General features: G+C 68.0%; 35 protein-coding genes and 2 tRNA genes. 18 read left to right on the top strand and 19 right to left on the bottom strand.

All coding sequences use genetic code 11. The features are described from left to right. Together L6Q21_RS05105 and L6Q21_RS05100 are read right to left on the bottom strand one after the other, a co-directional pair. The coding region (locus tag L6Q21_RS05105) for a YbgF trimerization domain-containing protein (RefSeq protein ID WP_272492456.1) at positions 1-502 on the bottom strand (502 nt) is incomplete at its 3' end. 75 nt (positions 503-577) lie between these two features. Then, positions 578-1,603: a helix-turn-helix domain-containing protein gene (locus L6Q21_RS05100; RefSeq protein ID WP_237829566.1), complete on the bottom strand. Its 1,026-nt coding sequence runs from the start codon at positions 1,601-1,603 to the stop codon at positions 578-580. Positions 1,604-1,928: 325 nt separating this feature from the next. Between L6Q21_RS05100 and typA the strand changes: the two genes are divergently transcribed. The 3 genes from typA to L6Q21_RS05085 all read left to right on the top strand — a co-directional run bounded on the left by typA (position 1,929) and on the right by L6Q21_RS05085 (position 7,329). Continuing rightward, positions 1,929-3,752: a translational GTPase TypA gene (gene typA, locus L6Q21_RS05095; protein WP_237829565.1), complete on the top strand. Its 1,824-nt coding sequence runs from the start codon at positions 1,929-1,931 to the stop codon at positions 3,750-3,752. 221 nt (positions 3,753-3,973) lie between these two features. Then, positions 3,974-6,874 carry a hypothetical protein gene (locus L6Q21_RS05090; protein ID WP_237829563.1) on the top strand — a complete coding sequence of 967 codons (2,901 nt, stop codon included), beginning with the start codon at positions 3,974-3,976 and terminating at the stop codon, positions 6,872-6,874. Between the two features lie 5 nt (positions 6,875-6,879). Then, positions 6,880-7,329 carry a nucleoside deaminase gene (locus L6Q21_RS05085; RefSeq protein ID WP_237829562.1) on the top strand — a complete coding sequence of 150 codons (450 nt, stop codon included), beginning with the start codon at positions 6,880-6,882 and terminating at the stop codon, positions 7,327-7,329. Positions 7,330-7,336: 7 nt separating this feature from the next. On the opposite strand, the gene msrB is transcribed toward L6Q21_RS05085, so the two are convergent. From msrB to L6Q21_RS05070, 3 genes are read right to left on the bottom strand one after another with little or no spacing between them, the layout of a single operon-like run. Beyond that, on the bottom strand, positions 7,337-7,756 hold the full coding sequence (gene msrB, locus L6Q21_RS05080) for a peptide-methionine (R)-S-oxide reductase MsrB (RefSeq protein ID WP_418895805.1): 420 nt from the start codon (positions 7,754-7,756) through the stop codon (positions 7,337-7,339). Then, a complete protein-coding gene (aroB, locus tag L6Q21_RS05075; RefSeq protein ID WP_237829560.1) occupies positions 7,729-8,859 on the bottom strand; it encodes a 3-dehydroquinate synthase in 1,131 nt (376 codons plus the stop codon). Before aroB ends, msrB begins: the two co-directional genes overlap by 28 nt. Positions 8,860-8,872: 13 nt before the next feature. Beyond that, positions 8,873-9,445, bottom strand: a complete 573-nt coding sequence (locus tag L6Q21_RS05070; RefSeq protein ID WP_418895804.1) for a shikimate kinase — start codon at positions 9,443-9,445, stop codon at positions 8,873-8,875. A gap of 84 nt (positions 9,446-9,529) precedes the next feature. Between L6Q21_RS05070 and L6Q21_RS05065 the strand changes: the two genes are divergently transcribed. The 3 genes from L6Q21_RS05065 (at position 9,530) to L6Q21_RS05055 (ending at position 14,292) form a co-directional block, all read left to right on the top strand. Next, on the top strand, positions 9,530-11,365 hold the full coding sequence (locus L6Q21_RS05065; RefSeq protein ID WP_237829559.1) for a hypothetical protein: 1,836 nt from the start codon (positions 9,530-9,532) through the stop codon (positions 11,363-11,365). A gap of 343 nt (positions 11,366-11,708) precedes the next feature. Continuing rightward, positions 11,709-12,938 carry a dicarboxylate/amino acid:cation symporter gene (locus L6Q21_RS05060; protein ID WP_237829558.1) on the top strand — a complete coding sequence of 410 codons (1,230 nt, stop codon included), beginning with the start codon at positions 11,709-11,711 and terminating at the stop codon, positions 12,936-12,938. A 106-nt stretch (positions 12,939-13,044) separates the two neighbouring features. Then, complete coding sequence (locus tag L6Q21_RS05055) at positions 13,045-14,292, top strand: cytochrome P450 (RefSeq protein ID WP_237829557.1); 1,248 nt, start codon at positions 13,045-13,047, stop codon at positions 14,290-14,292. Between the two features lie 57 nt (positions 14,293-14,349). On the opposite strand, the gene L6Q21_RS05050 is transcribed toward L6Q21_RS05055, so the two are convergent. The 3 genes from L6Q21_RS05050 to L6Q21_RS05040 all read right to left on the bottom strand — a co-directional run bounded on the left by L6Q21_RS05050 (position 14,350) and on the right by L6Q21_RS05040 (position 17,068). Beyond that, a complete protein-coding gene (locus L6Q21_RS05050) occupies positions 14,350-14,763 on the bottom strand; it encodes a DUF805 domain-containing protein (RefSeq protein ID WP_237829554.1) in 414 nt (137 codons plus the stop codon). A gap of 52 nt (positions 14,764-14,815) precedes the next feature. Then, positions 14,816-15,334, bottom strand: coding sequence for a hypothetical protein (locus L6Q21_RS05045; protein ID WP_237829551.1), 519 nt, complete (start codon positions 15,332-15,334; stop codon positions 14,816-14,818). A 195-nt stretch (positions 15,335-15,529) separates the two neighbouring features. After that, complete coding sequence (locus L6Q21_RS05040; protein ID WP_237829549.1) at positions 15,530-17,068, bottom strand: YifB family Mg chelatase-like AAA ATPase; 1,539 nt, start codon at positions 17,066-17,068, stop codon at positions 15,530-15,532. A 147-nt stretch (positions 17,069-17,215) separates the two neighbouring features. Between L6Q21_RS05040 and ppc the strand changes: the two genes are divergently transcribed. The 3 genes from ppc (at position 17,216) to L6Q21_RS05025 (ending at position 20,814) form a co-directional block, all read left to right on the top strand. After that, positions 17,216-19,888 carry a phosphoenolpyruvate carboxylase gene (gene ppc, locus L6Q21_RS05035; protein ID WP_237829546.1) on the top strand — a complete coding sequence of 891 codons (2,673 nt, stop codon included), beginning with the start codon at positions 17,216-17,218 and terminating at the stop codon, positions 19,886-19,888. 50 nt (positions 19,889-19,938) lie between these two features. Further along, a tRNA-Thr gene (locus tag L6Q21_RS05030) sits at positions 19,939-20,014 on the top strand. Between the two features lie 59 nt (positions 20,015-20,073). Further along, on the top strand, positions 20,074-20,814 hold the full coding sequence (locus L6Q21_RS05025; protein ID WP_237829545.1) for a TetR/AcrR family transcriptional regulator: 741 nt from the start codon (positions 20,074-20,076) through the stop codon (positions 20,812-20,814). A gap of 7 nt (positions 20,815-20,821) precedes the next feature. Here L6Q21_RS05025 and L6Q21_RS05020 read toward each other — a convergent pair whose 3' ends face one another. The 3 genes from L6Q21_RS05020 to L6Q21_RS05010 all read right to left on the bottom strand — a co-directional run bounded on the left by L6Q21_RS05020 (position 20,822) and on the right by L6Q21_RS05010 (position 26,545). Then, positions 20,822-23,188 carry an arylsulfatase gene (locus L6Q21_RS05020; RefSeq protein WP_237829544.1) on the bottom strand — a complete coding sequence of 789 codons (2,367 nt, stop codon included), beginning with the start codon at positions 23,186-23,188 and terminating at the stop codon, positions 20,822-20,824. Then, the gene (locus L6Q21_RS05015; RefSeq protein WP_237829543.1) at positions 23,188-26,097 is read right to left on the bottom strand and encodes a TonB-dependent receptor domain-containing protein; all 2,910 of its coding nucleotides are present in this window, start codon (positions 26,095-26,097) and stop codon (positions 23,188-23,190) included. Before L6Q21_RS05015 ends, L6Q21_RS05020 begins: the two co-directional genes overlap by 1 nt. 145 nt (positions 26,098-26,242) lie before the next feature. After that, a complete protein-coding gene (locus tag L6Q21_RS05010) occupies positions 26,243-26,545 on the bottom strand; it encodes a DUF2218 domain-containing protein (RefSeq protein WP_237829542.1) in 303 nt (100 codons plus the stop codon). A gap of 178 nt (positions 26,546-26,723) precedes the next feature. On the opposite strand from L6Q21_RS05010, the gene folE reads away from it, so the two are divergent. From folE to L6Q21_RS04970, 7 genes are all read left to right on the top strand, one after another. Further along, positions 26,724-27,353: a GTP cyclohydrolase I FolE gene (gene folE, locus L6Q21_RS05005; RefSeq protein ID WP_237829541.1), complete on the top strand. Its 630-nt coding sequence runs from the start codon at positions 26,724-26,726 to the stop codon at positions 27,351-27,353. A 44-nt stretch (positions 27,354-27,397) separates the two neighbouring features. Then, the gene (gene rimO, locus L6Q21_RS05000; RefSeq protein ID WP_237829568.1) at positions 27,398-28,699 is read left to right on the top strand and encodes a 30S ribosomal protein S12 methylthiotransferase RimO; all 1,302 of its coding nucleotides are present in this window, start codon (positions 27,398-27,400) and stop codon (positions 28,697-28,699) included. Further along, a complete protein-coding gene (locus L6Q21_RS18085; RefSeq protein ID WP_336246226.1) occupies positions 28,696-29,238 on the top strand; it encodes a methylated-DNA--[protein]-cysteine S-methyltransferase in 543 nt (180 codons plus the stop codon). Before rimO ends, L6Q21_RS18085 begins: the two co-directional genes overlap by 4 nt. Continuing rightward, positions 29,238-31,520 (top strand): fused MFS/spermidine synthase, encoded by a 2,283-nt coding sequence (locus L6Q21_RS04985; RefSeq protein WP_237829539.1) that lies wholly within the window; start codon positions 29,238-29,240, stop codon positions 31,518-31,520. Before L6Q21_RS18085 ends, L6Q21_RS04985 begins: the two co-directional genes overlap by 1 nt. A 287-nt stretch (positions 31,521-31,807) precedes the next feature. Beyond that, positions 31,808-32,857 (top strand): N-acetyl-gamma-glutamyl-phosphate reductase, encoded by a 1,050-nt coding sequence (argC, locus tag L6Q21_RS04980; RefSeq protein WP_237829538.1) that lies wholly within the window; start codon positions 31,808-31,810, stop codon positions 32,855-32,857. Further along, positions 32,854-33,411, top strand: coding sequence for a GNAT family N-acetyltransferase (locus tag L6Q21_RS04975; protein ID WP_237829537.1), 558 nt, complete (start codon positions 32,854-32,856; stop codon positions 33,409-33,411). Before argC ends, L6Q21_RS04975 begins: the two co-directional genes overlap by 4 nt. Next, positions 33,411-33,932, top strand: coding sequence for a gamma carbonic anhydrase family protein (locus tag L6Q21_RS04970; protein ID WP_237829536.1), 522 nt, complete (start codon positions 33,411-33,413; stop codon positions 33,930-33,932). Before L6Q21_RS04975 ends, L6Q21_RS04970 begins: the two co-directional genes overlap by 1 nt. A 250-nt stretch (positions 33,933-34,182) precedes the next feature. Here the strand turns inward: L6Q21_RS04970 and L6Q21_RS04965 are convergent. After that, positions 34,183-34,259: transfer RNA gene (locus tag L6Q21_RS04965), tRNA-Pro, on the bottom strand. Positions 34,260-34,490: 231 nt separating this feature from the next. Between L6Q21_RS04965 and ccmA the strand changes: the two genes are divergently transcribed. After that, positions 34,491-35,054 (top strand): heme ABC exporter ATP-binding protein CcmA, encoded by a 564-nt coding sequence (gene ccmA, locus L6Q21_RS04960; protein WP_237829535.1) that lies wholly within the window; start codon positions 34,491-34,493, stop codon positions 35,052-35,054. A gap of 10 nt (positions 35,055-35,064) precedes the next feature. Here ccmA and L6Q21_RS04955 read toward each other — a convergent pair whose 3' ends face one another. The 7 genes from L6Q21_RS04955 to clpA form a co-directional block, all read right to left on the bottom strand. Further along, complete coding sequence (locus L6Q21_RS04955; protein WP_237829534.1) at positions 35,065-35,976, bottom strand: hypothetical protein; 912 nt, start codon at positions 35,974-35,976, stop codon at positions 35,065-35,067. A gap of 113 nt (positions 35,977-36,089) precedes the next feature. Beyond that, positions 36,090-37,019, bottom strand: coding sequence for a cation diffusion facilitator family transporter (locus L6Q21_RS04950; protein WP_237829532.1), 930 nt, complete (start codon positions 37,017-37,019; stop codon positions 36,090-36,092). 51 nt (positions 37,020-37,070) lie between these two features. Beyond that, positions 37,071-39,131, bottom strand: a complete 2,061-nt coding sequence (locus L6Q21_RS04945; RefSeq protein WP_237829567.1) for a DUF3857 domain-containing transglutaminase family protein — start codon at positions 39,129-39,131, stop codon at positions 37,071-37,073. Between the two features lie 50 nt (positions 39,132-39,181). Further along, positions 39,182-40,282, bottom strand: coding sequence for a redox-regulated ATPase YchF (ychF, locus tag L6Q21_RS04940; protein WP_237829530.1), 1,101 nt, complete (start codon positions 40,280-40,282; stop codon positions 39,182-39,184). 2 nt (positions 40,283-40,284) lie between these two features. After that, positions 40,285-40,857, bottom strand: coding sequence for an aminoacyl-tRNA hydrolase (gene pth, locus L6Q21_RS04935; protein WP_237829528.1), 573 nt, complete (start codon positions 40,855-40,857; stop codon positions 40,285-40,287). A gap of 3 nt (positions 40,858-40,860) precedes the next feature. Next, complete coding sequence (locus L6Q21_RS04930; RefSeq protein ID WP_237829526.1) at positions 40,861-41,472, bottom strand: 50S ribosomal protein L25/general stress protein Ctc; 612 nt, start codon at positions 41,470-41,472, stop codon at positions 40,861-40,863. 343 nt (positions 41,473-41,815) lie between these two features. Further along, positions 41,816-44,158 (bottom strand): ATP-dependent Clp protease ATP-binding subunit ClpA, encoded by a 2,343-nt coding sequence (gene clpA, locus L6Q21_RS04925; RefSeq protein ID WP_237829525.1) that lies wholly within the window; start codon positions 44,156-44,158, stop codon positions 41,816-41,818. Between the two features lie 332 nt (positions 44,159-44,490). Between clpA and L6Q21_RS04920 the strand changes: the two genes are divergently transcribed. Then, positions 44,491-45,212: Npun_F0296 family exosortase-dependent surface protein (locus L6Q21_RS04920; RefSeq protein ID WP_237829524.1), on the top strand; the 722-nt coding region annotated here is incomplete at its 3' end.

Here is a 45,212-nt window from a genome sequence, read left to right as displayed (position 1 = left end):
CTGCCGGACGGGGCGCCTCCACCACGGGCACCGCGGCGCCCGGCGCAGGCGCCGCGCCCGGAGCCTTGCCTTCCAGCGCGTCCAGCCGGAACTCAGAATCGCCCTTCAGCTTCTGCAGCGCCGTTTCCATCTGCCGGATCTGGTGCTGAAGCTGCTCGATCTGCCCGGTCAGCGTCCGCTGCTGCGTTTCCAGCGCCGTCACCCGCTGCGTCAGGTCCACCAGCGCCGGGGTGGCGGGGGTTCCGGGCGCCGCCTGCGGCGCGGCCGGAGCCGGGCCGATCTCCGGCTCGAAATAGCGTTTGTCGCCGCCGGGGAACACCTGGCGCTGCACCGCGCGCATCTGGCTTTCCAGCACCCCCACCCGCTTGTCCACCTGGTTCAACTGCGCCTGCGGGCTGGATTGCGCCAGCGCGGGCGCCCCGGTCAGAAAAACGGCGGCGGCCATCGCGGCGAGAGGGGCGGCAAAGGGGGCGGTGTTCGGCAAGCGCATCGGTCCGTTCATCCCTGGAAACTGCTTTCGTCCATGCGGCGGCATGGAATGGCGACACAAGCCCAGCCAGCCTTACGGCAGGCTGAATCAGCCCCTGACGGCGGTCGCCGGAGCGGCGGCGGGCGCCAGCCCCGGAACGGGGGCCGTCGGCTGCAGCCCGCCGGCGGACGGCGCCTGCCGCGCCAGCAGATCCTCCGGCTTCAGCGAGACATTGCGCACCTGCTCGGCGGCACCGCCCAGCGGCGGGATGGCCTTGTCGCCCACCTTCACGTCCAGCGCCCCGGCCCGGCCGGTGCGCAGCGTCCAGGCCCGGCCGGAAGGCAGGGTCATCGTCTGCCCGGGGGTCATGGTGCCCATGAAGAAGGCCTCGTCGCCATCGGCGATGCGAAGCCACACCTCTTCCTTCGCGGTCAGCGTCACCGGCGCCGTGCGGTCGACGGGCGCGGGCGCGCTCGGAGTCACCTCCACGCTCCCGGGCACATTTCCGGCCAGGGGCCCTTCCGCATCGGCATCGGGGGCGGAGACGCTTTCCGCGTCGGGCGTTTGCGGCGCTGGGCCGTTGAACCATCCGGCTCCCCAGGCCCAGAAGCCGGCCAGCGCCAGCAGCACCGCCGCCACCGAGATCGCCACCAGCCTGGAGGAGGGCATCCGCTTTTCCTCCAGCGGCTGCAGGTCCACCATGGTCGGCACCGGATCGCCTTTCAGCGATTCCCGGCGATAGCGTTCGCCGGCGGCGGCAGGGTCCACCCCCACCGTCCGCGCATAGGCCTTCACGAAGCCCAGCGAATAGGTCAGCGCCGGCAGCCGGTCGTGGGCGTCGGCCTCGATGTCGGTCAGGATGCCGGGGCGGATCTTCGTGCGCTCGGCCACCTGGTTCAGGCTGAGGCCGGCGGCCTCGCGCGCCTGCCGCAGTTCCGCGCCGACGGTCAGCGGCAGCGGTGGGGCGGAAGGCTGGACGGCGGGCGGCGACAGCTCTTCGGGGGTGTCCGTTCCATCGGCGGGCAGCGTTTCCGGGCTCGACTGCGCCGCGCCCGGCTGCCGCACGCCGCGCCTGCGACCGCCCGCCTTGGCGCCTGCAACTCCACCTTCGGGCACGCCGTTCGACTCGTCCACTCGACTGTCCTTCTTGGAGGCCGTGACCCTGTCCCGCGAAAGTCGGGGCTCGCGAAAGCCAGGGCGCGGGCCTCTTTGTCCGCTCCGGTTCTTCGCGGTCCGGCCGCCCCAGGCCGTTCCGCCCTATTCAACCCGTTGAAAGCGATGGCCCCCCCTTCCCGCAAAGTCAACCGCGCCTCCGGGCGGTTTCCGCCCCTTGCGGCCACTTCGATGTGGATATGCGGCGGACGCCATCCGGCCGGCGCATTTCCGGCGCACTTGTTGCATTGCGGCAGTTCCGCTATGCGCGCGCCACCTTATCCTAGATCCCGCTTGGAATTCCTGCATGCAACTTCGCAACGTGGCGATCATCGCCCACGTCGACCATGGCAAGACGACCCTGGTCGACCAGCTCTTCCGCCAGTCCGGCACTTTCCGCGACAACCAGCGCGTCGCCGAGCGCGCCATGGACAGCAACGACCTCGAGCGCGAGCGCGGGATCACCATCCTCGCCAAATGCACCTCCGTCGAATGGAACGGCACGCGCATCAACATCGTCGACACGCCCGGCCACGCCGACTTCGGCGGCGAGGTGGAGCGCATCCTCTCGATGGTCGACGGCGTGATCCTGCTGGTGGACTCCGCCGAAGGCGCCATGCCGCAGACGAAGTTCGTCACCTCGAAGGCGCTGGCGCTCGGCCTGCGCCCGATCGTCGTCGTCAACAAGATCGACCGGGCGGACGGCCGGCCGCAGGAAGTGCTGGACGAGGTGTTCGACCTCTTCGTGGCGCTCGGCGCCAACGACGAGCAGCTCGATTTCCCGGTGCTCTTCGCCTCGGGCCGCAACGGCTTCGCCGGCCTGACCCCGGACGTGCGCGAAGGCACGCTGGAGCCCTTGTTCGAAACCATCGTCTCGCACGTCCGCGCGCCCGACGCCGATCCGGCGGCGGCCTTCAGCTTCCTCGTCTCCCTGCTCGACCGCGACCAGTTCGTCGGCCGCATCCTCACCGGCCGCATCGCGTCCGGCACGCTGAAGGTGAACATGCCGATCCGCGCGCTCGACCGCGACGGCAACGTCGTCGAGGAAGGCCGGGCCAGCAAGATCCTCGCCTTCCGTGGCCTCGAACGCCTGCCGGTCGAGGAAGCGGAAGCCGGGGACATCGTCTCCATCGCCGGCCTCACGGTGGCGACCGTCGCCAACACCATCGCCGACCCGGCGGTGATGGAGCCGATCGCCGCCCAGCCGATCGACCCGCCGACGCTGTCGATGCGCTTCGCCGTCAACGACAGCCCGTTCGCCGGCAAGGAAGGCTCGAAAGTCACCAGCCGCATGATCCGCGACCGGCTGCTGAAGGAAGCCGAAGGCAATGTCGCCATCCAGGTGACCGAAAGCGACGAGAAGGACAGTTTCGACGTCGCCGGCCGGGGCGAGCTGCAGCTGGGCGTGCTGATCGAAACGATGCGCCGCGAAGGCTTCGAGCTTTCGATCGGCCGCCCGCGCGTGATCTTCGGCAAGGACGAGGCCGGCGGCCGCACCGAGCCCTATGAAACCGTCGTCGTCGACGTGGACGAAGCCTATTCCGGCACCGTCGTCGAGAAGATGGCGACACGGAAGGCGGAAATGACCGACATGCGCCCGTCGGGCGGCGGCAAGGTGCGCCTTTCCTTCACCGGCCCCTCGCGCGGGCTGATCGGCTACCATGGCGAATTCCTCTCCGACACGCGCGGCACCGGAATCATGAACCGCCTGTTCGACCGCTACGGCCCGTGGAAGGGCGCCATCGCCGGCCGCCCCAACGGCGTGCTCATCTCCACCGAAACCGGCGAAGCCGTGGGCTATGCGCTCGGCTATCTGGAAGAGCGCGGCGTGCTGATGGTGCAGCCGGGCGAGCCGATCTACGCCGGGATGGTGGTGGGCGAGAACGCCAAGTCCGACGATCTGGAAGTGAATCCGCTGAAGTCGAAGCAGCTCACCAACTTCCGCGCCAGCGGCAAGGACGATGCGCTGCGGCTTTCCCCCCCCAAGCGGCTGACGCTGGAGCAGGCGATCGCCTATATCGACGAGGACGAGCTGGTGGAGGTGACTCCGAAGTCGATCCGCATCCGCAAGCTCTACCTCGACCCGCATGAGCGCAAGCGCCACTCCCGCGCGCTGAAGGCGGCGGGCTGACATCCCACCCTTTCCCCACCACCCCGCCACTCCCCACCGCGTCACCCCGGGCTTGACCCGGGGTCCAGCTTTTCGCCGCCCCCAACGCCTGGGAAAGAACGCCGGCCCCCAGGCCCGGGGCGCAGGGAACCGGCAGGAAAACCGCCAGCCGCCAATCCAAACCGCCCCATCCCCCGTCGCCCAGGCTTGGCGCCGCGCCGGGGGCTTGTTAAGCGTGCCGCATGGGGCAGGTTTTCGACGCATTTTCCGGGCCGGACGGTCAGCCGACAGAGGCCGAGCGCCTCTTCCTGCAGCAGCTCGCGCTCGGCGAGTCGACGGACCTCAGCGCTCTGCCGCAGGAGGCGGATGCGCGGCGCATCGCGCCGGAACTGGTCCGCAGCGCCATTTCCGGCCGCTTCACCCACCCCGACTGGCCGGACTGGGCGGCGAACGTCTCCGGCCTGCTGATCGACGGCGCCCTGTTCCAGACCGAACTGGATCTGGCGATGATGCAGATTCCCATCTCCATCGGTTTCAGCAACTGCCACTTCGCCGCCGGGCTCGACCTCAGCCTGTCCGACGTGACGGGGGACGTGCTCGTCAGCCAATGCTCGTCGGAAGGCCCGATCGGCCTGCTGCGCCTTCGGGCTTCGGGCGGGGTCTCCCTGGAAGGCACGCAGGTGCGGCTGCCGGGCGCGGTCGGCGCGGCGGTGATGGCCGATCAGCTCGAGGCGGATTCGCTGATCTTGCAAGGGGCGCGGATCGAGGGCCGGGTCACCCTGCTGGCGGCGCGCCTGCGGGTGGCCTTCAGCCTGACGCACGCGCGGATCCGCTGCAACGAGCCGATCGCCGTCAACGGCGGGGCGATGAGCGCCCTGAACGTCGACTGCACGGGCCTGCATGCGGCGGGGATGGTGGCGCTGGAAAGGGCCGGCATCGACAGGATATTGCGAATGACCGGGGTGCGGATCAACAGCCGGGTGCCCGGCGGCTTCGCGCTCAGCCTCGTCGATTCCACGATCGAGCAGTTGCAGTTGACGGATTCCCGCCTGGGCGGCGGGATGGCGATGATGCGCGCGCGGATCAACGGCCCGGCGCGTCTGGAGCGCAGCCTGCTGCTGCGCCGGGCGCATGTGCCGTTGCAGGCGGGGAAATTGCAGGCCGGCGAGCTCTGGCTGGAGGATGTGAAGGCCAATGGCTGGCTGGACCTGCAATATATAAGCGTCCGGCATGAATTAAACGCCCGGCGCCTGCAGGTGCGCAACCCCGGCCGGCAGGCGCTCAGCCTGGATGGGGCGCAGCTGGGCGAGTTCCACTTCGACAACGCGCATTTCCAGGGCAATGTCGGCCTGATGGCGCTGAGCGCCTCGGGCGCGGTCAACGGCAATGACGTGGTGGCGGAAGGCAGCGCCAGCGCTCCGGGTTTCGAATTCTATTGCCAGGGGCTGCGCGCGGACAGCTTCCGCATGAACCGCTGCCGGATTTTCGGCACGCTCGACATCAACGCCGCCGCCATCGCCGGGCAATGCTCGCTGCTGGAAGCGCAGATCAGCTCCACCCGCGCGCCCTGCGCGATCCGGGCGCAGGATCTCTCCGCCGCCAGCCTCTGGCTCGACAGGGCCTGGCTCTGGGGGCGCCTCGACCTCAACAACGCGCGCATCCCGCACGCGCTCTATGCGGCGGAATTGCGGGTCACCAGCCGCCGCGATTGCGCGGTGGCGGGCTTCGATGCGAAGTTCGGGGAAATCAACCTCGCCCAGGCCTTCGTCCGGGGCTATGTCGATCTCAGCCGGGCGGAACTGACCGGCGCGCTCAATCTGGAACAGGCCCGGATCCTCTACCCGGGCGGCTATGCGCTTTATGCCCCGGGTGGGGAGTTCCGGCGCGGCGTGGAGGTCAGCCGGGCCTATCTCGCCGGCGGAGTCAATCTCGCCGGCGCTTCCATCGTCAAGGGCCTCAAAGCCCATGCCCTCAGGGTCCGGTGCAGCGGGCCGATCGCGGTGACGCTGAGCGATGCCGATATCGTCGGCGTGGCGGCGTTCAGCGCCGTGCGCCTGCCGGCCACGCTCGTCGCCGCGCGCGCCTGCTTCCATGGCCTCATCGACCTCGAATCGGCGCTGCTGTCCTCGTCGCCCCTGCCGGAGGGGCTGGAGAACCTGGTCCCGCGCGACACGCGGCTCGACGCGCTCAATCTGGTGGAGGCGCGGATCGAGGGGCGGCTGGTGCTGCCGCGGGAAAAGCCGCAGGGCGTCGTCAACCTCGCCCGCGCCCGCTGCGACACGCTGGAGGATTTCCGCAGCGGCTGGCCGGACCCGCTGCCCAAGGGCGCCGACAGCTGCGAAGGCCGGCGCTGCGTGCCGGGCCCCGGCGGCCGGCCGCTGGAAGTGCAGCATCTGGTGCTGGACGGCTTCGAATATTCGCATCTGGAACATCCCGCCGGCGTTCCCGGCGCCGAAGGCCATGTGGCGGAGGCGCGGCAGGCCTGGCTCGCCGGCCAGTCCGCGGCCGACCTGAAGACGCATTTCAACCCGCAGCCCTGGCGGCAGGCGTCGGTGGTGCTGAAGGGGATGGGCTATGACGAGGCGGCGCAGTCCATCGCCATCGAACGCCGCGTGCGCCAGCGCATGGCCGACGGCGTCCGCCCGTTCGAGCGGCTGATCAGCGCCCTGCTGCACTGGGTGGCGGACTATGGCTTCAACCCCTGGAAGGCGGTCGGAATCTCGGCGGCGATCGTGCTGGGCTTCGCGCTGATATTCGGCCTGGCCGACAGCCGCTGCCCGGTGGGCCATGCCGAGCTCTGCGCCGGGCAATCGGCCTTCGTGCAGCCCCGCGCCGCCGATTTCGAGCCGTCGGTGCTGGAATCCGGCGGCTATCCGAAATTCCGCCCCGTCGCCTATGCCTTCGACCTGTTCGTGCCCTTCATCGATTTCGGAGTCGAATCCTTCTGGCGCTCGAACGACGCGGCGCGAATCCCGGTCGGCCCCCGCCCCGCCGCCGGCGAGGCGGACGATGCCGCCCATGCGCTGCTGGTGCCGGGCGGCCTGCTGACGCTGCTTTCCATCCTGCTGCAGCTTCTGGGGGCGACGCTGATCGCCATCATCATCACCGGCTTCACCGGCCTTCTGGTGCGCGAAGACCGCTGAGCGGCATGGCCTTTCCCGCCAACCCGCAGATGGCGCGGGCGCTGGAACTGGCGCGCGCCGCCGCCGCGCGAGGGGAGGTGCCGGTGGGCGCCGTCCTCACCAGCGCCGACGGCTCTCTGCTGGCCGAAGCCCACAACCTCACCAAAACCCTGCCGGACCCGACCGCGCACGCCGAAATGCTGGTGCTGCGCGAAGCCGCCCTGAAGCTCGGCTCGGAGCGTCTGCCGGGCTGCACGCTGACCGTCACGCTGGAGCCCTGCCCGATGTGCGCGGCGGCGATCGCCGAGGCCCGCGTCGCCCGCCTCGTCTACGCCGCGTCCGACCCGAAGGGCGGCGGCGTGGAGCATGGCCCGCGCATCTTCGCCCACAGCCGCCACAAGCCGGAAATCGTCGCCGGCATTTCCGAAGCGGAAGCCGCCGCACTGCTGCTCGGCTTCTTCCAGGAGCGGCGCTGAAAACGGATCAGGCCGGCTCGAACTCCAGCGCCACGCCGTTGATGCAATAGCGCAGCCCGGTCGGCGGCGGCCCGTCCGGGAACACATGCCCCAGATGGCTGCCGCAATTGGCGCAATGCACCTCGGTGCGCACCATCCCATGGCTCGTGTCGCGGCTTTCCCCCACCGAGCCGGCCACCGGCGTGTCGAAGCTCGGCCAGCCGGTGCCGCTTTCGAACTTGGTGCCGCCTTCGAACAGCGCCTCGCCGCAGCCGGCGCAATGGAACACCCCCGGCCGTTTCTCGCGCAGCAGGCCGCAGCTTCCGGGCCGCTCGGTGCCATGCTGGCGCATCACCGCATATTGCTCCGGCGTCAGCCTCGCGCGCCATTGGGCGTCGGTCAGGGTGAAGGGATAGTCGCTCATGCCGCCACGCTCCTGCCGCCATATTCTGCCTTCAGATCGGCGTCGAGGAAAGTGGTCACCGCTTCCAGCGGCACGTCCTTCGCCACGAAGGCGTCGCCGATCGAGCGGGCGAGGATGAAGGGCAGGCCGGCGTCCGTCATCTTCTTGTCCTGCAGCATGTGGGCGACGAGGCGCGGCGCGGCGTCGGCGGCGATTCCCGCCTGCTGCGCCCAGGCCATCATGCCGATGGAGGCGAGATGCGCCGTCAGCCGCTCGGCCTCGACTCCGGCGCAAAGCCCGCGCGCGGCGGAAAAGCGCAGCGCCTGCGCCATGCCGATCGCCACCGCCTCGCCGTGCAGCAGCCGGCTGGAAAAGCCGGTTTCCGCTTCCAGCGCATGGCCGAAGGTATGGCCGAGGTTCAGCAGCGCGCGGATGTCGCCCGTCTCCCGCTCGTCGGCGGCGACGATGGCGGCCTTGGCGCGGCAGCTTTGCGCCACCGCATGCGCCAGCGCTTCCCGGTCCCCGGCCAGCAGGCGGGCGGCGTTCGCCTCGCACCAGATGTAGAAGGCCGGGTCGCCGATCAGGCCATATTTCACCACCTCGGCATAGCCGGCCCGCATCTCCCGCTCGGGCAGGGTGGCGAGGCAGTCGAGATCGGCCCAGACGGCGAGCGGCTGGTGGAAGGCGCCCACCAGATTCTTGCCGCGCGGCGTGTTGATCCCGGTCTTGCCGCCGACGGAGCTGTCCACCATCGCCAGCAAGCTGGTCGGCACCTGGATGAAGTTCATCCCGCGCTTCACGATCGAGGCGGCGAAGCCGGTCAGATCGCCGATCACGCCGCCGCCCAGCGCCAGCACCACGTCGGAGCGTTTCACTTCCAGCCCCAGCAGCGCGTCCACCAGCCGCTCCAACTCGCCGAAGCTCTTGCTCGGCTCGCCCGGCGCCACCACGATCGGCACGACTTCAAAACCGTCAAGGCCGGCGGTCAGCTTCGGCAGCAGCCGGTCGGCGACATGGGCGTCGGTCACCACGGGGATGCGCTTCGCGCGGGTCAGTTCGGCGAGGCGTTCGCCTGCGGTCGCCAGCAGGCCGGATCCGATGGAGATCCGATAGCTGCGGTCGTTCAGGGCAACGGGCACGTCGATCATCGGAATTTCGCGATCATCGGAATTTCGGGTCTCTTTTCTTCAAATGGTCAAGAATGGCGTTTACGGTGTCGTCGTGCGGGGCGTTCGCCGAGACGACGCGGATCGGCGCCTCGGCGTAGAGCGGCCCCCGCACGGCCATCAACTCGGTCAGCACCTCGGCCGGATTCCTGCCGACGAGGAGGGGCCGGTGGCTGCGGCGGGCGACGCGCGATACCAGCGTTTCGATGGCCGCGTCCAGCCAGATCGCGGTGCCCTCGCGCAGAATGAGGGCGCGCGTCTCCGCATCGACGAAGGCGCCGCCGCCGGTGGCGATCACCCGCTGGCCGCTTTCCATCAGCCGGCCGATCACCCGCCGCTCGCCGTCGCGGAAATGCGGCTCGCCGAAGCGGGCGAAGATTTCCGAGATCGGCATCTGCGCCGCCGCCTCGATTTCGGCGTCGGCGTCGACGAAGGGCCAGTTGAGGCGCGCGGCCAGCCGCCTGCCGACCGTCGTCTTGCCGGACCCCATCAGCCCCACCAGCACAAGGGGCCGTTTGCGCCAGTCGGGGCGGAGGGGCGGCAGAGCGGGCGACAGGGCAGGCGGCAGGGTATCAGCCGGAACGGGCGTCTCGCCCGCAGGATCGGATGGGGGGGCTTCCACAGGCTTCACGCCCGCCGCTATAGGGGCGGCATGGCCTTTCACGCAATTGTCCCGCCCGACCTGCCCGCGCACAGGCGGCCCGTGCATGGGCGGGCGCCGTTCCGGCTGATCGCCGCGCTGCTGGCGGCGGGCGTGGCAAGCGCCCCCCTGCTGGCGCAGGAGCAGGCGCCTGCGGCCGCGCCGCCGTCGGGCGGCGCGCCCAAGGTGCTGCTGCCGGACGATTTCGATACCCCGCCGCCCGTCGCCCCCGGCATGGCGGAGCCGGCGCCGACGCCATTGGGCGAGGGCGTGGGCCTGGGCGGCGGATTCGCCCCCACGGCCGGCCCGCCGGTGCCGGTCGAGCCGATCGCCCCGCCCGAGCCGGAAAAGAAGGATCCGCTGGCCGAGCTCGCCGGCCCCACCATGCTGCCGGACCGGGCCGGCCTGCTGATTCCCCTGAGCGGCGGCTACCCGGCCCATATCTTCGCCGGCGCCGACGCCCGCTTCCTTTCCAAGCTGCTCGGCCGGCTGGACGGGCCGCTCGCCAGCCGCTGGGCGCAGATCATGCTGCAGCGCGCGCTGCTGAGCGTCGCCGACGCGCCGGCGCCGCTGAACCCGGCCGACTGGCTGGCGAGCCGGGCGCTCGCCTTGCAGGCGATGGGCTCCGGCGCCGACGCCCACCGCCTCGTCTCGCGCATCGCCATCGACCGCTACACCGGCAACCTCTACGCCGCGGCGCTGCAATCGGCGCTGGAGGCGACCGATCCGATGGCGCTCTGCCCGCTGTCGCCGACCGCGCGCGGGCTGACGCAATCGCCCACCTGGGTGCTGGCGGACGCCATGTGCCTGTCCATCCTGGGCGACGACATCGGCGCCGCCGCGCTGTTCGACGGGCTCCGCCGCGGCGACGAGATCGCCGCTTTCGACGTGGGCCTGGCCGAGCGGGTGGCGTCGGCTACCGGCGGCGGCCGGCGCGGCGCCAACCCGGAATGGAGCGAGGTGAAGGGCCTCAACGCCTGGCGGCTGGGGCTTTCCAGCGCCGCCGGGCTGGAGATTCCAGCCGACATGCTGGCGACGGCGACTCCGGCGCAACGCGCCTGGCTGGTGCGCCTGCCCGGCCAGCCGATCGCCAATCGCGCGGCGAACGCGCCGATCGCCGCCGCCATCGGCGCGATCAGCAGCGCCGAGATCAACCGCATCTTCAACGCCATGGTGGCGACGCTCGATCCGGGCGAGGCGAGCGACAGCGCCGGCGGCCGGCTGCGCGCCGCCAATGTGGCGGCCGACGTGTCGGACCGGGTGGCGGCGCTGAAGGCGCTCTGGGGCCGGGCGAAGCCGGGCACGTTGGAGCATTATGGCTGGCAGGTGGCGACGGCGCCGGCCGCCGCGCGGCTGCCGGTCAGCAGCGGGCTGGCGCCGGAAGCGCCGGCGATCGCCGCCAGCCTGGTGTCGGCCGGCATCGCCGAGCGCGCCGGGCAATGGTGGCGGGCGGCCGAAGGCGCGGACGAGGCGGTGCGCGCCGCCCTCTGGGCGCAGCTGGTCGCTGTGGCCGGCGGCGTGCCGGTGGAAGCCGGGCTCTACAGGAGCTGGGCCGGAACCGTGCCGGCGCACCGCGCGCAATTGCTGGCCGCCGGCCTGAAGGGGCTGGGGCGCGGCGATGTCGGCGAGAATGTGGCGCCGGTCGAGAATGACTGGACCCGCGCGCTCGACCGCGCCGTGGCGGCGCGGCGCACCGGCGAAGTGATGGTGCTGACGGCGACGGCGCTGCGCGGAAGCTGGGCGGAAGTGCCGCCCGACTATCTGCGCCGGATCGCCGCCGCGCTGGTGGCGGTGGGGCACTCGTCCGAAGCGCGGCTGATCGTGGCCGAGGCCGCCAATCGGGGCTGAAACCGAACGGGCGTTCGCCGCAACCCATTGTGGCAACAGTGAATAATGCCAATATTGTTGGATTGTTCCACGTGGAACAACCAATATGGTTTGTCTCACTATTCTGAAATCCGGCTGACGGGCCAGTTCGAGTATTCCGTCACCCCGGGCTTGACCCGGGGTCCAGCTTTCCACCTGCGCTGTCTCGACGTGAAAAAAGCCGGACCCCGGGTCAAGCCCGGGGTGACGGGAATTGGCAAAGGGCAGTGGCTATTGGCGAAATGGCTCGCCACCAACGCAAGCCGAACCGTTCCCATAGCTAAGCGCCCTTGCCCGCTTCCCGGCAAGCTGGCAGGGCTGGGCCATGGGAAAAACACTCACCTGGTGGATTCTCGGCGCGCTCGTGCTGGGACTGGTCGCGGGATTCCTCATCAACACCATGGGTTCGCCCGAGCTGGTGAAGGACAGCGTCTATTATCTGGGGATCGTCACCGACCTGTTCCTGCGGCTGATCAAGATGATCATCGCGCCGCTGGTGCTGGCGGCGCTGATTTCGGGAATCGGCCATATGGGCGGCGACGCCGCCGCGCTCGGCCGCATCGGCGGGCGGGCGGTGGGCTGGTTCGTGGCGGCCTCCTTCGTTTCCATCACCATCGGCATCTTCGCCGTCAACCTGCTGCAGCCGGGCGTCGGGCTGGACCTGCCGCTGCCGCCGGCGACGGCCGAAAGCGGCATTTCCACCGCCGCCTTCGACCTGAAGAAGTTCGTCACGCATCTGGTGCCGCGCTCCATCTTCGAAGCGCTTTCGACGAACGAGATATTGCAGATCGTCGTCTTCTCGGTCTTCGCCGGGATCGCGCTGGCGAAGATGGGCGAGAAGGGCGAGCCGATCCTGAAGGGCGCCGAGGCGCTGATGCAGTTGATGCTGATCGTCACCGGCTTCGTGATGCGCTTCGCGCCGCTCGCCGTGTTCGCCGCCGTCACCGCCACCATCGCCGAGCGCGGGCTGGGCGTGCTCGTCACCTATGGCGCCTTCATGGGCGGCTTCTATGTGGCGCTGCTGCTGCTGATGCTGGCCATCCTGTTCGCCGGCGGGCTGGTGATCGGCATGCGGAACGCCGGCCGGCTGGCGGTGGAAATCCGCGATCCGCTGGTGCTGGCCTTCACCACCGCCAGTTCCGAAGCCGCCTATCCCCGCACGCTGGAAGCGCTGGAGCGATTCGGCGTGCCGCCGCGAATCGCCAGCTTCGTGCTGCCGCTGGGCTACAGCTTCAACCTCGACGGCTCGATGATGTATTGCGCGTTTGCCACCATCTTCATCGCCCAAGCCTATGGAATCGAGCTGAGCGTGGTGCAGGAAATCAGCATGCTGCTGATCCTGATGGTGACGTCGAAGGGCATGGCCGGCGTGCCGCGCGCCAGCCTGGTGGTGATCGCCGCGACGCTCGGCCAGTTCAACATCCCGGAAGCGGGGCTGATCCTGATCCTGGCGGTCGACCATTTCCTGGACATGGGCCGCTCGGCCACGAACGTGGTGGGCAATGCGGTGGCGACGGCCGTGGTCGCCGAGTGGGAGAAGAAAAAGCCGGGCTGACGGTTCCCCGCGGCGGCTCCTCATTTTGCGGAGCTTAACTCCGCAATCTCTTGACAGCCGTTGTGACTGGGTTAGGCTCGCTTCCATAAAAAAGGGAGTGAGGAAAATGGCCACGCTTGCACGCCCGGCGGAGCTTCCGCTGGAAGTTCTGGATATCGGCAACCCGCATCTGTGGACCGACTATCGCCACATATTGCCCTATTTCGCGGAAATGCGGGCGGCCGGACCGCTGCACTATTGCCCGGAATCGATGTACGGGCCTTATTGGAACATCGTTTCCCACCAGCATATCATGGAGATAGAGGGGCGGCCCGACATCTTCTCCTCCAGTTGGGAGCGGGGCGGGATCACCATCGCCGACCGGCAGGAAAGCCGCGCCGACGAGCCCAACATGCCGATGTTCATCGCCATGGACCGGCCCGAGCACACCGGCCAGCGCCGCACCGTGGCCCCGGCCTTCACGCCGGCGGAAATGCTGCGGCAGTCGGGCGACATCCGCCGCCGCACCGCCGAGCTTCTGGACAGTCTGCCGGTGGGCGAGACCTTCGACTGGGTGGACAGGGTCTCGATCGAACTGACGACGGGGATGCTCGCCATCCTGTTCGACTTCCCCTGGGAGGACCGGCGGCTGCTGACCAAATGGTCGGATACGGCGACCGACTTCGAGGCGATCGAGGACGATGAGAAGAACCGGGAGCGCTGGGAAGTGCTCTACGAGATGGTCGGCTATTTCACCAGGCTGTGGAACGAGCGGGCCAACAAGGATCCGCGCCCCGACCTGATCTCGATGATGATCCACTCCGAAGCGACGAAGAACATGACGCCGCAGGAGTATCTGGGCAATCTGGTGCTGCTGATCGTGGGCGGCAACGACACCACGCGCAACACCATGACCGGCTCGGCGATGGTGCAGAATCTCTATCGCGACAACTGGTCGAAGATGATGGCCGATCCGGCGCTGATTCCGAACAGCGTTTCCGAGCTGATCCGCTGGCAGACGCCGCTTGCGCATATGCGGCGCACCGCGACGCAGGATTCCGAAGTGGGCGGCAAGCTGATCCGCGCGGGCGAGAAGGTGGTGATGTGGTATCTGTCGGCCAACCGCGACGAGGGGGTGTTCCCCGACGCGGATGTGTTCGACCCTACGCGGGAGAATGCGCGGCGGCACCTGGCCTTCGGCTTCGGAATCCACCGCTGCGTCGGCGCCCGGCTGGCCGAGCTGCAGATCGGAATCCTGCTGGAGGAAATGCAGAAGCGGCAGATGCGGGTGGAGATCGTGGGCGAGCCGGTGCGCGTCTATTCCTCGTTCGTGCACGGCTTCCGCGGGCTTCCCGTGGTCATGACGCGGAGTTGATCCCGGCTTCCGCGCATTCGGGCGGGCGGGGCGGTTTTTCACCGCCCCGCCTTTTTCCTATCCGCGGCCCTTCGGGTCCGGCCCGTGGCGGTTGCGGCCGGGGGTGCCGTCCAGCAGGTAGAAGATCAGCAGCACCAGCCCGCCGATCCCGGTGAGGCCGAGAAGCAGCCACCAGCCGGACTTGCCGCTGTCGTGCAGCCGGCGCACCTGCACCGCGAGGCCGGGCAGCAGGACGCCGAGGCCGACGAGGCCGATCACCGCCAGCGGCAGGCGGGCGGCGGGGGTGGCGCGGACCATCTGCTCCAGCTCCTCGGGCGTGGCCGCCTGCAGGTCGCCGAGCGCGCCGAACAGCCAAGCGTAGAGCGCGACGAACAGCAGGAACAGGAACAATTGCCACAGCCAGAATTCCTTGCGGCGGGCGCGGCCGCGGAAAGTGGCGTATTTGCGCAGCGGTTCGAACATCAGCGACATGCAGTTCCTTCCTGTTTGGAAACGCTCGGCTTGAGATTTTGCGAGGGGGTTTTCAGCGGGAAACGAGGACGAGCGCCAGCGGCGCGAAGGGGGCCGGTGGCTCGGCGGCCGGGGGGAGTTCCACCTGTTCGGGGGCCAGCCCTGCCTTTTCCAGCCGGGCTTTCAGCTCGCCGGCGGCTTGGCTTTCGCCCTCGATCCGGATGCGGGCGGCCGGCTGCGCCTTCAGAAGCGCGACCGTCGCGAGGAAGCTGCGGTTCGCGTCCGCCGCTTCCGCAAGGGGAGAGGCCGCGAGCGTGGTGGCGTCCAGCTTCAGCGGCAGGTCGGCGAAGCCGTTCAGCGCCCGGGCGAGGTCGTAGCTGATATCGCCGGGCCGCAGCACCAGCACCGCGCCATCGGACAGCACCACCTCCGCGACGGGGTCGGCGACTTCGGTGATGAGGGCGGCGGTGGCGGCGGGCGCTTCCTGAAGGGCGGGGCGTTCGGCGCGGAAGCCCTGGAGGCCGATCGCCAGCACGAGGCCGGCGACCGCCGCCAGCAGCCAGGGCAACAGCCTTTCCACCAACTGCCCCAAGAAGCGACCCCTTTCGCCAACGGCATGGATGGGGGAAAATAGCCGAATTCCGGCGGGCTGGCGAGAGGGTGGCAGGCTGACATTCCCGGCACCCGGGGCTTGGCCCGGGGCTGGCTTTCTTTCTCCGGCGTCGGGCAGGCGTGAAAGCTGGACCCCGGGTCGAGCCCGGGGTGACGGAAATGCTTGGGTGTTGGATCAGGTTGGTTTGCTGTGGCTTTCCGGCGTTTGCCGCCGGAGGCTAAGCGCTTCGGCGATGTGGGAGCGGGCGGTGACGGGGGCGCCTTCGAGATCGGCTATGCTGCGCGCGACGCGGAGGATCCTCACCCAGGCGCGGGCGGAGAGCTTCAGCCGCTCGGCGGCGCGGGTGAGGAGCTGGCGGGCTTCCGCTTCGAGCAACTCCGGCGTTTCCAGCCATTTGCCTTCGGCCTCCGCATTGGTGCGGGTGGGCGTCCCGGCGTAGCGGGCGGTCTGCAGCGCCCGGGCTTGGGCGACGCGCCTCGCCACGTCGGCGCTGCGCTCGGTGGGTGGGGGGAGGGCGAGGTCGCTGGCCTTCACCGCCTGGATGTCGATGAAGATGTCGATTCTATCCAGGAGCGGGCCGGAAAGCTTCGCCTGATAATCGGCGGCGCAGCGCGGCGCGCGGGAGCAGGCGAGCGCCGGATCCGCCAGATGCCCGCAGCGGCAGGGGTTCATGGCGGCGATCAGCTGCACCCGCGCCGGATAGGTGACGTGGAGCGCGGCGCGGGCCACTTCCACCTGCCCGCGCTCCAGCGGCTGGCGCAGCGCGTCGAGCGCGCCGCGCTGGAATTCCGGCAGCTCGTCCAGAAACAGCACGCCCAGATGCGCGAGGCTGACTTCGCCCGGCCGCGCCCGCGCGCCGCCGCCCACCAGCGCCGCCATGGAAGCGGAGTGGTGCGGGCTGCGAAAAGGCCGGGTGCGCGGGATTCGCCCGCCTTCCAGCGGCGCCGCAAGCGAGGCGATCATCGCCACTTCCAGCGCCTCCGCGGTGTCGAGCGGCGGCAGGATTCCGGGAAGCGCCGCCGCCATCATCGACTTGCCGGCGCCCGGCGGGCCGCACATGGCGAGATTGTGCCCGCCGGCGGCCGCGATCTCCAGCGCGCGCTTGGGGGTTTCCTGCCCCTTCACATCGCCGAAATCCGGGCCGGAAAAGGCCTTGGCTTCCAATCTTGCCGGATCGGGCGGGGGGATAAGCTGCGTGCCCTTCAGATGCTGGACGAGGGCATGGAGATCGGGGGCGGCGACCACCTCCATGCCATGGTCGGCGGCGGCGAGCCACGCGGCCTCCGGCCCCTGCGCGCCGGGGCAGATGAGGCCGAGGCCCTTCGAGCGGGCGTGCATGGCGGCCAGCAGCACGCCGGGGGAGGGGGTGACCCGCCCGTCCAGCGACAATTCGCCCACCGCCACATAATGCGCCAGCGTTTCCGCATCGACGACGCCGATCGCCGCCAGCAGGCCGAGCGCGATCGGCAGATCGTAATGGGAACCGGCCTTTTCGAGATCGGCCGGCGCCAGATTGACGGTGATCTTCTTCGCCGGCATCGAAAGGTTGAGCGCCGCGAAGGCCGCCGTCACCCGGTCGCGGCTTTCCTTCACCGCCTTGTCCGGCAGGCCGACCACCACGAAGCTGACGAGGCCGGAGGACAATTGCACCTGCACGTCCACCGCACGCGCCTCCAGCCCGAGATAGGCGACCGTCGCCACCCGCGCGACCATTTGGAAACCCCCTTGCACACTGGTCCGACCCAGATGGTCCGGCTCCGGTAGCGCGCGGAAAGCGAAGGGGAAAGCCCGACTGCAACTTTCCCTTGGACGCGGGAGGCGGCCGACATATGTTGCGCCTGCGAACAGCAGGATCTTCGAATGGCTTCAGCTCCCCCCATCGTGCAGAATCCGGATATCCGCCTGCTCGGGCGCATATTGGGCGATGTGATTCGCGATCTGGGCGGGGCGGAGCTGTTCCGGCGGACCGAGGCGATCCGCGCCGCGTCCGTGGAGCGGCACCGGGGCCGGGCCGATGTGGCGCAGCTGGCGGGCGAGCTGGAGGCGCTGAACCTCGACGACACCTTGTCGTTCGTGCGGGGGTTCATGCTGTTCTCGATGCTGGCCAATCTGGCGGAGGACCGGCAGATGGCCTCTTCCGCCGGAGCCGCGCCGGAGACGGGCTCCAGCTTCGCCGAAGCGGTGCAGATGCTGGAGGCGAAAGGCGTCGGCCGGGAGGCGATCCGGGCGATGCTGGGGCAGGCGCGGGTGACTCCGGTGCTGACCGCGCACCCGACCGAGGTGCGGCGCAAGAGCATGATCGACCACCGGAACCGAATCGCCGAGCTGATGGCGATGCGCGACCGGGGCGCGACCGAAGCGGCGCCGGGCGAGACTCTGGAAAAGGCCATCCGCCGGCAGGTGGCGCTGCTGTGGCAGACGCGGCCCCTGAGGCGCGAGCGGATCCGGGTGGCCGACGAGATCGAGACGGCGCTCGCCTGGCTGCGCGACGATTTCCTGCCGGTGATGCCAAGGCTTTCCGAAGCCTGGGCGCAGGCGCTGGGCGGGCCGGTGCCGCCCTTCCTGACGATCGGAAGCTGGATCGGCGGCGACCGCGACGGCAATCCGAATGTGACGGCGGATTCGCTGGCTTTGGCGATGGCGCGGTCCGCGGGCGTGCTGTTCCACTGGTATCTGGCGGAGGTGCACGCGCTTGGGGCGGAACTGTCCTTGTCGTCGGAACTGGCGCCGGTGCCGGACGCGGTGCTGCGGCTGGCCGAGCGCAGCGGCGACGACAGCCCGGCGCGGGCGGACGAGCCCTATCGCCGGGCGCTGACCGGGGTTTACGCCCGGCTGGCGGCGACCGCCGAGCAGCTTTCCGGCGCTCCGCCGGCGCGGCCGGCGCGAATCGTTGCCGAGCCTTATCAGAGCCCTTCGGAGTTTCTGGCCGATCTCGACTGTCTGGCGGAAGGGGCGGATGCCGCCGGTGTCGGCGGCGGGGCGTTGGACCTGATCCGCATTGCCGTGGGGCAGTTCGGCTTTCATCTGGCGACGCTGGACCTGCGGCAGAACAGCGACGTGCACGAGGCCTGCGTCGGCGAATTGCTGCGCTTGGCGGGTGTGGAAGCGGATTATGCTGCGCTGGACGAGGCGGCGCGGGTGGAGTTGCTGCGCAGCGAACTGGCCTCGCCACGGCTGCTGGCGACGCCGCTGGCGCCTGTTTCGGAGAGGACGGCGGGAGAGCTGGCGATCTTCCGCGCGGCGGCGGAAGCCCGGGCGCGGCATGGGGAAGCGGCGGTCACCACCGCCATCGTTTCCAAGACCACCAGCCTTTCCGACCTGCTGGAGCCGATGCTGCTGATGCGGGAGACGGGGCTGCTGCTGCCGGGCGAGGCGCCGGTGGCGGGCCTGATGGTGGTGCCCCTGTTCGAGACCATCGCCGACCTTCAGGCCGCGCCCGATATCATGCGCGCCTTCCTAGCCCTGCCGGGCGTGGCGCAAGCCGCGCGGGCGCGCGGCGCGCAGGAAGTGATGATCGGCTATTCCGACAGCAACAAGGATGGTGGCTACCTGACCTCCACCTGGGAGTTGCAGCGGGCGACGGCGGCCCTGAAGCTGGTGTTCGAGGAAGCCGGTGTGCCGATGCAGCTGTTCCATGGCCGGGGCGGTTCGGTGGGGCGGGGCGGCGGTTCCAGCTTCGCCGCCATCCGCGCCCAGCCGCCGGGCACGGTGCAGGGGCGGATCCGCATCACCGAGCAGGGCGAGGTGATCGCCGCCAAATATGGCACGCCCGAAGCGGCCGCGCGGACCTTGGACACGATGGCGGCGGCGACCTTGCTGGCGACGCTGGATTCGCCGAAACTGCCGCCGGAAGAAGGCGCGCGGTACCGCGAGGCGCTGGACCGGCTTTCGGCCGAGAGCTTCGCCGCCTATCGCGGGCTGGTCTATGGCGAACCGGGGTTCCGGGCCTTCTTCCGGGCGATGACTCCGATTTCGGAGATCGCCTCGCTGAAGATCGGTTCCCGGCCGCCGAGCCGCACCGCTTCCTACGCCATCGAGGATCTGCGCGCCATCCCCTGGGTGTTCAGCTGGGCGCAGGCGCGGGTGATGCTGCCGGGCTGGTATGGCACCGGGCAGGCGCTGGCGGGTTTTGCGGACAAGGGGCTTTTGCGGGCGATGTTCGCCGACTGGCCCTTCTTCCAGGCGATGCTCGACAATATGGAAATGGTGCTGGCGAAATCCGACATGGGGATCGCCGCGCGCTACGCCGAGCTGGCCGGGCCGGAAGGGGCGCCGCTGTTCGCCATCATCCGCGATGGCTGGCAGCGCACGGTGGACAGCCTGCTGGAGGCGACCGGCCAGTCGCGGCTGCTGGAGCGCTCGCCGGTGCTGGACACCTCGATCCGTTTGCGGCTGCCCTATCTTGAGCCGTTGAACCTGTTGCAGGTGGAACTGCTGAAGCGCCACCGGGCCGGGGAGGAGGATCCGCGCATCGCCGAGGGGCTGCAGCTAAGCGTGAACGCCATCGCCACCGGGCTTCGCAACAGCGGTTGAATTTGCACGCGAAGGGCGATTGCGATAAGCGGCGCAGCGTTTCGCCTTCAGCCGGCTTAGCTCAGTTGGTAGAGCACCTGATTTGTAATCAGGGGGCCACGGGTTCGAATCCTGTAGCCGGCACCATTTCGGCCCGTTGGGGCCTGCGCCGAAGGCGTGAGCGAGCGTTGGGAACGGGTCGGGCCATGGAATCTCGGGATACGGTAAACCTCCCGGCTGCGGCCGAGGCCGGGCGGCGGCGCGCGCGGGACCCGCGGTCCGCCGCGGTCGTCGCGAAGCTGCTGCCGGTGGCGGAGGCGCTGTTCGCAGCGCGCGGGATCGACAATGTGTCGCTGCGCGAGATCGCCGTCGCGGCCGGCTCGAAGAACAACAATGTGGTGCAATATCATTTCGGCACGAAGGAAAAGCTGCTGCACGCCATCTTCAAATGGCGGGTGACGCAGATGGAGGCGCGCCGGGGGGAGATGCTGGCGCAGGCGCAGGCCCAAGGGTTGATGGGCGATACTGGCGCCCTGCTGGAGATCATCTGCCTGCCGCATCTGGAGGTGACGGACGAGCAGGGCCACCATCCCTACACCGCTTTCGTCATCCAATATGCGCAGCATTCCTGGCGGGCGGACGAAACCGGCGACTGGACAGAGGGCGGGCGGATCGGGCCTAACCTGCACCGCGCCAACAGCGCCCTGCTGGAAGCGCTGGCGCCGCTGAGGCGCGACGTGGCGCGGGCGCGAATCCAGCTTTCCAACTTCCTGTTCCTCAGCGCCATCATCCGCTGGGACCAGCAGGGCTCGGCGCTGGACAGCGGCTTCTCCATCTTCCTGAACGACGCGCTGCGGGCCGCCAAGGCGGCGCTGGCCGCTTCGGTGACGGAAGTGCCCACCAGCCCCTTCGCGGCGCTGTTCCCGGCGCTGGAAGGGGCGGGGTGACGCCGGGTCAGTCCGTCCAGAGGGGGAAGCTGACCGTTACCGAATGCAGGCCGCCGGTGAAGCCGCTCTCCGCGCTGGTGTAGCCGGGGTCGACCGGGCTGACCGGGTCGCTGCCGATGCTGAAGCCTTCGGTGTGGGACAGGACTTGCGCGAAGCTGCGCTCCACCCGGCCGGTGGCGGCCGGCTGGCCGTTGACGCCGAGCGTTACCGTGGCGCCGCTCGTGGGCTTTTCGGAATCCAGCCGGAAATCGAGCGTCAGCCTGTTCTGGCCCGGCGCGAGCGGCGTGGCGGCGGCCAGCCGCGTGAGGTTGGGCGGGGTGATGTTGAAGGTGAAGGCGGGGCGGCCATCCGCCTGCACGAACAGGCTGTAGCCGCCGAAGCGGCCGCCGTGCGCGGCGATCACGCCTCTGGCGCCGGCGGGTGGCACCTCGATTTCCGCCTCGATGCGGAAGGAGCGGCCGACGGTCGGCGGGGCGGCGGTTTCGGCGATGTCGGCAACCGGGCCGGTGTAGCGGAAGGTGCGGCGGCCGCTGTTCACATCCGGCCGGCCGGCCTGGCCGCCTTCGCTGCCGTGGATCGGCAGCAGCCGCTCGCTTTCGGCCAGCGACCAGAAGCTTCGCTGCATCTCCCGAAGCTTTTCCGGGTGGCGGGCGGCGAGATCGTGTGCCTGGCTGAAATCCTTTTCCACATCATAGAGTTGCCAGCGGCGCTCTTGCAGCGGCACGGGTTGCGGGCGGGTCTTTTCCCAGGGTGTGACCATGGGCGCGGTCGCCGCCACCCAGCCATCCTGATAGAGGCTGAGGTTCTGCGTCATGGCGTAGATCTGCTGCCGGCGGCGGGGGGCTGCCGCCGGGTCGGCGAAGCTGTAGCGGAAGCTGATGCCGGTGATCGGCTGCTGTTCGACTCCGTCCAGCACCGCCGGCGCCTGGACGCCGGCCGCTTCCAGCAGGGTCGGCATGATGTCGCTGACGTGGAGATATTGCGAGCGGATGGCACCGCCCGCCTTCACCTGCGCCGGCCAGCGCACGACCATGCCGTTGCGCGTGCCGCCGAAGTGGGAGGCGTAGCGCTTCGACCAGGGGAAGGGCGCGTTCATCGCCCAGCCCCAACCGCCGGGGTTCAGATTATAGGCGGAGGCCGTGCCGATGCTGTCGATATGCGCCAGCACCCAGGCCGGGTCTTCCCGGACGCCGCTGAGCGGCGATTGCTCGAACAGCTTGCCTTCGAAGCTGCCCTCGGCGCTGGCGCCATTGTCGCCCTGGATATAGATGATGAGGGTGTTGTCGGCCTGCCCGCTGGCCTCGATGGATTGCACCACCCGGCCGATCTGGTGGTCGGCGTAGGCGAGCGAGGCGGCATAGGCCTCCATATAGCGGGCGTAGAGGCGCTTCTCGTCGGCGGAGAGGCTGTTCCACGCCGGCAGCGTTTCCGGGCGGGGGGCGTCGGCGGTGCCGCGCGGGATGACGCCCAGGCGCTTCTGCCGGGCGACGATGTCGCGGCGCAGCTCGTCCCAGCCCTTGTCGAAGCGGCCCTTGAAGCGGTCGAGCCATTCGCGCGGGGCGTGGTTGGGGGCGTGGGCGGTGCCGGGCGCCAGATAGACGAAGAAGGGCTTGTCGGGCGCGGTCGCCTTCTGCTCGGCGATCCAGGCGATGGTGCGGTCGGCCAGATCCTTGTCCAGATGATAGTCGGCGCCGGGGGTGAAATGGTAGGGGCGGTTGTTCTCGACGAGGCTGGGCTCGAAGGCGCTGTTGTCGGCGCCCAGGAAGCCGAAGAAATATTGGAAGCCGAGGCCTGTCGGCCAGCGGTCGAAGGGGCCGGCGGCGCTATGCTCCCACTCCGGGGTGACATGCGCCTTGCCGAACATCGCCGTGCTGTAGCCATTGTCCGTCAGGTGGCGGGCGATGGTGCCGGCGCTTTTGGGAATGACGCTGTTGTAGCCTTCGTAGGGCGTCGCCCAGTTGGCGACATAGCCCATGCCGACCGCCTGCGGGTTGCGCCCGGTGAGAAGAGAGGCGCGGGTGGGGGAGCAGATGGCGGTGGTGTTGAAGCGGTTGTAGATGGCGCCTTCGCGGCCGAGCGCATCGAACGTCGGCGTGGGGACGGGGCCGCCGAGCAGGCTGGGGCTGCCGAAGCCGACATCGTCCGTCAGGATGAGGAGGATATTGGGCGCGCCGGCCGGCGCCCTGACCGGCTGTGGCCATTGGCGCGGCGTTTCCGCAGGAGGGATGCCCGGGGCCGCCGCTTGCGCGGCGACCCCGGGCGGGAGGAGGAGGAGAGCCGTGCCCGCCATCAGGCGAAGCAGCGGCCGTTCCCCCCTGGATGGCCCTTTCGGATTGCGGATCATGGCGCCGATCATGGCCATGCTGCCCGCCATCAGAACTGGAACCGCAGGCCGGCGGTGAAGGTGCGGCCGACCATGTCGTAGATCGCGAAGTTGGTCGGCAGGTTGACGCCCGGCGTGGTGCCGGGGATCAGCGGCGGGTCCTTGTCGAATAGATTGTTGATCGTGAGGAAGAGCTGGGCGTTGCCGCCGGCGGCCGGGACATCGGCCCTCAACGTCAGGTCTGTGTACCAGACCGCGCCTACCTTCGGTTCCACGAAATTCTGCGGCGAGCCGGGGATTCCGAGTGTCATCGAGCCGATATACTGCTGGGCGATCGTCGCCCCGAAGGCGCCGAGGCTGTAGTCGAGGTTGAGCGTGCCGCGCCATTTCGGATAGCCGATGGGATTGGCGCCGACGACACTGACCCCGGTGTAGTCGAGCCTGGGCGCCGTGGCGGACTGTTGGGTTTCATATTTCAGCAGCCGCGAGGCATAGAGGCGCAGCGCAAGCGCGCCGCCGCCGAGGCTGGTGCGGTAGCTGGCGTCGAAATCGATTCCGCGGCTGACGAGCGCGGCGATGTTGGCGGGCGTGACGCGGACCTCGGTCGGGAATTCGCTGGGCGACGGGCGGGTGATGAGGGCGCATTCCGGTGCGCTGCCGCCACTGGTGAAGCAGTTGTTGACGATCTGGGCGAGGCCGAGCGTGCCGATCGCCTTGTCGATGCGGATGTCGTAATAGTCGGCCGCGAAGCTGAAGCCCGGCAGGAAGCCCGGCGTGGCGACGGCGCCCAGAGTGAGCGTCTGCGCCACTTCCGGCTTCAGGTCGGGGTTGCCGCCGCTGACCTGCGGCACATTCTGCGTGAGACCGCTGACCGGATCGACGAGCAGGCTGATGTTGCTCTGGTTGCCGGCGAACAGCTCGAACAGGTTGGGCGCGCGGATGTCGCGCGAGCGGGTGGCGCGCAGCAGCAGGTCCGCGACCGGGCGCCAGGTGGCGCCGAGCTTCCAGGTGGTGACCGTGCCGGAGGTGGAATAGTCGGTGACGCGGATGGCGCCGTTCAGGTCCAGGCTGTCGAAGAAGGGCACCTCCTTCAGCAGCGGAACGGCGATCTCGGCATAGCCTTCCTTCACATTCAGCTTGCCGTCCGCCTCGCCGACGTTGGTGAGCCAGTAGAAGAGGGCGGAAGAGGATACGCCGCGCAGGCCGGCGAAATGCTCGGCGCGCTTCTCCGGTGTGTCGAGCAGCGCCGGGTTGGCGTTGCTGGTGAGCGAGAGCTTCTGCGTGCGATACTCCGCGCCGACCGCGAGCGAGACGCTGCCGGCGGGCAGTTCGAACAGCGGCCCGCTGAAATTGACGGAGACGGCGTCGGAGGTGTTGCGCGCGCGATACTGCGAGGTGCCGGTGGCGTAAGCATAGCCGGGCTGGGCGGCATAGGCGGAGCCGCTGCTGAGGATGTTGAGCGGGCTGCAATCGGCGAAGCGGGCGCGGATCGCCGGATCGTCGCTCAGCGTCGGGCGGCAGACGATGGCGCCGGTGTCGGGGTGGCGCACGGCGTCGAGCGCGGCGTAGAATTTCTGCCACTCCCACACGCCTTCCTGCGCGACCTTGTGCGTGGAACTGCCATGGACATAGCCGACATCCCACTTCCAGGCGCCGAGCTTGCCTTCGAGGCCGGCGCCGACCTGCCAGTAGTCCGTGCGCTCGCTGGTGCGCGGCTTGGGCGACGAGGCGCCGTAGCGGGCGACGGTGATCGACTGCGAGCCCGGGGTGAAGGCGGATTCGATCTCAGCCGGCAGATAGGGGTTGCCGCTGAAAAGCACGGCGCCCTGCGGCGGCAGCAGGCTGTTGGCGAGCGAGACATAGCTCAGCTCGCTGCGGGTGAAGCCGCCCTGCACGAAGGCGGAGATGTCGTCCGACAGCTCGTAGCTGGCGCGGCCGAAGGTCTGCCAGGTTTCCAGCGGGGTGATCGCCTGCGTGTCGGGGGAGATGGCGTAGCCGTCTCCGCCGATGGCGAAGCCGGCGGTGCCGGTGGGCGTACCATTGTCGAACGGCACGATGGCGCCGGTTTCGGTGAAGCGGTGGTTGGCGAACGGGCCGGATACAATCTTGCCATATTCGTTGCCGGCGGTCAGCCGGACGTTGGAGGCGATGGTGTAGGGGTTGAGCGTGCCGCCGGGGTTGCAGGCGGTCGGGTCCGCGACCGGGTTCGGATTGACGCAGCCGGGCCTGGAGCCGACATAGGTATAGCCTTGGCGGGCGCTGTCGCGGTCGCTGCGCAGCATGCCGTCGCTGCGGAAATATTCGCCGCTGGCGAGGATATGCCCGCGCCCGCCGGCGAAGCTGGTGCCGCCGGCAAGACCGATGCGGTGGCTGGCGTTGTCCCCCCGGGCGGAAATGCCGGTCTGCACATTGCCCTTGAGGCCCGTGAAGTCCCGGTCGAGGACGAAGTTGACGACGCCGGCCACGGCGTCGGAGCCATAGGCGGCGGAAGCGCCGCCGGTGACGATGTCGATGCGTTCGACCAGCAGGTTGGGGATGACGTTGGTGTCGACCGTGCCGAGATAGGTGGTGGGCGGCACGCGCACGCCGTCGAACAGGATAAGGGTGCGGGCGCCGCCGAGGCCGCGCAGGTTCAGCACATTTCCGTGCCCGGCGCTGTTGGCGAAATTGTGCGAGCTGCGCGACGGGCTGGACGAGTTCTGGAACTGCGGCAGCTTGTTGAGGGCGTCCGGGAGGTTGGTGGGGGTGGAGCGGACCAGCTCGTCCGCCGTGGCGACGGTGACCGGGGTGGGGGCGGAATAGCCGTCGCGGACGATGCGCGAGCCGGTGACGACGATCAGGCCGCCGTCGTCGGGGGCCTCGGCGGCGGGCGCCTCCTGGGCCGCGGTCTGGGCGCGAAGGGCGGCCGGAGCGAAGGCGCAGGCGCCGGCAAGCAGAAGCGGAATGGCGTGACGCCGCATGTCGTTTGTCCTCCCATCAGAAACGCACTGGCAATTATGTCCTTATGTGCAGAATTCTGATCGCAGAGGGCGAAGGGGTTGTCAATATTTTAAGTCATGTGACGTATAAATCTGAAAACTCCCCTGCGGCACGCCTGGCGGTCGCCTAATCGCCGGCGTGGGGCTGCGGCTTCCAGTCGAACTCCAGCTCGCCTTCGCGGTGGGCGAAGCGATTGATGTGGGCGGCCACGACCTGCTGCAACTGCTCCAGCCGGTCTGGCGGGGCGGTGACGCCGACCTCGAGATGGGTGGCGCCGGCCTCCAGCGTGCAGCTCTGGCCGTCGCCGAAGTCGATGCTGCCGCGCGGCAATTGCACCTCCACCGTGAACTTGTGGCTCCAGTGCGAGCAGAGCTGGTTCAGATAGCGCTGGGCGTTGGCGGTTGCGACATGCGCCTGACTCGTGGCCATGGGCCATTCTCCTTGTTGCGAACGGTTCGCATGGTAAGTGGGAAATCCTGCCGCCGATGCAACCGTTTTCGCGGGAAAATCCTGCGGTGCGGCGATTGGACAGGACGCCTTTCGGCCCATGACATTGCCGATCGGGGGTTGCGGGGCTACATGGATGGCTTGTTGATTGGGGAGCCTGATGGCCGATTACTGCAGCCACGACGACGATGCCTGTCCACATGACGAGGACCGCGACGCCGCGATCCCGACCGAGGTGCTCGACGCCGTGCGCACCCTCGTCCGCTGGGCCGGGGACGATCCGGAGCGTGAAGGGCTGCTGGACACGCCGGGGCGCGTCGCGCGCGCATATCGGGAATATTTCCGCGGCTATGAGGAAGACCCGCGCGAGCATCTCTCCCGCACCTTCCGCGAAGTGGGCGGCTATGACGAGATCGTGCTGCTGCGCGACATCCCCTTCCAGTCCCACTGCGAGCATCATATGGCGCCGATCATCGGCAAGGTGCACATCGCCTATCTGCCGACCGACCGGGTGGTGGGGCTTTCGAAGCTCGCCCGGGTGGCGCTGGGCTACGCCCGGCGGCTGCAGGTGCAGGAGCGGCTGACGGCGGAGATCGCCGACGCCGTGCAGGAGGTGCTGAACCCGCGCGGAGTCGCCGTGGTGGTGGAGGCGAGCCACGCCTGCATGTCGGCGCGCGGCGTGATGACGACGGGCGCCATCATGACCACCAGCCGCATGATGGGCGTGTTCCGCGAGGACGAGCGCAGCCGCAAGGAAGTGCTGGCGCTGATGAAGCTCGGCGCGGACTGAGCGTGGAGGATCTGAAGGAACTCGCCCCGACGAAGAAGGTGGGGATGGTCTCGCTCGGCTGCCCGAAGGCGCTGGTGGACAGCGAGCGAATCCTGACGGCGCTGAGGTCCGACGGCTATCAGCTTTCCGGCGATTACGCCGGCGCCGATGTGGTGATCGTGAACACCTGCGGCTTCCTGGACAGCGCCAAGGCCGAAAGCCTGGAGGCGATCGGCGAGGCGATGGCCGAAAACGGCCGGGTGGTGGTGACCGGCTGCATGGTGAACGAGGCGGAGACCATCCGCCAGCGCTTCCCGGATGTGCTGGCGGTGACCGGCCCGCAGCAATATGAGGCGGTGGTGGGCGCGGTGAAGGAAGCGGCGCCGATGCCGCCGCAGCCGTTCCTGGACCTGGTGCCCGCCCGGCTGGAGCTGGAGGGCGGGCTGAAGCTGACGCCGCGCCATTACGGCTATCTGAAGATTTCCGAGGGCTGCAACCATCGCTGCAGCTTCTGCATCATCCCCTCGATCCGGGGCGACCTCATGTCCCGCCGGCCGGACGCGATCCTGCGCGAAGCGGAGAAGCTGGTGGCCGCCGGGACGAGGGAGCTGCTGGTGATTTCGCAGGATACCTCGGCTTATGGGCGGGATTTGCGGCATGCGCGCTTTGGCAAGCAGGAACAGCGCGCGCATATCACCGATCTGGCGCGGGATTTGGGGTCGCTCGGGGCTTGGGTGCGGCTGCACTATATCTATCCCTACGCACATGTGGACGAGCTTATCCCGCTGATGGCGGAGCGGGTGGTGCTGCCTTATCTCGACATTCCCTTCCAGCATGCCTCACCTGCCGTGCTGAAGGCGATGCGGCGGCCGGGGAACGAGGGGCTGGTGCTGGAGCGTATCCGCAACTGGCGCGCCGCCGTGCCCGATATCGCCATCCGCTCCACCTTCATCGCCGGTTTCCCCGGCGAGACGGAAGAGGATTTCCAGTATCTGCTGGACTGGCTGGAGGAGGCGCAACTGGATCGGGTGGGCTGCTTCGCCTATGAGCCGGTGGAGGGCGCGGTGGCCAATGCGCTGCCCGGCGCCCTGCCGCGCGAGGTGCGCGAAGAGCGGCGCGACCGCTTCATGGCGAAGGCCGCCGGGATTTCCGCGCGCAAGCTGCAGGCGAAGATCGGCCGCACGCTGGAGGTGATCGTCGACGAGGCGGACGGCGAGGGTGGCGCCACCGGGCGGAGCAAGGCCGATGCGCCGGAGATCGACGGGCATGTGCTGCTGCGCGACGCGCCCGGTGCCCGGCCGGGCGATATCCTGCGGGTGACGATCGAGGATGCGGACGAGTTCGACCTGTTCGGCGTGCCGGCGTGAGCTTGCGGCTTTCCCTGCTGGACACGCCGGTGGGGCCTCTGGCGCTGGCGCACGACGGGGAAGGGCGGCTCTGGGCGGCGGAGTTCCATGACGATCCGGCGCGGCTGACCCTCAGCCTGGGCCGATTCGGGATCGGGCCGCTGGCGCCGGGCGAGGTTCCCGCGCCGCTGCATCTGCGGGACGCTTTCGCCGCCTATTTCGCCGGCGAGTTGCGGGCGCTGGAGGGGCTGGAGACCGGCTTCGGCTTCGGCAGCGACTTCCAGCGCGCCGTCTGGGCGGAGCTTCGGCGCATCCCGCCGGGGCAGACCCGCAGCTATGGCGACATCGCCCGGGCGCTGGGCGGCGCGGCTTCGGGCGCCGGGCCGAACGCCCGCGCGGTGGGCACCGCGAACGGCCGCAACCCTTTGGCCATTGTCGTTCCCTGCCATCGTGTTATCGGTGCGGATGGAAGCCTGACCGGTTACGCCGGCGGGCTGCAACGAAAAGCGTGGCTCCTCCGTCATGAGGGATGGATGGAGGCGCAAGGGAGGTTGATCTGATGCCTGAAACAGCGGCTGTGCCGGTGATCAGCCGGCTTGCTTTGCGGCCGCTGTTTGTGGGAATCGTTTTCCTCGGCAGTTTCCTGCTGTTCCTGGTGCAGCCGCTGGTGGCGCGGCTGGCGCTGCCGGTGCTGGGCGGTTCGCCCAGCGTCTGGAACACCGCCATGCTGTTCTACCAGTCGGCGCTGCTGCTGGGCTATGCCTATGCCCATGCCCTGCAGCGGCTGCCGTTCCGCACCCAGACCCTTGTGCATCTGGCCCTGTTCGCGGCCGCCGCGCTGACTCTGCCCATCGGCCTTCGCGAACTGGGCGGGGCGGATACCGGGTCGGCGGCGGCGCTGTGGCTGCTGAAGCTGCTGGCGCTTTCGATCGGGCCGGTGTTCGTGGCGGTGGCGGCGCAGGCGCCGCTGATGCAGGCCTGGTTCGCGCGCTCGGGCGATGGGGAGGCGGCCAGCCCCTGGTTCCTCTATGCCGCCTCCAACGCCGGATCGCTTTCGGGGCTGCTGGCCTATCCCTTCCTGCTGGAGCCTTTTTCCAGCCTGCCGTTCCAGCAGATGCTGTGGTCGGCCGGCTATCTGCTGCTGATGGGGCTGGTGGGGCTGGGCGGCTGGCTGATCCTGAAAGCGGGCGCGCGGCCGCCGGCGACCGTGCCCGACCATGTGTCGGCGCATGGCGCCCGGCCGGTGGGCTGGGGGCGGCGGCTGCACTGGCTGCTGCTGGCGGCGGTGCCGTCGGGGCTGATGCTGTCCACCACCACCCATATCACCACCGACATCATGGCGATGCCGCTGCTCTGGGTGCTGCCGCTGGCGGCCTATCTCATCAGCTTCATCCTGGTCTTTTCCGCCGGCGGCGCGGGGGTGACGCGGATCGCCGTCTGGGTGGCGCCCATCGCCCTGCTGCTGTTCGGGGCGGGGGCGATGCTGTCGTTCGAGCGCTCGGCGACGGCTTATGGCATGTCTTCCCTGCTGCTGCTGCTGATCGTCGCCACCGCCTTGCACGGCACGCTGGCGCAGGACCGGCCCGCCGCCAGCCGGCTGACCGAATTCTATCTGTGGATGGCGGCGGGCGGCGTGGTGGGCGGGCTGTTCCCAGCGCTGATCGCGCCGCAGGTCTTCGACTGGGTCTATGAGCATCCGATCCTGCTGCTGGGGGCGGCGCTGCTGCTGCCGGCGAAGCCGCTGACGCAGCGGATCGGCGCCCTGTGGACGGGGGAGGGCCTGGGGTCGCGCCTGCTTCGGATCCTGGTGCCGCCGCTGACGCTGGCGCTCGGCTGGTGGCTGGGGGCGGTCTATGAGGCGAGCGCCACGCCGCCGTTGCAGGTGGCGGCGATCCTGTGGATGGCGGCGATGGCGATCCTGGCGATCGGCCGGCCGCTGATGTTCGCCTGGACTCTCGCCATGCTGATGCTGGCGCTGGGCGGCTGGCAGCAGATCGACGTCTCCACCATCGACCGGGCGCGGCAGCGGAGCTTCTTCGGAATCTATTCGGTGGAGAACAGCAACAGCACCGCGACCCGGCGGCTGCGCCACGGCACGACGCTGCATGGCGCGCAGTCGCTGGTGCCGGAACGCTCGCGCATGCCGCTGACCTATTATGCGCCGCAGAGCGGTGTCGGGCTGGCGATGGAGGCGGCGCCGGAGCTGTTCGGGCCACGGGCGCGGATCGGAGTCGTCGGGCTGGGGACGGGGACGCTGACCTGCTACGCGCGCGGAGAGGAAAACTGGACGCTGTTCGAAATCGACCCGCTGATGGTGGAACTGGCGACCGACCCGCAAGTCTTCTCTTTCCTCAGCCAGTGCAAGCCGGACGCGCGGATCGTGGTGGGGGACGCGCGGCTGAAACTGGCGGACGAGCCGGCCGGTCGCTTCGACCTGCTGGTGGTGGACGCTTTCTCCTCCGACGCCATTCCGCTGCACCTGCTGACGAAGGAGGCGTTCCAGACCTATCGCCGCACCCTGTCCGCGGATGGCGTGCTGCTGGTGCATGTTTCCAACCGCTTCCTCGATCTGGAGCCGGTGGTGGCGGGGATCGCGAAGGAGATGGGCGAGGCCGCGCGGATGCGAATCTACGTGCCCGACGCTGAAGGGGTGGATGAGGGGTATAACGCCTCCATCTGGATCGCGCTGGCGGCCGACGACGCGGCCATGACCCGCTTCACCGAGGCGAGCGGGCAGAGCGAGGATTGGGTACCCTTGCGCGGCAAGGAAGGCGTGCCCGTCTGGTCGGACGGCTTCGCGTCCGTGCTTCCGGTGTTGAAGCCCTTCTGGAAGGCGTTTTAGGTTGGGGATTCCTATTTCCCCTTCCTTCGTCGCCCCGGGCCTGACCCGGGGTCCAGCTTTCTTCTTCCAGCGCCGTGGCTGCGGAAAAGCTGGACCCCGGGTCAAGCCCGGGGCGACGGCTGTTGGAAATGTCCGGTGTCAGGCCGGCGAGCGTCCAATTGCCGTCGGTTTGTGAACGGCAGGATCGCCACTCCTTTCCTGTCAGTCGGATGGCGCCTGACGGGTCTGTTGCCGGCAAGAGCCTCTCAAATGATTCCATTTGAATGGGACATGCTCTAAGGGAGGGCATGTCCACCGCCCCCATCCGCATCGCAGTCCTTGGCGCCTCCGGCTACACCGGGGCCGATCTCGTCCGCCTGGCGCTGACCCACCCCCGGCTGGAGATCGCCGCGCTGGCCGCGAACCAGAAGGCGGGGCAGGAAATGGCGGACATCTGGCCGCATTTCGCCGCCTTTCGCAACCTGCCGAAGCTGGTGCGCGCCGACGCCATCGACTGGGCCGGCGTGGACGCGGTGTTCGGCTGCCTGCCGCATGCGGCGTCCGCCGAACTGCTGTCGACGCTGGAGCCGCGAATCCGCATCATCGACCTTTCCGCCGATTTCCGCCTGAACGACCCTGAAGTCTATGGCGAATGGTATGGGGCGACGCATCCGGCGCCGCAGCTGCTGGCGGACGCCGTCTACGGCCTGACGGAAATGGCGCGGCCGAAGCTGTCGGAGGCGCGGCTGGTGGCCTGCCCCGGATGCTATCCGACGGCGGCGCTGCTGTCGCTGCTGCCTGTGGCGCAAGCCGGGCTGATCCGGCCGGCGAACATCACCATCAACGCCCTTTCCGGCGTGTCGGGCGCGGGGCGGGGGCTGAAGGAAGGCAATCTCTTCACCGAAGTGTCGGAAGCGGTGGGGCCTTATGCCGTCGGCCGCCACCGGCACATGCCGGAGATCGAGCAGGAGCTGGGCAAGGCCTTCGGCGCGCCGATCGCCGTGAGCTTCACGCCGCACCTGCTGCCGATGAACCGGGGCGAGCTGGAGACGATCACCGTCGAGCTGGCGCAACGGCGGACGGTGGCGGAGCTTCGCGCCTGCTACGAGGCGCGCTATGCCGAAGAGCCCTTCGTGCACCTGCTGCCGGACGGCGTGGCGCCGGCGACGCGGATGGTGCGCGGCTCCAACCATATGGTGCTGAACGTTTTCGCCGACCGGGTGCCGGGCCGGGCCATCATCGTCGCCGCCATCGACAATCTGGTGAAGGGCTCTTCCGGGCAGGCGATCCAGAACATGAACCTGATGTTCGGCCTGCCGGAGACGACGGGGCTGGAAGCCGCGCCGCTTTTCCCATGAGCGAGGGGGCGGTGTTCGAGACGGAGCGGCTGTGGCTGAGGCCGTGGGTGGAGGCGGATCTGCCCATGCTCGCCAGCTTCTCCCTGGACCCGGTGCTGATGCGCCATTTCGGCCGCGCCGACCTGCTGGACGACAGCGTGGAGCGGCTGCAGCGGATGCAGCGCTTCGACCGGGAATTGGGCTTTGCCTTCAAGGCGGTGGTGCGCAAGGCGGATGGCCGGATCATCGGCAATTGCGGGCTGAAGCCGATCACGCTGGCGCCCGAGGTGATGCCGCTGGCGCGCGCCGAGGATATCGAGATCGGCTGGCTGTTCCGGCAGGATTGCTGGGGGCAGGGCTATGCGCTGGAGGCGGCCTCCACCATGCTGGAATGGGGGCTTTCGCTGGGCGAGCGGGTGATCGCGCTGACGGCCGCCAGCAACGAAGCCAGCTGGGGGCTGATGCGGCGGCTGGGGATGGCGCATATGCCGGACTGGGATTTCGACTATCCCGAAGTCGAGGAAGGGCATTTCGCCCGCTCGACCGTGGTCTATGCGAAGGAAAGGCCCTCCTGATGCCCGTCCACCCCTTTGCCGGGCAGGCGCCCCGGATCGATTCCACCGCCTGGGTGGCGCCGGGCGCGCAGGTGATCGGCGATGTGGAACTGGGGGCGGGGGCCTCCATCTGGTACAATGTGGTGGTGCGCGGCGACGTGATGCCCATCCGCATCGGCGCGCGCTCCAACATCCAGGACGGCTCGATCGTGCATGTGACCCGCAAGCTGGCGGCGACGATCATCGGCGAGGATGTGCTGGTGGGGCATCTGGCGATCATCCACGGCTGCACGCTGATGGACCGCAGCTTCGTGGGGCTGGGCGCGGTGGTGATGGACGGCTGCGTGATCGAGCCGGAGGGCATGCTGGGCGCCGGCGCGCTGCTGAGCCCGGGCAAGCGGATCGGCCCGCGCGAATTGTGGCTGGGGCGGCCGGCGAAGCTGGTGCGGCTGTTGAGCGAGGAGGAAGTGGCGCGGAATCTGGCTGGGGCGGCGGGCTATGTCGAGCTGGCGAAGATGCACCGGGGGAGCCTGGGGGAATAGCGGGCCGCGGCCCGATACTGAACGCGCTGGAAACTTGCGAATTGCCGCATTTGCACGATCGCACCGCAATGGAAGGCCGCGAGCAGGGCGGTGCCGCATCGACAAGGAAGAAGGCGTTCGATAGCCGGGACATATGTTCACGACACAAGCCGCAAATCCGCTGCCGCTGCCGTCTGCCTGCCCGACAGGCAGCGCGGGGCACGGGCAGCTTTCGCTATCCATGCAACCGGCTGCCTGTTCGGTGAGAAAATGGTCGGAGCGACAGGATTCGAACCTGCGACCCTCAGACCCCCAGTCTGATGCGCTACCAGGCTGCGCTACGCCCCGACGAAGGACGGGCCATAAGGAAGGCAGGCGGCGAAGGCAAGGGTGGAATTCTTGCCGTAGCGGTTCGCTTCGAGGGGGAAACCTGCGATTCTGGTCCGGCTGCGTTTTCTCTGGCTTGGCCTGGGGCTCGGCTTTTTGCCTGGTTAGGTGCTGGAGAAAGAAAGCTGGACCCCGGGTCAAGCCCGGGGAGACGGGTGGCCTGGTTCAAGGCCAATCCTGTTCGGCGTTGCCATGCTGAGGGCCGAGGGGATCGCGCTGGTGCGCGGCGGCCGGCTGTTGTTCGAGGGGCTTTCCTTCGAAATGGCGGAAGCCGGAGCGCTTTTGGTGACCGGGCGCAACGGGGCCGGGAAGTCCTCGCTGCTGCGGCTGGTTGCGGGATTGCTGGAACCGGATGAAGGGGCGTTCGCCAACCCCTTCCCGACGGCGCTTCTGGCTTCGGAACAGGCGTTGAAGCCGGATCGGCGGGTGGAAACGGAACTGGCCTTCTGGGCCGGTCTCGACGGTGCGTCGCGCGCGGCGATGCTGGCCGCAGCGGAGGCGATGGCGGTGACGCCGCTGCTGGATTTCCGCTGCGGGCAGCTTTCCTCCGGCCAGCGGCAGCGGGTGGCGATCGCCCGCACCATCGCCAGCGGCGCGAGGCTGTGGCTGCTGGACGAGCCGGCCAACGCGCTGGACGCCGCCTCGGAAGAGCGGCTGCTGGCGGCGATCGCCGCGCATCGGGCGGCCGGCGGGCTGGTGATGGCGGCGACGCACCAGCCGCTGCCGCTGCCGGGGGCGGCGGAACTGGCGCTTTGAAGGGCTGAAGTCAGAATATCTCGAAACGCAGGCGGATATGGCGGGGGCCTGTGTACCAGTTGGTGGTGAGGTCGATCACCGCCTCGCCCCTGCCGCCCGCCACCAGCACGCTGTCGGCTTTGGTGGCGTCGTCGGAGAAGCCCGATCTTTCCCACCGGGCGCTTTCGGCCAGCGGGGTCATCTGCAGCCGCTCGCCGGACCGCAGGCGGAGCGGACGGCTGTTTTCGAAATAGACGCCGTCCGGGCCTTCGCGCGGAACCAGCTCCACGGGCTGGCCATCATATTCGATCGCCGGGTGCGGCCCCGGCGCCCGGTCGTCGACGCGCAGCTTGCGCACGCCGAACCCCACCGCTCCCGCCACCGGGCTTTCCCGGCCGAGCTTCAGCAGGCCGTCCTCGACGGTGAAGACGAGGCTGCTGCCGGCGCCGGCCAGCAGCAGCCCGCCCTTTTCGAAGCGCGGCTCGGCATGGCTTGCGCCGACGGATTCCAGCAGCTCGTCGAAATTGCGCGCCGGTTGCGCCAAAGCGTCCAGATCGACCTGGATCAGCCCGCGCAGCGGGTCGTGGCGGTAGATGTCCAGCGAGAGATAGCCGCCGGAGCCTTCGAGCGCCCATAGCACGACGTAGCTCGCCTTCCTGTCGCGGATCAGCTTCAGGTTGCGGGTCCAGCCGTCCGCCAGCAGCATGCGATAGCTGCCGTCGCGCTGCTCGTAGAGGCTGGAGGCGTGGCTGTCCGTTTCCAGCAGCCGGTAGGTGATGAAAGCGGCATCCGTGGCGCCGTCGCCGTCGAGGTCCAGCTCCTCCACCTTGTCGACGCTTGCGGTCTGGCCGGTCTCGCGGTCGAGCATGGTTTTCAGGGCCTTCGCGGAGAAGGGGGCGGTGGCGGGGAAAAACCGCTCGTGCAGCTTGTCGGCGGCGTTCATCACATTGGGGTGCCGATGATGGCGGCGGCCAGCAGCCCAAACAGGGTGACCAGCCAGTGCTGCTTGAGCCAAAGCACGAATTTGCTCAACTTTCCCTCCGGTTCGAAAGGGCGCTACAGTTCCGTCGGGTCGGCGGTGAAGACGATGGTCAGCCAGCGGTCCGGCCCGCCGCCGCCGATGGCGTCGCCGATCTCGGCGCGCAGATCGTCGAAATGCTCGAGGCTACGCGGCGGCATATCGGGCCATGCCAGCACAGAAATCTCGATGAACCGGGCGCGCCCGGTTCGAGTCACATAGCTTTCGTAGGACTGGAAACCATGTCGTTCGACGAAGCTTTGCATTACCTGCTGGACATGTCGGTCAAGCTCAGGTGGAACGATCTGGAAGATGTCTCGGAAGGCGATCTTTGCATCCTGCCAGGGCATGGGGAAGATCAGGAGCGAGATCAACACCAGGATGGCCGGGTCTAGATAAGGTAGCCACCGTTCCAACCCTCTGTATTGCATTACTAGCGCTGCCACGAAAGTCAGCAACAGTGCCGCGTCCATCAGCCCGGACATCGCCCATGATTTCATGTCGAGTCGAACCAGCGCGGAATTGAGCCTTTCATTCTGCCGCGACAGCCACAACCATGTGCCCAGCGAGATGATTGCCGAAAGGAGCGCGTAACCCACGGCTGGTCCCAGTTCGGGGGTGCGGCCGCCTGTTTGAAGGCTCTGGATGGCTCCGAGGAAGCCGAACAGCAGCAACATCATCAGAACGCCGGAGTTCAACGCCATGACCAGCGGCTCGAGATGCCAATAGCCATATTGGAACTTGCTGTTGCTCTCCCGGGCCACCAGCCGCGCGACGACCAGCATAAGCCAGGTAGCCCCCGCATCTACCACCGAGAACATGCCGTCGAACAGGATCGCGAGCGAGCCTGAGATGAGGCCGAACAGCACGCCGAGCCCCGACACCAAGAAGGTCGCCGCGATCGACAGGCGAAGGAGCGAGGCTTCCAGCTCGCTCTTCAGTGCAGTTGCTCGTTCGATCGCCCCCATAGGGGAAGAATAGTGGGGATAGGGGGTGCTAGGGAAGGGGCCGAGCCGAATTTACAGGCCGGTGGAAGACGGGAGGCAGGATGCCCAATCCGCTATCCAGTCGACCTCGTCCGTGGCAGGCACTTTCACGCTTGCGGTCTTTGCAGCCTTCTTGCGGTGGGGATCGTAGGAAATCCTTGCCATGCTGTTGTTGAAGCCGGCGATGCGATCATTGTCTTTGCGGGTGCTGGCAGCATCGATTTCCGGTTGATCGACGCGCAGGCCGCGCACCATTCGGATCGTGCCGTCGCGCGTATCGAAAGCCCGGTAATAGGTCTTTCCGAAGATCCGGGTGACGAAGCCCGAGTTTGTCGACCAGTTTTCCAGAGCCGTGCCCGTCGGCAGCCTCACCGTCGTCACCGAGCAACTGAAATCCGGCTTGTTGTAATAGGGAAGCTCCTGGTCCTGCTCGTCTGGCCTGCCCCGTCTTTCAGGTGGGTTGAAGCCGCCGCCCGGCAGCGTCAGCGATCTTTGGCCATCGCCGTCGTCGTCCCAGTCCTGCACCCAGGTGCCGCGGACGGTCAGCACGCTTGCCTGTGCTTTCTGGTCAAAATGCCATCGCGCTTCGTCAACGGTTTGCCAGGAATTGCCCGTGAGTTCCTGCCGAAGGCCATTCTGCAGCTGGTCCGCGGTCAGCGCGGAAAAGCCGACATATTGCCGCAGGCCTTCGATACCCCGGCGAATGGATTTCATCGTCACGCGGGCAGGCTTGTCGAAACCTGCTCGCGCGTCGATGTCGAACAACATGATCTCGTGGGGGCTGGCGGCGGGCTGCCATGGCAGCGGTTCAAGGCCATTGCCCTTCGCCGTGAGCGGAAGAATCCATTTGTAGGGAAACGGCGGGCGAGCGTCCGGCGACACAACGGGGGGCAATGTGCCGTCCAGCCAGTAAGTCTGTCCGCCGATTCGTGCCCTTACGAGAACATGGTCGAACATCCCGGGGTTGGGCAGCCGTTCGTCGAGCCCGTCGTCTATGCCGCTGTTGCTGACCAATACGGGCTCGGCGCCGATACCCATCTCGGAGAGCAGGGCGATCAGCAAGGCTGTCTTGCCCTTGCAGTCGCCGTAGCGGCGTTCCCATGTCTCTTCCGCGGTGGCAGGCGTCAGGTTGCCGCCGTTCAAGCCCACATAGATGTAGCGAACGTCCTGCTGAACCAGCTTCAGCGCCGCGGCTGCGCGCGCAAGATCATCGGGATGAGCCGCAGCGATGCGCGCCGCTTCCTTGCGGATCGGCGAACTGGCGTCCAGCCTGATCGCCTTCGTGTAAAGCGGGCTGAAGTGGCGCGAGACAGCCTCCCAGTCGGCAAAGCTGCTGTATTGCACGATTCGCTGCCATTGATAGCGGGCCGGCGCGTCTTTGGGCGGCGCCAGCAAAGGTGGATTGTCGAAGCGGAAATCCACGCTTTGATCCGTCTTCTGCATGGCTGCGGCCATGTCTGCCGTCATCTTCAGTTTGGGAGCCTGATTGTTGGCCCAGCTCATGCCGAGGCGGTAACGGCCCGGGTGAGGGTCTGGCGCCAGCAGAAGGAGCCCGGCGCTATTCTGTCCCAAGGTCGGGTCGTTCACCAGGGTGGTCATGGCGAGTTCCAGCTCGTCCCCCACGCGGAGGTCGGGAACACGCAGGACGGCGGTCAGCGTCCCGTCGAGCCTTGCGGCCTCCAGCTGGTTCTCGCGCCGCAGGATCTCGAATTTGGTTTTTTCCAGCACATCGATGACCCCGCCATCGCGGTGCACCTTGATCATGTGCACGGTGGTGGCCCCATTGGCGGGGTTCCAGGCAATCGAAAGATTTCCTGCCTCCAGCGCGGATGGGTGGAGCAATTTGATATGAGTGCCGAGAAATTGTGACTGGCCGTTCTCGTCGAGACGAACGAGAGAGTCGCTTCGGCGCACAAATATGACCCCGCCGGCATTTTCGGGGACGGGTAAGGGTTCCGATGACGACACCCAGGACGGGACCGGCCCTATAAGCACTTGATCGCTCTGCCCCAGAGCCGGTCCACTGACGACCACAGACGCTAGAAGCAACAAAACCGAAAAGCGCAAGATAAACCCTCCAGGCTCGGCAGGCATCATGCCCGCCGACATACAGAAATCAATCTGCCGGGAACAGGAATCTTCGTCTAGTTACTGTGCAGGAAATGCATCACGTCGCCGTCCTGGACGACATAGGTCTTGCCCTCGGCGCGGAGCTTGCCATGCTCGCGGGCGCCGGCTTCGCCGTTGAACTGCACGAAATCCTCGTAGGCGATGGTTTCGGCGCGGATGAAGCCCTTCTCGAAATCGGTGTGGATGACGCCGGCGGCGTTGGGGGCGGTGGCGCCCTTCTCCACCGTCCAGGCGCGGGCCTCCTTCGGGCCGATGGTGAAGAAGGTGAGGAGGTGGAGAAGATCGTAGCCGGCGCGGATGATGCGGGCGAGGCCGGTTTCCTTGAGGCCCAGCGCTTCCAGATATTCCGGCCGGTCTTCAGGGGCCATGGTCACGATCTCCGCCTCGATGGCGGCCGAGATCACCACGGCGCCGGCGCCCTGCTTAGCCGCCATTTCGGCGACGCGGGCGGAAAAGGCGTTGCCGGTGGCGGCCGAGCCTTCGTCCACGTTGCAGACGTAGAGGACGGGCTTGCCGGTCAGCAGTTGCGCCTGCGCCAGATGCCGCTTCTCGTCCGCGTCGGATGGTTCGGCGAGGCGGGCGGGCTTGCCGTCGCGCAGCAGGTCGAGCGCCTTTTGCAGCGCCTGGGCGGCGGATTTCGCCTCCTTGTCGCCGCCCTGGCCTTTTTTCAGGAGGTTCGGGACCCGGCGTTCGAGGCTTTCGAGGTCGGCCAGCATCAGTTCGGTCTCGACCGTCTCGGCGTCGGCCACCGGGTCTATACGGCCTTCGACATGGGTGATGTCGTCGTCCTCGAAGCAGCGCAGCACATGGACGATGGCGTCCACCTCGCGGATGTTGGCGAGGAACTGGTTGCCCAGCCCTTCGCCCTTCGACGCACCGCGCACGAGGCCGGCGATGTCGACGAAGCCGAGCTGGGTTTCGATGATCTTCTGCGAATTGGCGATCTTCGCCAGCACGCCGAGGCGCGGATCGGGCACGCCGACGTTGCCGACGTTCGGCTCGATGGTGCAGAAGGGGTAGTTGGCCGCCTGCGCCGCCGCCGTTTCGGTGAGCGCGTTGAACAGGGTCGACTTGCCGACGTTCGGCAGGCCCACGATCCCGCAGCGGAAACCCATGCTTAATTCTCCTGTTGGCGCAGCGCCAGATCGTTCATGAAGCGTGCCTCATCGCCGCTGGCGAGGAGCGGCGCAAGGTCTGCGATGGCGCCCAGCATGTGGACGAGGGCGTCTTCATCGGCTTTGGCGAAATTCCCCAGCACATGGCCGGTGACCCGTTCCTTGTGGCCGGGGTGGCCGATGCCGATTCGCACCCGGCGGAAATCGGCGCCGACATGCTGGATGATGGAGCGGATGCCGTTCTGCCCGGCCGCGCCGCCGCCGGTCTTCACTTTCACGCGGAAGGGCTCGAGGTCGAGCTCGTCGTGGAAGACGGTGAGGGCGTCGGGCGCCAGCTTGAAGAAGCGAAGCGCTTCGCCGACGGAGCGGCCGCTTTCGTTCATGAAGGTGGCGGGCCGCAGCAGCACCACCTTCTCGCCGCCCAGCCGGCCTTCAGCCGTCAGGCCCTGGAAGCGGGCTTTCCATGGGGAAAAGCCGTGGACGCTGTGTATCGCGTCCACGGCCATGAAACCCACATTGTGGCGGTTGAGGGCGTAGGCCGGGCCGGGATTGCCCAGCCCGGCGAACAGCAGCATGGCTCAGCCTTCGGCCGCTTCGCCTTCGGCGGCTTCCTGGCTCTTCAGACCGGAGGGCGCGGCGATGGTGGCGATGGTGAAGTCGCGGTCGTCGATCACCGGGGTGACGTCCTTCGGCAGCTTCACCGCCGAGATGTGGATCGAGTCGCCCACGTCGAAGCCGGTCACGTCCACGACGATATAGTCGGGGATGGCGTTGGCGGGGCACTTCAGCTCGACTTCGTGGCGCACCACGTTCAGCACGCCGCCGCGCTTCAGGCCCGGCGAGGCGGCTTCATTCTCGAAGCGCACCGGCACATTCACTTCCACCAGGGTGTTGGCGCCCACGCGCAGGAAGTCCACGTGGATCGGGCGGTCGTTCACCGGGTGGAACTGCACATCGCGCGGCAGGGTGAGATATTTCTGGCCGTCGAGCTCGATTTCCACCGTGGAGTTGGTGAAGAAGCCGGTTTGCAGCAGCTTCACCAGCCGCTTTTCCTCGACGTGGATGGAAAGCGGGGCTTCCTTGTTGCCGTAGATCACGGCCGGCACCCGGCCTTCTCGCCGCATCGCCCGGGAGGCTCCCTTGCCAGCCCGGTCGCGTGCTTCCGCGGCGAGCGTCAGCACATCAGACATATGATTCTCCAATCGTTCATCGCCCGGCACCTCCAGGGTGTGCCGGCTCGCGAAGCGCGGGCCTATAGCGGGAAGCGGGGGGGAAGGCAATGTGGGAAGGAGAGGGGATTCGAATGCGGAGGTTGGAGCCGCCTTGTCGTCCCGGGCTTGGCCCGGAGGCCGGCTTTTCTACCGGCAGCGCGGTGGAGGAATAAAGCTGGACCCCGGGTCAAGCCCGGGGTGACGGGGGTGGGCTTTGAGGATCGGGGGTGCAGGGGAAACATTCCCCTGCTGGGTCCAGGGCGAAGCCCTGGCCGCCGGAGGCTNCCCCTCCCCCTGACAGGGGGAGGGGCTTTTTCCCGGCCTAGTCTTTTTCCTCCGTCGGGGCGGGGAGGGCGGTGGCCTTCTTCTTCTGCCGCTTGGGCTTGGGGGCGGCGGCGATGATCTCGAAGGCGGGCTGGTCGTCCTTGATGTGGACGCGCACCTCGCCGCCGTTCGCCAGCTTGCCGAACAGAAGCTCGTCGGCGAGCGGGCGCTTGATCGTCTCCTGAATGACGCGGGCGAGCGGCCTTGCGCCGTATAGCTTGTCGTAGCCGCGGGCGATCAGCCAGTCCTTGGCGTCGTCGGCGATGGAGATGTGCACGTCGCGTTCGGCCAGCTGCATTTCGAGCTGGATGATGAACTTGTCGATCACCCGGCCGACGATCGCCGGCGGCAGATAGTCGAACGGCACGATCGCATCGAGGCGGTTGCGGAATTCCGGCGTGAACATCCGCTTGATCGCCTCCTCGTCCTCGCCGACCCGCTGGCCGGCGCCGAAGCCGATGCCTTCGCGCGCCATGTCGGCGGCGCCGGCGTTCGTCGTCATGATGAGGATGGTGTTGCGGAAATCCACCGTCTTGCCGTGGTGATCGGTCAGCTTGCCGTTGTCCATCACCTGCAACAGGATGTTGTAGAGATCCGGGTGCGCCTTCTCGATCTCGTCCAGCAGCAGCACGCTGTGCGGATTCTGGTCGACGGCGTCGGTCAGGAGCCCGCCCTGGTCGAAGCCGACATAGCCCGGAGGGGCGCCGATCAGCCGGCTGACCGAATGCCGCTCCATATATTCCGACATGTCGAAACGGGTCAGCGGAATGCCGAGGATATGGGCGAGCTGGCGGGCGACTTCGGTTTTCCCGACTCCGGTCGGGCCGGAGAAGAGATAGCTGCCGATGGGCTTGTTCGCGTCGCGCAGGCCGGCGCGGCTGAGCTTGATGGCGCTGGACAGGAGGTCGATCGCCTTGTCTTGCCCGAAGACCACGCGCTTCAGGTCACCGTCCAGACTTTCGAGCGCCTTCTTGTCGTCGGTGGAGACGGACTTCGGCGGGATGCGGGCCATGGTGGCGACCACCGCCTCGATCTCCTTCACGCCGATCACCCGCTTGCGCTTCGATTCCGGCAGCAGCATCTGCGCCGAGCCGCTTTCGTCGATCACGTCGATCGCCTTGTCGGGCAGCTTGCGGTCGTTGATGTAGCGCGCCGACAGTTCCACCGCCGACTTGATGGCGTCGGGCGTGTAGCGGACATTGTGGTGCTTTTCGAAGGCCGGCTTCAGGCCGGTCAGGATCTTCACCGTGTCCTCGACCGTCGGCTCGTTCACGTCGATCTTCTGGAAGCGGCGCAGCAGCGCCCGGTCCTTCTCGAAATGGTTGCGGAACTCCTTGTAGGTGGTGGAGCCGATGCAGCGGATCGCGCCCGAGGACAGCGCCGGCTTCAGGAGGTTGGAGGCGTCCATCGCGCCTCCGCTCGTGGCGCCGGCGCCGATCACCGTGTGGATTTCGTCGATAAAGAGCACGGCGTGCGGCAGCTTTTCGAGTTCGGAAACGACATTCTTCAGCCGCTCCTCGAAGTCGCCGCGGTAGCGGGTGCCGGCCAGCAGCGCGCCCATGTCGAGCGCGTAGATGGTGGCGGGCTTCAGCACGTCCGGCACTTCGCCCTGGATGATCTTCAGGGCGAGGCCCTCGGCGATCGCCGTCTTGCCGACTCCGGGGTCGCCCACATAGAGCGGGTTGTTCTTGGAGCGGCGGCAGAGGATCTGGATGGTGCGGTCCACCTCGGCCTCGCGGCCGATCAGCACGTCGATCCTGCCGCTCTTCGCCTTTTCATTGAGGTTCACTGTGAACTGCTTCAGCGCCGATTCCGGGGCCTTGGGCCGCTCGCCTTTCTTCTCGTCGCGCTCGGCCGTCTGCTCCTCGGCGCCCTTGGGCGCCTTGGTCTCGCTCATGCCCGGGGCCTTGGCGATTCCGTGGCTGATGTAGGAGACGGCGTCGAGCCGGGTCATGTCCTGCTGCTGCAGGAAATAGACGGCGTGGCTTTCGCGTTCGGAGAAGAGCGCGACCAGCACATTGGCGCCGGTCACCTCCTCGCGGCCCGAGGATTGCACATGCAGGATGGCGCGCTGCACCACCCGCTGGAAGCCGGCGGTGGGGGAGGGGTCGACCGAACTGTCCGCCTTCAGGCTGCCCAGCTCGGTGTCGAGATAGCGGGTGACCTGCGCCGACAGCTCGTCGAGGTCGACCCCGCAGGCCTTCATCACGACCGAGGCGTGGGTGTCACCGATCAGCGCCAGCAGCAGATGCTCGAGCGTCGCATATTCGTGGCGGCGGCGGCTCGCCTCGGCCAGCGCGTTGTGGAGAGTGGATTCGAGGTCCCGCGAGAATGAGGGCATCTGATCTTCCTGCTCTTGCCGGTGGGAGTCCGGCTTACGACCCAATGTCACCACGCTTCAATAAAAGTGCAAGGGGTGGGGCGCGAAGCTGCGATGCGGGGGCGGAAAGATGGGGTTGCAGCCGGGTTCATGCGCCGGAAGTGTTTGGTAAACAGCGAATTTCACTTTTTTGCACATGGAGTGCAAACTGTCGGGACGATTTACAGGAGTAACGGCAGTGTCATAAAAAAAGCGATGGAATCTGTTTTGTTCCAGTATGATGTTTGGATGGCACGGTTCTTGCTGAATTCCTGGCATCCGACGGATTTGCCGTCGTGCAAGGAGAATAGAGAATGAAACTCTGGATTGGTGCAGTGGCCGCGATGGCGCTCGTGGCCCCGGCTCAAGCGGCCGTGCTGTTCAACTATGAGCAGCCCGGCAGGAAGAACACCACGGCGACGTTCGACTATTCCGGCGTGGAAACCTTCAACGCCCGGTCGGTCGGCTCGAACCAGTCGTTCACCACCACCTTCGGCACGGAAAATGACCCGCTGGTGATCACCGGCGTCTACACCGGCGTGAACGTGGCCGCCGGCAACCAATATGGCGGCGACAACGGCAGCAACTTCGCCACCATCAGCTCGACCACGGGCTACACGCTGAGCCTGTCGACCAGCGACGGCAGCCCGCTCACCTATTTCGGCTACTGGCTGACGGCGCTCGACGGCAACAACCAGCTCGAGTTCCTGAAGAATGGCGAAGTGATCGCCACCATCAAGCCGGCCGACGTGATCGGCAACACCGGCGGTTGCCCGGGCGCTTATTGCGGCATGCCGGACGGCCCCTTCGCCGGCCAGAACGCTGGCGAGCCCTATGCCTTCATCAACATCTATTTCACCGATGGCGACAGCTTCGACGGCGTCCGCTTCTATCAGGCGTCGGGCAGCGCCGGATATGAGTCCGACAACCACACCGTCGGCTATTACACCGCCTTCGGCGGCGTGCCGGAACCCACCACCTGGGCGATGCTGATCGCCGGCTTCGGCCTGGTGGGCGCGGCGGCCCGCCGTCGCCG

Origin of the sequence: Sandaracinobacteroides sayramensis, from assembly GCF_022014495.1 — a bacterium.
Classification (GTDB): Bacteria; Pseudomonadota; Alphaproteobacteria; order Sphingomonadales; family Sphingomonadaceae; genus Sandaracinobacteroides; species Sandaracinobacteroides sayramense.
This window is presented reverse-complemented; position numbering and strand designations above follow the sequence as displayed.

What these genes read in the sequence shown, in the direction of transcription:
- typA (WP_237829565.1), top strand. Translation starts at nt 1,929, where the DNA reads ATGCAACTTCGCAACGTGGCGATCATCGCCCACGTCGACCATGGCAAG.
- L6Q21_RS05090 (WP_237829563.1), top strand. Translation starts at nt 3,974, where the DNA reads ATGGGGCAGGTTTTCGACGCATTTTCCGGGCCGGACGGTCAGCCGACA.
- L6Q21_RS05085 (WP_237829562.1), top strand. Translation starts at nt 6,880, where the DNA reads ATGGCCTTTCCCGCCAACCCGCAGATGGCGCGGGCGCTGGAACTGGCG.
- aroB (WP_237829560.1), bottom strand. Translation starts at nt 8,859, where the DNA reads ATGATCGACGTGCCCGTTGCCCTGAACGACCGCAGCTATCGGATCTCC.
- L6Q21_RS05065 (WP_237829559.1), top strand. Translation starts at nt 9,530, where the DNA reads ATGGCCTTTCACGCAATTGTCCCGCCCGACCTGCCCGCGCACAGGCGG.
- L6Q21_RS05060 (WP_237829558.1), top strand. Translation starts at nt 11,709, where the DNA reads ATGGGAAAAACACTCACCTGGTGGATTCTCGGCGCGCTCGTGCTGGGA.
- L6Q21_RS05055 (WP_237829557.1), top strand. Translation starts at nt 13,045, where the DNA reads ATGGCCACGCTTGCACGCCCGGCGGAGCTTCCGCTGGAAGTTCTGGAT.
- L6Q21_RS05050 (WP_237829554.1), bottom strand. Translation starts at nt 14,763, where the DNA reads ATGTCGCTGATGTTCGAACCGCTGCGCAAATACGCCACTTTCCGCGGC.
- L6Q21_RS05040 (WP_237829549.1), bottom strand. Translation starts at nt 17,068, where the DNA reads ATGGTCGCGCGGGTGGCGACGGTCGCCTATCTCGGGCTGGAGGCGCGT.
- ppc (WP_237829546.1), top strand. Translation starts at nt 17,216, where the DNA reads ATGGCTTCAGCTCCCCCCATCGTGCAGAATCCGGATATCCGCCTGCTC.
- L6Q21_RS05025 (WP_237829545.1), top strand. Translation starts at nt 20,074, where the DNA reads ATGGAATCTCGGGATACGGTAAACCTCCCGGCTGCGGCCGAGGCCGGG.
- L6Q21_RS05020 (WP_237829544.1), bottom strand. Translation starts at nt 23,188, where the DNA reads ATGGCGGGCAGCATGGCCATGATCGGCGCCATGATCCGCAATCCGAAA.
- L6Q21_RS05015 (WP_237829543.1), bottom strand. Translation starts at nt 26,097, where the DNA reads ATGCGGCGTCACGCCATTCCGCTTCTGCTTGCCGGCGCCTGCGCCTTC.
- L6Q21_RS05010 (WP_237829542.1), bottom strand. Translation starts at nt 26,545, where the DNA reads ATGGCCACGAGTCAGGCGCATGTCGCAACCGCCAACGCCCAGCGCTAT.
- folE (WP_237829541.1), top strand. Translation starts at nt 26,724, where the DNA reads ATGGCCGATTACTGCAGCCACGACGACGATGCCTGTCCACATGACGAG.
- rimO (WP_237829568.1), top strand. Translation starts at nt 27,398, where the DNA reads ATGGTCTCGCTCGGCTGCCCGAAGGCGCTGGTGGACAGCGAGCGAATC.
- L6Q21_RS04985 (WP_237829539.1), top strand. Translation starts at nt 29,238, where the DNA reads ATGCCTGAAACAGCGGCTGTGCCGGTGATCAGCCGGCTTGCTTTGCGG.
- argC (WP_237829538.1), top strand. Translation starts at nt 31,808, where the DNA reads ATGTCCACCGCCCCCATCCGCATCGCAGTCCTTGGCGCCTCCGGCTAC.
- L6Q21_RS04975 (WP_237829537.1), top strand. Translation starts at nt 32,854, where the DNA reads ATGAGCGAGGGGGCGGTGTTCGAGACGGAGCGGCTGTGGCTGAGGCCG.
- L6Q21_RS04970 (WP_237829536.1), top strand. Translation starts at nt 33,411, where the DNA reads ATGCCCGTCCACCCCTTTGCCGGGCAGGCGCCCCGGATCGATTCCACC.
- ccmA (WP_237829535.1), top strand. Translation starts at nt 34,491, where the DNA reads ATGCTGAGGGCCGAGGGGATCGCGCTGGTGCGCGGCGGCCGGCTGTTG.
- L6Q21_RS04955 (WP_237829534.1), bottom strand. Translation starts at nt 35,976, where the DNA reads ATGAACGCCGCCGACAAGCTGCACGAGCGGTTTTTCCCCGCCACCGCC.
- L6Q21_RS04950 (WP_237829532.1), bottom strand. Translation starts at nt 37,019, where the DNA reads ATGGGGGCGATCGAACGAGCAACTGCACTGAAGAGCGAGCTGGAAGCC.
- L6Q21_RS04945 (WP_237829567.1), bottom strand. Translation starts at nt 39,131, where the DNA reads ATGCCTGCCGAGCCTGGAGGGTTTATCTTGCGCTTTTCGGTTTTGTTG.
- ychF (WP_237829530.1), bottom strand. Translation starts at nt 40,282, where the DNA reads ATGGGTTTCCGCTGCGGGATCGTGGGCCTGCCGAACGTCGGCAAGTCG.
- pth (WP_237829528.1), bottom strand. Translation starts at nt 40,857, where the DNA reads ATGCTGCTGTTCGCCGGGCTGGGCAATCCCGGCCCGGCCTACGCCCTC.
- L6Q21_RS04930 (WP_237829526.1), bottom strand. Translation starts at nt 41,472, where the DNA reads ATGTCTGATGTGCTGACGCTCGCCGCGGAAGCACGCGACCGGGCTGGC.
- clpA (WP_237829525.1), bottom strand. Translation starts at nt 44,158, where the DNA reads ATGCCCTCATTCTCGCGGGACCTCGAATCCACTCTCCACAACGCGCTG.